The organism is Sphingomonas echinoides ATCC 14820 (assembly GCF_000241465.1).
Lineage (GTDB): Bacteria > Pseudomonadota > Alphaproteobacteria > Sphingomonadales > Sphingomonadaceae > Sphingomonas > Sphingomonas echinoides.
This window is the reverse complement of record NZ_JH584235.1, coordinates 2,236,559-2,291,024: the sequence shown is the minus strand read 5'-3', so window position 1 is coordinate 2,291,024 and position 54,466 is coordinate 2,236,559. Positions and strand designations below refer to the sequence as shown.

The 54,466-nt window shown below is 62.7% G+C and carries 59 protein-coding genes and 2 pseudogenes (1 of these 61 only partly in view); 15 read left to right on the top strand and 46 right to left on the bottom strand.

Translation table 11 applies throughout. The annotated features are described in order from the left end of the window. Positions 1-360: Fic family protein (locus tag ON00_RS10755; RefSeq protein WP_010405716.1), on the top strand; the 360-nt coding region annotated here is incomplete at its 5' end. A gap of 15 nt (positions 361-375) precedes the next feature. Here ON00_RS10755 and ON00_RS10750 read toward each other — a convergent pair. Together ON00_RS10750 and ON00_RS10745 are read right to left on the bottom strand one after the other, a co-directional pair. After that, positions 376-939: an RES family NAD+ phosphorylase gene (locus ON00_RS10750; protein WP_231565015.1), complete on the bottom strand. Its 564-nt coding sequence runs from the start codon at positions 937-939 to the stop codon at positions 376-378. A 29-nt stretch (positions 940-968) separates the two neighbouring features. Continuing rightward, entirely contained in the window at positions 969-1,550 is a 582-nt protein-coding gene (locus ON00_RS10745; protein ID WP_231565016.1) for a hypothetical protein, read from the bottom strand. A 300-nt stretch (positions 1,551-1,850) separates the two neighbouring features. On the opposite strand from ON00_RS10745, the gene ON00_RS10740 reads away from it, so the two are divergent. Next, the gene (locus tag ON00_RS10740) at positions 1,851-2,063 is read left to right on the top strand and encodes a hypothetical protein (protein WP_010405712.1); all 213 of its coding nucleotides are present in this window, start codon (positions 1,851-1,853) and stop codon (positions 2,061-2,063) included. 9 nt (positions 2,064-2,072) lie between these two features. Here ON00_RS10740 and ON00_RS10735 read toward each other — a convergent pair. From ON00_RS10735 to ON00_RS10640, 20 genes and pseudogenes are all read right to left on the bottom strand, one after another. Then, positions 2,073-4,886 (bottom strand): annotated as a pseudogene (locus ON00_RS10735) (conjugal transfer protein TraG N-terminal domain-containing protein). 18 nt (positions 4,887-4,904) lie between these two features. After that, on the bottom strand, positions 4,905-6,305 hold the full coding sequence (locus tag ON00_RS10730) for a conjugal transfer protein TraH (RefSeq protein ID WP_010405711.1): 1,401 nt from the start codon (positions 6,303-6,305) through the stop codon (positions 4,905-4,907). Positions 6,306-6,370: 65 nt separating this feature from the next. Further along, complete coding sequence (locus ON00_RS10725; protein WP_010405710.1) at positions 6,371-7,174, bottom strand: conjugal transfer protein TraF; 804 nt, start codon at positions 7,172-7,174, stop codon at positions 6,371-6,373. Positions 7,175-7,399: 225 nt separating this feature from the next. Then, complete coding sequence (locus ON00_RS10720; RefSeq protein ID WP_033964353.1) at positions 7,400-7,789, bottom strand: hypothetical protein; 390 nt, start codon at positions 7,787-7,789, stop codon at positions 7,400-7,402. Then, entirely contained in the window at positions 7,770-9,605 is a 1,836-nt protein-coding gene (locus tag ON00_RS10715; RefSeq protein WP_010405706.1) for a conjugal transfer protein TraN, read from the bottom strand. Before ON00_RS10715 ends, ON00_RS10720 begins: the two co-directional genes overlap by 20 nt. Beyond that, positions 9,602-10,345: a type-F conjugative transfer system pilin assembly protein TrbC gene (gene trbC / locus ON00_RS10710; RefSeq protein WP_010405704.1), complete on the bottom strand. Its 744-nt coding sequence runs from the start codon at positions 10,343-10,345 to the stop codon at positions 9,602-9,604. Before trbC ends, ON00_RS10715 begins: the two co-directional genes overlap by 4 nt. A gap of 11 nt (positions 10,346-10,356) precedes the next feature. Further along, complete coding sequence (traU, locus tag ON00_RS10705) at positions 10,357-11,379, bottom strand: conjugal transfer pilus assembly protein TraU (protein ID WP_010405703.1); 1,023 nt, start codon at positions 11,377-11,379, stop codon at positions 10,357-10,359. Beyond that, on the bottom strand, positions 11,376-11,645 hold the full coding sequence (locus ON00_RS10700; RefSeq protein ID WP_010405700.1) for a hypothetical protein: 270 nt from the start codon (positions 11,643-11,645) through the stop codon (positions 11,376-11,378). Before ON00_RS10700 ends, traU begins: the two co-directional genes overlap by 4 nt. Beyond that, the gene (gene traW / locus ON00_RS10695) at positions 11,645-12,301 is read right to left on the bottom strand and encodes a type-F conjugative transfer system protein TraW (RefSeq protein WP_010405697.1); all 657 of its coding nucleotides are present in this window, start codon (positions 12,299-12,301) and stop codon (positions 11,645-11,647) included. The genes ON00_RS10700 and traW overlap by 1 nt, the downstream gene beginning before the upstream one ends. Next, on the bottom strand, positions 12,298-12,834 hold the full coding sequence (locus ON00_RS10690; protein ID WP_010405695.1) for a S26 family signal peptidase: 537 nt from the start codon (positions 12,832-12,834) through the stop codon (positions 12,298-12,300). The genes traW and ON00_RS10690 overlap by 4 nt, the downstream gene beginning before the upstream one ends. Further along, on the bottom strand, positions 12,815-13,501 hold the full coding sequence (locus ON00_RS10685) for a type-F conjugative transfer system protein TrbI (protein WP_010405693.1): 687 nt from the start codon (positions 13,499-13,501) through the stop codon (positions 12,815-12,817). Before ON00_RS10685 ends, ON00_RS10690 begins: the two co-directional genes overlap by 20 nt. After that, a complete protein-coding gene (locus ON00_RS10680; protein ID WP_010405691.1) occupies positions 13,494-13,859 on the bottom strand; it encodes a hypothetical protein in 366 nt (121 codons plus the stop codon). Before ON00_RS10680 ends, ON00_RS10685 begins: the two co-directional genes overlap by 8 nt. Before the next feature lie 4 nt (positions 13,860-13,863). Next, positions 13,864-16,455, bottom strand: coding sequence for a type IV secretion system protein TraC (gene traC / locus ON00_RS10675; RefSeq protein WP_010405690.1), 2,592 nt, complete (start codon positions 16,453-16,455; stop codon positions 13,864-13,866). 1 nt (position 16,456) lies between these two features. Further along, the gene (gene traV, locus ON00_RS10670; protein WP_010405688.1) at positions 16,457-17,473 is read right to left on the bottom strand and encodes a type IV conjugative transfer system lipoprotein TraV; all 1,017 of its coding nucleotides are present in this window, start codon (positions 17,471-17,473) and stop codon (positions 16,457-16,459) included. Then, positions 17,470-18,354, bottom strand: coding sequence for a DsbC family protein (locus ON00_RS10665; protein ID WP_010405687.1), 885 nt, complete (start codon positions 18,352-18,354; stop codon positions 17,470-17,472). The genes traV and ON00_RS10665 overlap by 4 nt, the downstream gene beginning before the upstream one ends. Further along, positions 18,341-19,669 carry a TraB/VirB10 family protein gene (locus tag ON00_RS10660; protein WP_010405685.1) on the bottom strand — a complete coding sequence of 443 codons (1,329 nt, stop codon included), beginning with the start codon at positions 19,667-19,669 and terminating at the stop codon, positions 18,341-18,343. Before ON00_RS10660 ends, ON00_RS10665 begins: the two co-directional genes overlap by 14 nt. Before the next feature lies 1 nt (position 19,670). Next, a complete protein-coding gene (locus ON00_RS10655) occupies positions 19,671-20,474 on the bottom strand; it encodes a type-F conjugative transfer system secretin TraK (RefSeq protein ID WP_010405683.1) in 804 nt (267 codons plus the stop codon). After that, a complete protein-coding gene (locus tag ON00_RS10650) occupies positions 20,474-21,040 on the bottom strand; it encodes a type IV conjugative transfer system protein TraE (protein WP_029622679.1) in 567 nt (188 codons plus the stop codon). Before ON00_RS10650 ends, ON00_RS10655 begins: the two co-directional genes overlap by 1 nt. Position 21,041: 1 nt before the next feature. After that, the gene (traL, locus tag ON00_RS10645) at positions 21,042-21,332 is read right to left on the bottom strand and encodes a type IV conjugative transfer system protein TraL (RefSeq protein WP_010405680.1); all 291 of its coding nucleotides are present in this window, start codon (positions 21,330-21,332) and stop codon (positions 21,042-21,044) included. Between the two features lie 58 nt (positions 21,333-21,390). After that, on the bottom strand, positions 21,391-21,711 hold the full coding sequence (locus ON00_RS10640) for a TrbC/VirB2 family protein (RefSeq protein WP_010405679.1): 321 nt from the start codon (positions 21,709-21,711) through the stop codon (positions 21,391-21,393). Positions 21,712-22,067: 356 nt separating this feature from the next. On the opposite strand from ON00_RS10640, the gene ON00_RS10635 reads away from it, so the two are divergent. Then, complete coding sequence (locus ON00_RS10635; protein WP_010405677.1) at positions 22,068-22,541, top strand: hypothetical protein; 474 nt, start codon at positions 22,068-22,070, stop codon at positions 22,539-22,541. Between the two features lie 104 nt (positions 22,542-22,645). Further along, entirely contained in the window at positions 22,646-23,176 is a 531-nt protein-coding gene (locus tag ON00_RS10630; RefSeq protein ID WP_010405676.1) for a helix-turn-helix domain-containing protein, read from the top strand. Positions 23,177-23,188: 12 nt separating this feature from the next. Here ON00_RS10630 and ON00_RS20575 read toward each other — a convergent pair whose 3' ends face one another. Continuing rightward, on the bottom strand, positions 23,189-24,136 hold the full coding sequence (locus tag ON00_RS20575) for a lytic transglycosylase domain-containing protein (protein ID WP_137902815.1): 948 nt from the start codon (positions 24,134-24,136) through the stop codon (positions 23,189-23,191). 153 nt (positions 24,137-24,289) lie between these two features. Here ON00_RS20575 and ON00_RS10620 point away from each other — a divergent pair, with 153 nt between their 5' ends. Further along, a complete protein-coding gene (locus ON00_RS10620; RefSeq protein WP_029622678.1) occupies positions 24,290-25,585 on the top strand; it encodes a hypothetical protein in 1,296 nt (431 codons plus the stop codon). A 20-nt stretch (positions 25,586-25,605) separates the two neighbouring features. Here the strand turns inward: ON00_RS10620 and ON00_RS10615 are convergent, their stop codons facing one another. From ON00_RS10615 to ON00_RS21405, 23 genes and pseudogenes are all read right to left on the bottom strand, one after another. Next, entirely contained in the window at positions 25,606-25,875 is a 270-nt protein-coding gene (locus tag ON00_RS10615; RefSeq protein WP_010405673.1) for a hypothetical protein, read from the bottom strand. A gap of 118 nt (positions 25,876-25,993) precedes the next feature. Beyond that, positions 25,994-26,398 (bottom strand): SGNH/GDSL hydrolase family protein, encoded by a 405-nt coding sequence (locus tag ON00_RS10610; protein WP_010405672.1) that lies wholly within the window; start codon positions 26,396-26,398, stop codon positions 25,994-25,996. A gap of 47 nt (positions 26,399-26,445) precedes the next feature. Next, entirely contained in the window at positions 26,446-26,724 is a 279-nt protein-coding gene (locus tag ON00_RS10605; RefSeq protein ID WP_010405671.1) for a hypothetical protein, read from the bottom strand. A 373-nt stretch (positions 26,725-27,097) separates the two neighbouring features. Continuing rightward, positions 27,098-27,871: pseudogene (gene fabI, locus ON00_RS10600) on the bottom strand (enoyl-ACP reductase FabI). Then, complete coding sequence (locus ON00_RS10595) at positions 27,868-29,064, bottom strand: acetate/propionate family kinase (RefSeq protein WP_010405667.1); 1,197 nt, start codon at positions 29,062-29,064, stop codon at positions 27,868-27,870. Before ON00_RS10595 ends, fabI begins: the two are co-directional and overlap by 4 nt. Continuing rightward, the gene (locus ON00_RS10590; RefSeq protein ID WP_405053021.1) at positions 29,061-30,467 is read right to left on the bottom strand and encodes a bifunctional enoyl-CoA hydratase/phosphate acetyltransferase; all 1,407 of its coding nucleotides are present in this window, start codon (positions 30,465-30,467) and stop codon (positions 29,061-29,063) included. Before ON00_RS10590 ends, ON00_RS10595 begins: the two co-directional genes overlap by 4 nt. 18 nt (positions 30,468-30,485) lie before the next feature. After that, positions 30,486-32,246 (bottom strand): PHA/PHB synthase family protein, encoded by a 1,761-nt coding sequence (locus tag ON00_RS10585; RefSeq protein WP_010405662.1) that lies wholly within the window; start codon positions 32,244-32,246, stop codon positions 30,486-30,488. Between the two features lie 158 nt (positions 32,247-32,404). Next, positions 32,405-34,786 carry a phosphoketolase family protein gene (locus tag ON00_RS10580; RefSeq protein WP_010405660.1) on the bottom strand — a complete coding sequence of 794 codons (2,382 nt, stop codon included), beginning with the start codon at positions 34,784-34,786 and terminating at the stop codon, positions 32,405-32,407. A gap of 214 nt (positions 34,787-35,000) precedes the next feature. Next, positions 35,001-35,867, bottom strand: a complete 867-nt coding sequence (locus ON00_RS10575; protein ID WP_010405659.1) for a F0F1 ATP synthase subunit gamma — start codon at positions 35,865-35,867, stop codon at positions 35,001-35,003. Beyond that, positions 35,864-37,384: a F0F1 ATP synthase subunit alpha gene (locus ON00_RS10570; RefSeq protein WP_010405658.1), complete on the bottom strand. Its 1,521-nt coding sequence runs from the start codon at positions 37,382-37,384 to the stop codon at positions 35,864-35,866. The genes ON00_RS10575 and ON00_RS10570 overlap by 4 nt, the downstream gene beginning before the upstream one ends. Continuing rightward, entirely contained in the window at positions 37,365-38,117 is a 753-nt protein-coding gene (locus tag ON00_RS10565) for a F0F1 ATP synthase subunit B family protein (RefSeq protein ID WP_010405657.1), read from the bottom strand. Before ON00_RS10565 ends, ON00_RS10570 begins: the two co-directional genes overlap by 20 nt. A gap of 1 nt (position 38,118) precedes the next feature. Beyond that, positions 38,119-38,361 carry a F0F1 ATP synthase subunit C gene (locus ON00_RS10560; protein ID WP_010405656.1) on the bottom strand — a complete coding sequence of 81 codons (243 nt, stop codon included), beginning with the start codon at positions 38,359-38,361 and terminating at the stop codon, positions 38,119-38,121. Further along, on the bottom strand, positions 38,358-39,062 hold the full coding sequence (locus ON00_RS10555) for a F0F1 ATP synthase subunit A (RefSeq protein ID WP_010405655.1): 705 nt from the start codon (positions 39,060-39,062) through the stop codon (positions 38,358-38,360). The genes ON00_RS10560 and ON00_RS10555 overlap by 4 nt, the downstream gene beginning before the upstream one ends. Continuing rightward, positions 39,059-39,325 (bottom strand): N-ATPase subunit AtpR, encoded by a 267-nt coding sequence (locus ON00_RS10550; protein ID WP_010405654.1) that lies wholly within the window; start codon positions 39,323-39,325, stop codon positions 39,059-39,061. The genes ON00_RS10555 and ON00_RS10550 overlap by 4 nt, the downstream gene beginning before the upstream one ends. Continuing rightward, entirely contained in the window at positions 39,322-39,603 is a 282-nt protein-coding gene (locus tag ON00_RS10545; RefSeq protein ID WP_010405653.1) for an AtpZ/AtpI family protein, read from the bottom strand. The genes ON00_RS10550 and ON00_RS10545 overlap by 4 nt, the downstream gene beginning before the upstream one ends. Beyond that, positions 39,600-40,010, bottom strand: a complete 411-nt coding sequence (locus ON00_RS10540; protein ID WP_010405651.1) for a F0F1 ATP synthase subunit epsilon — start codon at positions 40,008-40,010, stop codon at positions 39,600-39,602. The genes ON00_RS10545 and ON00_RS10540 overlap by 4 nt, the downstream gene beginning before the upstream one ends. Then, on the bottom strand, positions 40,007-41,425 hold the full coding sequence (gene atpD / locus ON00_RS10535; RefSeq protein WP_010405650.1) for a F0F1 ATP synthase subunit beta: 1,419 nt from the start codon (positions 41,423-41,425) through the stop codon (positions 40,007-40,009). The genes ON00_RS10540 and atpD overlap by 4 nt, the downstream gene beginning before the upstream one ends. 171 nt (positions 41,426-41,596) lie before the next feature. Further along, complete coding sequence (locus ON00_RS10530) at positions 41,597-42,850, bottom strand: ATP-grasp domain-containing protein (protein ID WP_231564832.1); 1,254 nt, start codon at positions 42,848-42,850, stop codon at positions 41,597-41,599. 197 nt (positions 42,851-43,047) lie between these two features. After that, entirely contained in the window at positions 43,048-43,815 is a 768-nt protein-coding gene (gene ppk2, locus ON00_RS10525) for a polyphosphate kinase 2 (RefSeq protein ID WP_010405648.1), read from the bottom strand. Between the two features lie 79 nt (positions 43,816-43,894). Then, positions 43,895-46,303 (bottom strand): heavy metal translocating P-type ATPase, encoded by a 2,409-nt coding sequence (locus ON00_RS10520; RefSeq protein ID WP_010405647.1) that lies wholly within the window; start codon positions 46,301-46,303, stop codon positions 43,895-43,897. Positions 46,304-46,405: 102 nt separating this feature from the next. Next, positions 46,406-47,155 (bottom strand): Bax inhibitor-1/YccA family protein, encoded by a 750-nt coding sequence (locus tag ON00_RS10515; RefSeq protein WP_010405646.1) that lies wholly within the window; start codon positions 47,153-47,155, stop codon positions 46,406-46,408. A gap of 162 nt (positions 47,156-47,317) precedes the next feature. Next, the gene (locus ON00_RS10510; protein ID WP_010405645.1) at positions 47,318-47,992 is read right to left on the bottom strand and encodes a methyltransferase family protein; all 675 of its coding nucleotides are present in this window, start codon (positions 47,990-47,992) and stop codon (positions 47,318-47,320) included. Then, complete coding sequence (locus ON00_RS21405) at positions 47,989-48,333, bottom strand: DUF2933 domain-containing protein (RefSeq protein ID WP_245535562.1); 345 nt, start codon at positions 48,331-48,333, stop codon at positions 47,989-47,991. Before ON00_RS21405 ends, ON00_RS10510 begins: the two co-directional genes overlap by 4 nt. 850 nt (positions 48,334-49,183) lie before the next feature. Between ON00_RS21405 and ON00_RS10495 the strand changes: the two genes are divergently transcribed. From ON00_RS10495 to ON00_RS10450, 10 genes are all read left to right on the top strand, one after another. Further along, complete coding sequence (locus ON00_RS10495) at positions 49,184-49,543, top strand: hypothetical protein (protein ID WP_010405642.1); 360 nt, start codon at positions 49,184-49,186, stop codon at positions 49,541-49,543. Positions 49,544-49,682: 139 nt separating this feature from the next. Continuing rightward, positions 49,683-50,045 (top strand): hypothetical protein, encoded by a 363-nt coding sequence (locus ON00_RS10490; protein ID WP_010405641.1) that lies wholly within the window; start codon positions 49,683-49,685, stop codon positions 50,043-50,045. Between the two features lie 174 nt (positions 50,046-50,219). Continuing rightward, positions 50,220-50,699, top strand: a complete 480-nt coding sequence (locus tag ON00_RS20200) for a MerR family transcriptional regulator (RefSeq protein WP_010405640.1) — start codon at positions 50,220-50,222, stop codon at positions 50,697-50,699. Between the two features lie 2 nt (positions 50,700-50,701). Continuing rightward, the gene (locus ON00_RS10480; protein ID WP_010405639.1) at positions 50,702-50,917 is read left to right on the top strand and encodes a hypothetical protein; all 216 of its coding nucleotides are present in this window, start codon (positions 50,702-50,704) and stop codon (positions 50,915-50,917) included. 86 nt (positions 50,918-51,003) lie between these two features. After that, positions 51,004-51,342: a hypothetical protein gene (locus ON00_RS10475; protein ID WP_010405638.1), complete on the top strand. Its 339-nt coding sequence runs from the start codon at positions 51,004-51,006 to the stop codon at positions 51,340-51,342. A 102-nt stretch (positions 51,343-51,444) separates the two neighbouring features. Beyond that, entirely contained in the window at positions 51,445-51,909 is a 465-nt protein-coding gene (locus ON00_RS10470) for a heavy metal-responsive transcriptional regulator (RefSeq protein ID WP_010405637.1), read from the top strand. Positions 51,910-51,989: 80 nt separating this feature from the next. Continuing rightward, on the top strand, positions 51,990-52,367 hold the full coding sequence (locus ON00_RS10465; protein ID WP_137902814.1) for a hypothetical protein: 378 nt from the start codon (positions 51,990-51,992) through the stop codon (positions 52,365-52,367). Continuing rightward, complete coding sequence (locus ON00_RS10460) at positions 52,364-52,735, top strand: DUF1622 domain-containing protein (RefSeq protein ID WP_033963148.1); 372 nt, start codon at positions 52,364-52,366, stop codon at positions 52,733-52,735. Before ON00_RS10465 ends, ON00_RS10460 begins: the two co-directional genes overlap by 4 nt. A 141-nt stretch (positions 52,736-52,876) precedes the next feature. Then, positions 52,877-53,257 carry a hypothetical protein gene (locus ON00_RS10455; RefSeq protein ID WP_010405632.1) on the top strand — a complete coding sequence of 127 codons (381 nt, stop codon included), beginning with the start codon at positions 52,877-52,879 and terminating at the stop codon, positions 53,255-53,257. A gap of 12 nt (positions 53,258-53,269) precedes the next feature. After that, positions 53,270-54,466, top strand: partial view of an FAD-binding oxidoreductase gene (locus tag ON00_RS10450; protein ID WP_010405631.1) — the 5' portion only. The gene runs 783 nt beyond the window's last position; only the first 1,197 of its 1,980 coding nucleotides appear in the window; it begins with the start codon at positions 53,270-53,272; the stop codon falls past the right edge of the window.

The window sequence follows — 54,466 nt, the reverse complement described above, 5'->3', positions numbered from 1 at the left end:
TTCATGCTCTCCGAAGTTCGTCGCGAACTGGTTCCCGCAAGGTCTGCTAAGCCTTTTGTGCAGCTCCTGACCTTGACGCACCTTTTCTGCTGGTTCGGCAAAATCCATCCGTTTCTCGATGGAAACGGTCATATCCAGCGCGCCCTGTTCGCCGCCGCGGCTACCGAACTGGCAATCCCACTTGCCGCCCGTTTCGCCATCCACCCGCGCCCGTTTGATCGCCTGCTTGCCTGGCCGCTGGAGATGTTCACGCGGGCCGTTCCCGACCAGCGCGAGCATTACCTCGCGATGGTGGCCGAATATCTCAGTTCGTGGTTGGCTGGTCCCTTCGATCTGCCCGCGAGCGGCATAGCGCCGTAAGCGGCCGGGCCTGGTTCAAAGCTCGATCAGCGTATAGCCACGATCGGCGAGCAATTTCTGGGTCCAGTCCTTGCCGATGGGCACGCCCTCGGCACCCAACGAGATCGCCGCATCAGCCCGATCGAAAAGTGCGATGCAGAGCTCATCGCTATCGAACCGCGATCGGTACTGAATGCCGTCCAGGCTCGTGCTCTTATAAATCTCTGCGGAAATCTGCTGTGGGACCACATAGGCACCCGGATTGTCGACCGGATCGAAGTCGGCAGAGACACCGGCGGCGGTGGTCTTAAACCAGCCAAGGCCCGGTCCATGGACCTTGGCTAGACGGATTGGCCGCATAATTGTGAAGTTAGCGGCGCGTCTCCTGGCCACCTGATCCCAAAGGACGTCTCTATCCCCCGGTGTTCGCAGCAGTGTTTCCGCAAATGGCCCTACGAGCGTCTTTCCCAGATAGAGAACCCCGAACTTGCCTTCGGGATCATCCCACCGCCAGGTCGCGTCCTTGCGTCCATACCATCTGGCAGCCACCGTCGCGCCGTGAACCCGATGTAGCACTTTTCCCGTAGCGATCGTCGCCACGGGTATCCCCCCTTTCGCTGCCATATGCGTCAGTCTTCGAGCGTATGGGCGAATCGCACGACGCGTTCGACCTCTGCGTCGCTGCCCTTGAGGAGCGTGATGGGACTCAATCCATCAAGACCTTCATCGCCACCAACGAGGAACTGCAGAATGGCCCAGCCGGTCGTGTGCGGAGCGGCACTGAGAACCTTCGAGATTCCTGGGATGATCGCGTTGCCGTCGAACTGGAACACCGGGAACAGCTTGGTCCCATTGTCCTCGACCATAAGCAGTCGGCGATCCTTCACCGCTTTATAGACGGCCTGAATCGTCTTGTGTCCAAGCAGTGCGCGCACCTTCTCCGCAGTCAGCGCCCCGCCCGCGGCGTCGATCATCCGTCGCTTGAAAGCGATGGCGTTCGTGATCCTCTCTGCGGCCTCCGGATTGTCCGTTTCGACCGCCGGAATGCCAAGAGCCAGATGAAAGACCAAGCTGGGCACGTCGATGCTGCTGATAGCGGCCGCCTTTGCCGCCGCCGGCATCATTTTGATGATGCGATCGGTGCTTGCCACTATGCGGTCGTGAAGGACACGGTCCGCATCAACGAATCCCATATTTGCCGGACGAACCATTCGATCATTCCTGTTGAGTCAGTTCCATATAGGCTGAAATCGACACAATTTCAACCGAGCGCTTCGTAAGCTGGTCTCGGCGGCGCGGATCGCCGCTTGAAAAGCACTGGCCGCATCTCTTCGAGGCATTCTCGAGCTGCAAGGAGGGAAGGCAAAAATGCCCAGCCCGAGGGGCTTCATTCGAGCATTCGTAGGGACATAAGCACGATCTGTCGCGCTTCGATAAACCCGATAGCTGGCAAGAGGCCATTGCGAACAAACTTCGAACACTGTACAAAATCGGTGTCCGGAGCTTTCGACATGTACGACCTGAGAACCTACCTCGCAACGAAGGACCTCCCTGGCGGTCCGGTCTACATCGAAGAGCAGTTCACAGCAGAATATCAGCTGATGAACCCTCAGATCACTGATTCAAGCGACGATAGACCGCTCACACCCGGCAGAGCAATCGGAGGCCTCATCTCGCTGGTGTTGCTTGTGGGAACTGGCGTCTATCTGTTCGTGGCCTGGTGATTTGCACATTCATTTCCTAAGATCAGGATCGGTGAAAAATCCGCGATTTTGATCGCGGTTTACTTCCGATTGCAAATCAACGGTTGCGCCAGCTCGATTGGATCGGGCGGCCTCTGCAGCAGCTCTGTCGTCGCTCAGCCTGGCCCGACCCTCGTCGATGATTCTTGCGGCGGCATTTGGATCGCCGCCCCGGCTGCCGCTGCCAAGCCGATCAACCCCGTGCGGGCGATAAGACGCTCGGACATCGCCAGGCCCCCCTACATCCGTGCGGCGCACATCGACCAAATTTGGCTCGGAGATGCTGCCCTGGATTTCATTCCAAAGCGCGTCGCGTTTTTCCTGAGACCATTGCTGGATCATCTGCGACCTGACAGCACGTTGCTGGTCGGTCAGGTTCGTCGCCCATAGTTCTGGCGCGTCCAGGTTCGGGTGCAGCAGCTGTTGCTGCCGGTACCACTGCGCGAGGTCCTGGCTCAGATTTTCGCTGAGTTGCATCCCGTGCGTTTCGGCGAAGCTGGCGTCGCGCGAAAGCGACTCGGACAGCTCCTCCATCTTGCGTGCCGCTTCCGTGTAGGAGCGCGCCCGTGCAAGGGCATCTTCAGTGCTTTGCGAGGAGGAAGACGTTGCGGAAGACCGGCTGAACACACCAGACCGTTCGTAAGTGCCGTCGGAGGTGGATGCTCCGATGCCGCTCGAGTGTTCATCGCGCACGCCGCTCGACGAGGAGCTAGAAGAGTCAGTAGATTTGCTCGAATCCGTCCCGTACCGCAGGTTATCCGTTTGAGTTCCGGTCTTGTTGACACTGACAGTGCCGCTGACGTTTGGCAGCAGGCTGCCCAATCGGCCCTTCCCGCCAGTAGCTCCCCGCCCAGCCCCACCAAGCGCCCCTCCAAGCGAACCGGCGACTTGATCTGTCGTCCCAGCTTGCCGATCGTGACCTTCGGAGATCCGCTGGCTCTGGCCGGTCGATGAGCGCTCTTCCAGGCCCTGTGAGCTTGAGCCGGTCGTCCGATCAAACTTCTCGACGTTGGTATTTGCGGAACTACCGGCACCAGATTCGAAGCCCGAAGAGCGTTCCGTCGAGGTTCCAAAGGCGCTGCGGTTGGTATGCGTGCTGGTCAGGATCTCTTGGGCGGCATTTTCGAACGCCTGCGCCTGACGATGCGCGTCGCTCGCCATCTCCCGCCACTCCGCCACCGTTCCGGAGTTCATCGTTGGCGTGAACCCTAGCCGCGAGATTGCGCCGCTGGTGTCGAACACCTCCTGACCATTGCCGAAGCCAGACACGACCGCGCCGTTATCCTGCCGCCAGCCGACGCTGGTCGCGCCGCCCATGTAGCTCGGTGCCGTCGTCCACTAATCGCTCTGGCGCATGTTCGACGTGGAATTTGCCCAACTCACATTCCCGTAGGAATAATTGCCTGTCGTCTGCTCGAGTGCGGCCGCCTCCGCCGCATTCTGCGCGGGCGCGAGCATCGACGTCGCCTGCCCCGCAATCGACATGGCTCCACGCGCCAGGCCGGCAGCGAGGAACGGGATGCTCATCAGCATGAAGCCGGCGATCGTCGCCGTCTCACCATTCACTGCACCTATGCCGGCATAGGTGCCAAGCGTCACGCCGCCACTGGCAACACCGGCCGCAGCCGCCTCCGCCCTCGTCATGCAGATCATATGGAGAATGACGTACAGCGGTCCCCATGCGGCGAGGTAGAAGAACCCCATCGCGTAACCCTTCAACGTCGTCAGCCCCGTTTGGGGCATGAGGAACAACGGGAAGATCACCGGGAACATCGCGAAGAAGACAACCGTGAGGACGATATTCAAAATCGGCACCCAGGCCATCGCCTGCTGAGCGATCGAATTGTAGGTGTTGCGCGCCTGTATGTCCGCGCGCGTCTGCGCGAAGGTATCGATCGTCGCCGCGCCGGACCCGCCCGCCATGCTGTTTCGTGCTTGCATGAATGCGTTGATGGCCGTGTTCTGTCGCATCGAGTCAGAATAGTTGCTGCCCGATCCAGTGAAGGCAGCGTTCGCGATCGGCAGATCGTGTTTGAGCTTGTCGGCCGCGAGCGTGTTGCTCAGCTTCGGATAGAGTTCCTTGCCCCAAAGCGGCGTGTTTGCCTCTATCATCGGCGCCCATTGGGCGTTGAGCATATCGTAGGCCTGCCGGCAGGTGACGATCGCGCTGTTCACCGTGCCGTCGCCCTGGCGCTCTAACCACTCCTGCGATCGAGCTTCCGATCCTGGCCCGATGTCCGTCCAGAGGTCCTTCGACTGCGCAAGGACCGTGAGTGATTTGCGGTAAAGCATCACATCGCCAAACAGGCATTTCTTGAAGTGCTCTTCCAGGTTCGTCGAAAACTCAGCGTCGCGGATGACGAAGTTGCGGGTCGCATCGTACAGACGCGCGCCGTAGACCATGCCATTGCTCGAGTAATTGAGTTCGCCCGGCATAACGAAGACAGTCTCGGCGGTACGTGTCAGCCAATCGCCAATCTGAGTCGTGAAACTCGCAAGCACCCCAAGCCCGAGCGGTACGTTCGCAACCGTTGCCGGTGCCAGCGACGGATTGATCCGATCGGTCACCTTCACATCGATCGTCGGTACCATCAGGCAAAGATAAATCAGTGTCGATTGCAGGAACCAGTTCAGCCAGACTCGAAAGTTGAGCGTGAACGCGACGACGAGCAACGAGTAGATCAGGCCCATCACCATCACGACGCGGAGCAAGGATCGATATCCCCCACCCCCGGACCAGGCAGCGACGGCGTTGAAGGTGTTGACGAGATACTCGCCACCCCCAACCGTGAAGACCTCCACCATCCCCGCAGCTCCCCTGCCCTAGTTCAGCCCTTGTGCATTGAGCCCGCGCGAGAAATTGAGCGCGGACGACATCCCCGGCGTCATCGAGTTCTGGAGGGTGGACTCGAGCATGATGCTGCGGTCGATAATCTGCATGGTGACCTGCAGCTTGTTCGAGAGCTTTACATCTCGCTGGGCAAACTTCTGGCGCGTCGCAGAGATCTGCTGCTTCCACTGATTGGCGGTCACCTGGTCAAACGTCTGATAATGCGTCTGAGCCTGCTCGACGCGATCAAGCATGTTGTCGAGCATAGCAGCCAACAGATCGACGGCCACGATCTCCGACAGCGTTTCGATCTCGCCATCGGTCAGCGCGTAGTGTGCGTAGGCCTGAACGGCGAGGATCTTGTAGATCGGGACGGTCGCAATGTTCAGAAGCTGCTTCTCGGCCGCATCAAGCGCGGTATCCGTGCGGATCTTGCTGCTCATGGATTTGATCATGCCGGCAATCCGCGGCCGGAGCGCGGACGACGCCGGAACGGTCAGGGTCTGCTCGCCGACATCGTAGCAGTCGGTATCATTGCATTTGAGCATCTTGACCGCCGGCGCGTCGGCCGTGCCGTCGAGCAGCGCCGTGACAACGGCCTCCTCCGCCGGACCGAACATCACGACCTTGCCGCCCACCGACGGATCCGTGGAAGGCTGGGTCACGACAGTGCCGACCAGCGTCATGATGTATTCGGAAAAGGATTGGTCGAAGGCGCCGAACTTGGCCGATTTCTTCAACGCCTCCCACGTGTAGTTATGGGGTTCACCGACAAGCTGATCCTTCATGTTGGCGTCGGTGTTGCCAGCAATCGTAGCATCCCGCTTGTTGCCGTTGTTGCAGCCTTGGCGGGACGCGGCCCAATCCGAGAAAACGCCCTGGCTGTTGCCGACCGCTTCGCAGATCGTCGAACGGGTGGAGTCCATTTGCGGCCAGATTCCGCCGACCAGCGCTTGCGCGGTTTCGCAGCTCGAGATGTTCATCTGGTTGAGGAGCTGTGCCTTCTGGCTGAACTCATCCATCACCTTCCCGATTTCCGGCGACACGGAATCGATGGCGAGCTTGAAGGCGAAACCGAGCGCATTGTTCGCCGTCGCCTTCAACATGGCGACGATCTCGGAGGCGTTGATGAAGGAAAAGCTGCCGCTGAAGAGGTCAATACCGCCGCAGCCGGCGCGTGCGCTCGGCAGCTGCAGATTGAACGGCGAAACGCTCTTCTGGGGGAAGCGGGTCCAGACATTTCCGAGCGAATAATAGCCTGCCGACTGGCCCTGGAAGGCCGTTGGCCCAGTCACATTCGCGGCACCGCCAGCGTCGTTGAAGAAGCCGTTCATCTCCGAGGCGACGTCGGCCCGGGCCACACCGATCAAGGCGAAATGGGACGCAGCAACCATCGCCAGACACGCCGCTATCTTCCTGTGGAGAGGGGACCGCCGCCCAAGCTCTGGTGTCTGTTCCATCAATAATCGCTCCCCACCTTCGTGTTAGTCAGCATAAAGATGCGGTCCATGATCTCGTCGGCACTGAGCACGCCGTAGCCGACCGGAATCGTCCGCTTCGTCTGCGTGTCAAACAGGACAAGCGCTGGCGTCTCATTGCCGGGCACGCCCATGCGGGCTCGTTGGCCAGAATCGACCACATAGTTGGGAAATTCCCGGTTCGGGCCGCCGTCCATCGAGACGGCCATCACCGTCATCCTGTGGCTGTCGGTGACCGAGCGGAGGATCGGCGCAAACACCTCGCAGGCGCCGCAGCTCTGCGCGTAGAAATAGAACAAGCCATATCGCTGCCCAAGGTTAGTCAAGACCTCATCCCGGTCCGCCTTGCGGTTGTCGAGCCAGAGGCGCTTGCCGACCGTCGAGACAGGTCGTTGAAGCGTGTAGTCGAGATCGGGGTTCTGCCAGAGCGCCCGCTGCCAGGTATCGGAGAAGGTGGACGCGCGATCGAGCTGCTCACGTTGAAAGCGAACATAGGCAATGACGTTGGCCTCGCTCGGCTCGAGGATCGCACGCGCCTTCAATTCGTCGAGCTGCCTGCCGATCGCCGCGATCCGATCGGCCGCGCTCACCTGCGGCTCGGCCGCGGCGCTGAGCGGGGTCTCGGTCGGCTTCGGCTTCGCGCAATAGAACCACTGGCCGAGCCGACGCTCTCCACAATAGAAATCATCGGGCATGTCCTGCTCAATCGCATCGCGAGCGGCGGTAGTTTCTTGGGCTCGGAGCGGAACCGCCGTGCCGACCGGCGGCAGGCCCAGCAGGAGCATCGAAAGCCTAGCGAATCTTGGCATCGCTGGACGTCCTTTCGTTGGATACAGCGGATTGCGTGGAAGGATGCTGTGGGTGCGCAGCTTGGCCGTCCCAGAGCGCAAGGTGGATGCAGCAATCGACATCACTGGGGACGGCAGCGGCTCCACAGCCGCGTGATGTGGCCGGCTTCGCGGGCGGCAAAGCTGACAGAAGTGCGATCAGCGCCGGCAGCTGAACGAACGTCAAAACCATGATCCGATTCCCTTTTTGCGAGCCTCTGCACGATCCACATTGGCGAAGCGCCTTTCAGCAGCATCCGCCTGGTCGACCATCCCGATCACTCCATTGAGCAACACACCGGCGGCGCGGCGGCCTTTCTCCGTCGGCATCAACCGCTCTCCGACCACCGCCAGCCATCCGCTATCGATCATGTTCGAAAGTGCCCGATCGATGTCTTCGACCGCGATCTTGCAGTCGATCCAGCCGGCTAGGAACTCCGACAAGAAGTCAGCGCGCGCGGGCGTCTTGGCGCGATCGGTGCCAACGAAAATCGCCAGCTCGAAGATTGACATGTCCCACTCGTGCCGGGCGCCTGACGCGGCCGGCCGACGGTCATTTGCCGTGAAGATCATAATAGTCCTGAATCTTGTCCTGAATTTCGGACATGGTCTGGACCTCATCGGGCAGCTTCGCTGCATCCATGAAGTCGGAATAAACATCGGTGAAATCCATTACCGACAGGTCGAGCCTCGCGAACTCGTCGACGGTGAAGCCCTGACACTGCTCCTTTTTCGCGCTACCCCAAGGCTTGCCGAGCTGTGGGCGGCCCTGCTCTTGCAGGACGCGCGAAAGCTTGCTCTCGAAACAGCAATAGGCGGTTCGCTTGGTCGAACAGATCCCGAGGAAGCTCGACGAGCAATAGCTGCCGAGATTATGGCAAAGGCCCATCCGATCTTTGATGTCGAGCTTCATCTCGTCCTGGCTACATGCGAACAGGACAAGGAACGGCGTGGCGAAAGCGGCGATCGCGGCCGGCCCGCCGGCGAGCGCGGCTGCACCAGCACCGAGCGGCACGAGACCGGACACCTTTCCCGCGCAACAATTGATTAAGCCGAATACGGGTTTGTGGCAGGTCTCGCGTGTGCCGGTGAAAACCTTGAAATCGGCTTCGTTGAACTCCTTGCCGGCTTGATCGAGTGCATGAAGGCCGACGAGCGCGTCCCTGAACTCGGTCGACGCCTCGCGGACGATCGGCTCGCAATCGCCGTTGATGCAGTAGACGTCGTCCCCGCATATATACTGCTTGTCGCCCCCGACCGTGCTCGATGGGGTCGGGCAGCGATACACTTTCTCCGCGACCTTGCAGGCCCCACTCTGCGGATCATCAAGGCAATCTTCACGAAGGAACGTGCAGGACCGATTGCTCTCCAGATCGCCGCAATCGTTGCCCGCCGACATGACATTGCAAGTGAAGTTGCGCTTCCACGCCCAGCACGATTGCGTGACAGGTACGCCGTCGATCATCCGGGTCTCCGGGCCTTCGGTGCAGACTTCCCCGGCGGCATCGGCCGTGCACATCGTATCGCCGGCCATGGCTCCGCAACCATCGACCCTTTTGGTGGTCACCTGGGTTTCGGTCGTCTTGGCGTGCCAGCCTTGGCCCGTGATCGGGCTTGGAAGAAGGGAGAGATCGGTCAGGTTCTCAGAGCAGACATACTCGGTGGCGTTATAATCGTCGCAGAATTTGTTCGTCGAAACGCCGTAAATCCTGTGAGCCTGACAAGCCTGCATCACGATGCCCGTCGGCCGGCAGACACCAGAAGCCAGGTGCGGCGCCATCGCATCATATCGCGCAAAGGGGGTGCCGTACGCTCCATTAGGCACGACAAAGAACTTGTACGCGTCGACTGTCGTGGTCTCGGGCACCATCGTGATCGAGCACGATCGGGACTCCTGCTCGATCTTAGTTCCTTGGTTGCATGTGGCCTCGTAGTATCCGCTCGTTCCTGAGCCCGGCGGAAGCGGCGTGCAGCTTCCGCTGGTGCTGCTATACGCCTCGCCTGCGAGATAGGCCGACGGGTCGCTTTCGACGGTCGTTGCGCGGTTCGTCGTCGCCAGGATCTCGGCGTTGCTGAATGTCGCGCGGGTGTGATCGGCGTCCGTTGTGACCCGGTAGCTTTGGTCTGATGACTTCAGCGCCTGGGCGTCTGCGACGAGCTTGTCAGGGTCGTCATAATAGGTCGTCTGTGGCTGGCTGGTGCCTGTGTAGCCAGGAACGGCCGCAGCCTGCGCGTCGCTCGAAGGAACCAGCGAGGAGTCGTTCCTCTTCTCCTGGGCCATCGCCCTGCCCTCAGCACGGGCTTGGTCGACCGTCATCTCCTGCGCGGCGACGGGCTCAGTCGTGAGCAGCAGCGCGCACAATCCTCCCAAGAGGCGCCGCGCGATCATTGCCGATCGCGCTTCATGTTCGAGAGCGCCACCGCGGCCACACGCGCGCCGGGGCCACTTCCCTCGGCGAAGGTCGAAAGAGCATATTCAACCGTCACGTTGCCGATCATGCGGTCATAAGGCGGCACCTTGGTCTGACAGGAGAAGCCGGCGCATAGGTCGAAGTCGGACGAGACCGTGATGTAGGTTGGGACGGCTTGAACATCGAACGCGCGGAAGAGTCGGGGATCGATGCCAATACTGGCGAACTGCCCCTTGTCGACAACCTTGCCGAGCCGCGTCACGAACTCCTTCGCCGAATTGTTCGGAAAGCCCCTGAACACGACCACGCCGCCTGCGCTTGAGGTGTCGCGCACGAGCTGTTTCAGCGTCGCGTCGGGCATCGACAGGCTTGCGAAGACGATGAACTGTGGCGCTTCCCCACCCTTTGCGCTCGCATTCTGGGACGCGCCCTTCACGATCTCGTCGAAATCGACCGGTCCTGCCGGACCCTTTGGAAGATCGATCGTCGCAACCTTGCGCATATTTTCGGTGCCGCCCTCGCGAACCTGAGCGGCTTCTTCCCGGAACTGGTCGCCCCTGTCCTTGACCTGGTCGACGAAGGCTTGCGCTTCTGCGGCGAGATCGGTCGAACGCTTCTTGATCGCCTGGACGTCCACGCCGTCGACGGTCTGCGCGAGCAGCGCCGACACGCCAGCGGCACCAAGGACTGCGAGGATGCCGATGGTGAGATAGCGCATCGTCAGACCCCCTAGAGCACGCAGCAATTGCGCTTGCGCCAGACGAGGTAGCCCATGTCCTCGCCGCCGGCGGGATAGGCACGTCCAGCGTCGGGCGGCATGGTGGAAGCACCGATAGCGGAGCAGGCGAAGCGCCCGCTCACGGTCGGGATCGGGTTGACCATCTGGAAGCGATATTGCTGCTTGCGCATGATCGGCATCAGATACTTCTTGCAGAGCCCGGCCGATCCCATCGTCCCCCAGGCAAGCGCCTCACGGTGCATCTTGAAAGCGAACCGCGAGAGCGCGAGCCGCGAGGACTGGACGTGCCCGATCGAGGACGGGATGTTCCCGTTGAGCGGATACATCGAGCCCTGACAGCCGGCGCACCAGAACAGCGGATCGAGTGGCAGATGGACGGTGCCGGCGATGCAATCGCCGGCGCAGGCAGCCTGCGCGATGGGATTGGCGAAGACGATCGCCTCGGGATTGATGAGCGCTGCCAGCGAGTCATCCTGCCAGAGCGGGTCGACTTCGGTCATGTAGGCGATATCGAACGACGCCTGCTCGAAACAGGCGAAGTCGGTCAGGATCTCCATCCAGTAGAGAAGCGGATAGACATACCAGTGGACGTGCCATTTTGCCGTACTTTGAGAGCGGCCGCCGACCATGGACGGCCCGGTCAGATAGCCCTGACCGATATCGAATCCGGGCGCGATCCGGATGCCGCCAAGGTTGGGGAAACACCACGGCTTCATCGTCACATCCGCGAGGCGCGCCGGCTCCCAGAACCCGACCGATATGCCGATGCGAGGGAGCGGGTCGGCGCAGGCGCAGATCGGCGACGCGGGATTGCTGGGATCGGGACGGCTGCTCGGCCAAATCCTCAAGGCGCCGACGGACAGCGGGAAGAGGCAGGACCAGCAGACATCGGTGATCGGATTGACGAACTTGCCACTGCAGGTCGGCCCGGCCGCGGTTGCCGGGGGCGCCAGAGCGATCATCGCAAGCAAGAACGCGAAGAGGCCGAACAGGCGGCGAGGCAGCCCGGTCATTCGCCGCCTCCCACGCTTTCAAGGAAAGCTCGGTCGGCGCGCTGCTTTCGGAGCAGGTAAAGACAGGTGTGTGCGGCGGTCGCGAACAGGATCAGGGCGGCGCCGATTGGCGCCACGCGGCCAATCGCGTGGCGGAGCGGCGAGAAGAGACCAACGACGAGCGCGCTAGTGAGGCATAGCGCCTGCCAGGTGAACCGCATGCGACGAAGCACCGGGGTCTCCGGTGCAGCCATCGGCGTTCGAAGAAGATCGAGCCAAAGCGGCATCAGCCGGCCCTCCCCTTCTTTAGCACCTGCTCGGACACTCGCATCACGCGACCGTTCTGCTGCACGACCGCGGGCGTGTGTTCGATGCCGAAACGTGAGGTGAGCTTGCCCTCCTGGTCGAAGTAGAAGCGGCGTTTCCGGTTCGTCATCTCCTCGATTGGCGAGCCGCTGACGAAAATGATCTTGGCATTGAGATCGGTGTACCGGCTCGTGGCCCAGGCGATCTGATTTGCATCGTCGCCATCGACGAACACGAGCGCCTGTTTGATCGCGACGAAGTCGAGCGGATTGATGCGCTGTCCGGCGCGGCCGATGAGGTTGCCCTTCTGGTCACGAATATCGTGCTCGAGCTGGACAGTCGGGTCATAGGTCCAGTCTCTGGTCTCGGTCGCAGGTGAAAGACCCGCAACGGGAGTGGGTCGCCGAACCTTCGCTTCGACGCGCTTGGCGAACATCTCGTTGGTGCGCGCGAGTTCGCCGGTCGCCTCAGCGCGTTTCAACCGCGCTTCGATCGTCGAAAGCAGATCCGGCTCGATGACCGGGAAGGCCTGGCCAGTCTGCCCATAGTCACGCGCCTCGATGCGCGCAGGGCTCATGGCAAAGGCGGCTATACCGAGGAGCACGGCCGCTCCACCAACGCCGAGCAGCCGCTTCACAGCACGGGCTCCCCGACACCGACAATCTGGCGGCCGCAGACGAAACCGATTTCGGCGTAACGGCTGTCGAACCCATCGCGGTGGGGAGACCCGGCATAATAGCAACCCGAGGGGATCGCGCCCTCCGCGCCCGGCGTCAGTGGCTCGCCAAAGCGCGTGAGCGGTTTCATCTGCCCGATGGGCTTGCCGTTGATCGTCACGACCATTCCGCGGTGCGCGACCACATCGCCCGGCATGCCATAGACGATCTTGCCGAACATCTGAGGTTTCGTCCCAAAATGGCGGCGCAGAAGCGCGCTCTGCGGCGGATCGAAGAACACGTAGTCGCCGCGCGCCGGCGGTTGGTGCCGGCGGATGAGGAAAGCCCAATTGGGGAGGGAATCGCTCGCGTTGATGAGGAAGACGTGGCCGTCGCGCCATGAGCTCATCGCACTAACTAGCCCCGTTCCGACGAGCGCAACGACCAGCATCGCCCACAGGCGCTTGCGCGGCCGCCAGCGTGGGGCGGAGAGCTCACTGACCGCCGTTGCCATCGGGGCCTCCAAAGGTTGAGACCGACGGTCCGGACACCTGCCCAGGCGCCGGCTGCGGCAACGGTTGCGCGAACGAACCGCTGGCGGACGGATCCTGCGGAGAGATCGCCTGCGCACCAGCCATAGGGTCGATCTGTCCCGACGGTGCCAAGGGCGGTTGCCGCGCGGCGATGAGAGCAGCCTGAGCGGCCGACAGCTCCTGCATGCGCTGCAGCTGCTCGACGGAAACGCGTTTCGGCTCCGGAACCCCGGACGCGAACACCGCCTTCTTCAGGCTCTCCGTGATGTCCGGCACATTCTTGGTGAGGACCGCCTCGCCGACCAGCACGACTTGCCCGCCCTCGCTCCGGCGTTGCAGCTCCTTGTCGAGCGAAGACATGAAAGCCCTCATCTCGGCCTGGACCCGATCGGGCGGTGAGCCCGAAAATCGCTGGGCCTCGACATAATCGCCCACCAGCGCCGACAGCCTGGCCGAGACGATGTGATCCTGCTTCGGCGCCGTGAGAGCGCGCGTGACCCACATCCCCCAGATCAACAGCGCCAACATGACCAGGCCGATGATGATCTGCTGTCGCGTGAAGCCTCCAAAGCCAACCCGGCGCTTTGGAAGCGCGGCTTGGGACGCGGGAGGTGCGGGCGGGAGGTCGAGTTCGGGTTGATCAGCCATGATCGCGGGTCCCTTCCTGCGTGCGGTCGGGCAGGATGCGATCCCGGCGGAAGGTGATGATGGCCGCCGAGAGGATCATGTGCGCGATCGCGAAAATGTTGAGAAATGCGCCGGTCCGGGCCTGATCGGCGGCGACATAGCGCGTGGTGAAATTGTTGAGCTGGTGGATGAAGCCGTCGAAGGAGAAGCCCCCGATCGCGAGGAAGAACAGGAAGAACAGCCCCCAGGTGATCAGCAACGTGCTACCTAAGAATCCAAACCCATGGAGCGTGAAGTAGAGGACGGACCGCCACTCGGCCGCCGTCAACCTGCCCTTGCGCGTAATGGAGGTCGTCACATCGTCAGCGTCCGTCGCCATGATCCTACTCCGCGGCGATCGCGATCTCGTCCGCCTCGACGAGATTGCTCACCCATTTTTCGGGATTGTCGGGAAAGGCGATCCGCTCGATCGCTTCGTCCATGCTCATGCCCTCTGCGATCAGCGCGTCGATCGCAGCGAATGTCCTCGGGCTCGAGGAGAAGAGCGTGGCCGAATAGGGATCGAGCACGAGGCGGCCGACAGCGAGCGTATCGGGCCCTTTGATCATGATGTCCGAATATTCGAAGCCATTGCGCTTCAGCGACCGCAGCAAGGCGTCGGTGTAATCGTCCATCTCGAAGCGATCGTGCTTCTTGAAATCCGCGATCGTCTCCGGCTTTTGCTGGAGGATGACGAACCAGTCCGAGTTCTCGAGCGCGGCGATCGAGCCGGCCGACTTGTAGTAATCATTGAGTGACTGGGTCGCGGTGACCAGCGACGCGCCGTATTTCCGGCAAGTGCGAGCATAGGTCTCGATGAAGTCGGCCATCGCGCCGCCACGGAGCATCTGCCACGCCTCGTCGAGCAGAAGCGCCTTGGGGATCGAGCGATCAAGTTTGCGCATCATCTGCTGCGACATGAACATGATCGCGGTCAGCACGACGCTGCGCAGTTCCTCGCGCGCCGACAGGTCAGACAGTTCGAAGACGGTGAGCTGCGCTTGCAGCTCGAACGAGACTTCACCCTGAAAAAAGCGCCCGTACGTGCCTCCCGACGAGAAGGGCCGCATCGCGATCCCGAGATTGGATGCCAGCACGTTGCCGGTCGCCTCCAGGGCTGCGATCACCAGATCGATCGAGCCCTTGCTGCCATGCTCCTCCCAGACTTGGTTGACCGCACCGTCGATCAGGCCTCGCTCGGTGTCATCGAGCACGTTGATGTGGCGCGACATCTGATTGATGATCGCTTTGAGCATCGCCATGCAGTCGAGGAGATAGTCTTCGTCCTCAGCAGCCTGAGCCTGGTCGATCATCGAGAAGGGATTGAGGCAGAAGCCCGAGCTCATTGTGAATTCGACGAAGGCGCCGCCCTGCAGCTTTGCCGAGTGCTCGAACGAGCGGCCGTCGTCGATCACGACCACCTTCGCACCGGCGCCGCAGAGCGAGCCGCACAGCTCCTGGAGCGCGACCGACTTGCCTGAACCCGACTTGCCGAAGACCGCGACATTGTGGTTGCCGGCGGCATTCTCGAACGGGCTCCAGAAGAAGGGCTGGCCACGCCGGCCGATCAACAGCAAATGGGGTATCTGGCCGCCCAGATATTCGCCCTGAATCGGTGCCAGATTGGCCGCCGTCGTGGTGAGCAGCGTTCGCATCCGCTTCATGCGCTCGAGGTCCTTCGACAGGCCGTTGGCCATCGTCATCGGCATCGCGCAGAGCAGCCCCATGACCTGCAGGTAGCGGTCGTCGAGCAGGTCCCAGCCTGCAGCCCGATATACCGACTTGAGCACGCGCTCGTTGCTGTCACCCCTGCCCTTGGGCGAAAAGGCGGTGACGCTAAAAAATACCCGGACGAGCTTGCGACCCTGCCGGATCTCCTCGTTGACGTAGCGCCACTCCTGAGATTGGTCGCGCAACTGTGGCAGGAATCTCGACGACTTTGAATCGGCGAGGCTCGTCGTCCGCATGAACTTGTAGCTCGCCTTGTTGGTCGAGGCCTGGGCGTCGGGGAAATCGATGCAAAGGTTCGTCGCGACCGGACACGGCATGCGGAGCTTGTCGGTGAACATGTCACCGATCAGACGCGCCACGTCCCACGGCGCCCAGCGCGTCGGCAGATTGCGGACAGAAAACGACCGGACATCGAACACGTCGGGATAGATTTCGCCGATCTCCGGCGCGCCCTTGACCGTCTTTCCGGTCGGCCGGAAGCGCTCGGTCCGTAGCAACATCCGGTCCGGCTCGACCTGCAACTCGATGTCGCGGCGGATCGCCTGGTCCGCGATCGGATCGAGCGGATTGTAGCTGACGGCGTCATCGCCGGCGGCGGTGGTCGGCGACGTGATGTCGTCGATCCATCCGATCAGTGCCACCGGGTCCATCGTGCGCGCCGCGACGTTGATCGACGCAAGCGAAGAGATGATCCCTTCCATCACCGAGACGATCTGCTCGACAGACACGCTCGACGATTCTGGGGTCGAGTAAGAAATTGCGACACGGTGGTTGCGGAGGCAGAATGGCGCGTCGGCCGATAACGAGTCCCAGACACCGTCCGTCAGAAAATCGACGCGGTGCTTGGCCATCCGTTCGTAGACGCCGCGGGCCGAATAGCGCGGCAGATACCATTTCGAGAGCCGCTCGCCGATGCGCGGTGACATCCACTGGTGGAACTGCAAACATCCCGGTGCTGGAATGCCCTCGGATAGGAACTGTGCCAGGATTTCGCCGGTGCGCTCGTCGGCTCCAACCAGTGGCGCCGCCTCGATCACAAATCCGCGCGACGCGCTGTTGTAGAAGATACCCGTCTTCGGATCGTAGCTGCGATAGGGCAGCCAATGCGCGAGCATCGGGACCGCGAGATCCGGCTGCTGCGCGTCGGGACGCTTGCTGTCACCGAACACGCCGGCGAGGAGATCGTCGAAAAAGCGCCGCGCCATCTCAATTCTCCTGCGGCACGGACGCGGGGAATCCTGCGGCTCGGACGACTGGCTTGGCGTCTGGCTTGGCTGCCGGCAGCGTTCCTGCGCCGACCGCGCTTCGTGCCCCGTCTTGAGCCTCGGTTGCCTGCGCTTGATATTGTGGACTCGCTTTCACCCGCGCGATCGCTTCGGCACCGATGGTCGTTTTGGGCGCCATCGCCACACCGGACGGAGTGGCAATTGTCGTTTTCGACAAGGCTGGCGCTGCGCCTGGGTTACCCGTTGGGCCAGCGGCCTCCCGCGCTGGTGTGGGTGCCTTCGCCGGCTGCAACCGGCCCCTTCCCGCGGTCGGTACGGGGCCCGGGGCGTTGCGGCCCGCCTTGGGGGCTAGACGAGCCGCAACGTCGGACTTGATCGCTGCGACCGGATCGGCACTGCGCGCCCGCGCGGCGGCCACCGCCGCAGGATCAGGAAGGTCTGGATCGATCGCCGCGACATCGACGATCGCAGGGTCGGCGCGATCGACGGCGTCTGCGAGCGATTCCGGCATCGCGCTCATCGAGGACGCATTGCGATCAGGAATAAGCGTTGCAGATGCCAGCGACTGTTGCTGCCATTCACCGCTCTGCACGACCGCGTGGACCGCGCTCGTCTCGTGCAAGCGCCCGCGTTCATCGATATAGGGCTGGAAGACAATCCGAAGCACCCGCTCCTGGGTACGCCGAGCATCGCGGGGCACGACGGGCACGATCTTCCGGGTCGCAGCCGTCCGCGACGCCCGCGCCTTCGGGCGGGTTTCCATATAAGGTCCGGCGGGCGTTGCGTCCCCGCCTGCACTCTCACCTGCGATCATCGCCAGCGCGCGGTCGTCGATCGATGAAGAGGGCGCGCAGATGCCATCGGGCGCAGCGCAAGAGAAGCTGCCCCGCACATTGCTGCCGAACGTCGCGCAGCCACTGAGCAGAGCCAGCGCTGCCAGAGCGGCCGATCCGAGTAGGAGCGGTGATCGGTGGGATCGACCCAGCCGCCGGCTCACGACTTCGCTCCCCTGAGCCAGGCCTCGAGGAACTCCTTCGGCCGATAGCCTTCGAGGATTGCACCGTCGCTGCGGACGATGATAGGCGTTGCGTTCAGGCCGTGCTTCTGGGCAAACTTCTCATTGGCATCGAGGCCCTTGGTGTCGCAGGCCGCGGGCGCTTTGAACGGCTCTCCCGCGTAAGCGGCATAAAGCGCCTGTTCCTGGTTCTTGGAGCAGTAGACGCGATCGGCAATGTCTCGGCTGCCGAGGACCGAGATCGGTCGCTCCACGACCTTCACGTCCATACCGCGCAAGACGTTGGTGAGCGCGCGGCAATAGCCGCAGCGGAAATCCGTGAAGATGGTGACGCTTTGTTTGGCCGTCTTATTACCCCAGACGATCGCGCCCTCGTTCGGCAAGCCGGTCAGGTTAAGCATGGCAGGGCGCGTGGGGACCGTAGTCCGCCCGGCACTGGCTGAAGCGCTCGTAACTTCCCCCCCGCCCTCCTCGCCGCCGGCAGCTGCCGCGGCATTTGCTTTCGCAGCCCCGCCGACCAACATGTCGGGGTTGATCTCGAGTAGCCGGGCCGCCGTCAGATCCTGGCGCGTCTCCATGTCGTAGACGCGGCCGATGATAAGATAACGAGCACCGTGATTGACGTAGAAGAGGTTCGCGCCCGCGGTGACCTCGCAGAGCCCTTCGATTTTCTCGCAATTGACCTTGGAGACTTCCGTCTTCGGCAGACGCGCCTTCAGGAGACCCGTAACCTTTGCTTCGTCTGGACCCGCCACATCGGCGGCCAGTGCGATGCTAGCCACGCCGATCGCGCCGATCGCCGCCAGGACGGGAGCCCGCCGTGTGAAAAGGCGCAGCTTACGCAGTCGATCAATTGCGGACATACACACCCTCCAGGAAGACGATTTCGACATCGATGCCGGTCGGCATCTCGATCACAGGCTGATATTGCTCGGCGCGCTCGATCAGATATTTCGAGACGTCCTTGCCGGACTCCGCGGCACCGCCGCCGAGCGCGCGCAGGCCGACGCTGCCGAAATTGGGCGTGCGGTTGATGCTGCCCTCGCCATCGCGGGCGATGGTCGCCAAGGGCTGGTTGAAGGCGGTGTTGAGCGCGTTGCCGCCGCCACTGACCAGACCGGCCAGGAAGGCCTGCATCGCGAGAGATCCTTCGCGGCTGACGACGCGGCCGCGGACTCCGGTCTTGCCGCCGAAGGCAATGAAACCTTTGACCTCAGACACCGCGTAGCGACCGCCAGGTTGCGGGCAGGTCATCTTCTGAAGCTTTACGTAGACCTTCTCACTCGACAGATCGCCGCGCGCCGCGCCGTTGATGAGGCAGCCTTCGATCTTGGTCGTGAGCAGCTTGCCATTCTGGTAGACCGAGCGCGCAGGCCCTGTGACGCGGAGAACTACGGGCAACGGATCAGTCTGGCTGTTGACCCCGGCGCTCGCGTCGACGCCGACGATGACCTTGGCGCTCGCGAAGCTGTTCGGCGGCAGATAGTTGATACTATCGCTGTAAGTCGTGGTTCCCTTCGCGACGCGCGTGGCCGTGCCGGTGTCGGCCGTCTGAAAGCTGACCATCTTGACCTCAGCGCCGCTGCCGATGGGCATCGGCCGTCCGGCGGGGCTGGCATCGGGGCGTTGGTAATTCTGGACGCCGTTCGGACCATACATCCCAGAGGGCCCGGGTGCCGGCGGGAGAGCCGTAGTCTTGGAGGCGACCTGCCGCCTCAGTTGGTCATTCTCCGCCTGGTAAGCTGAAAGCACCCGCGCGCCATCGGCGCGCATCGCCTGATTCTCGCCTTTCAGCTGTTCGAGTTGCTGGGCGAGCTGGTCGACCCGTTGCTGCTGCCCGTTGACCGATTTCAGCTGGTTTTCGACCGACTGCATCTGATTTTCCGAGAGCGCCATCCACTCCTGCTGGTTGAGGTTCTTGTTGACCATGTCTTTGGTCGAGACTTCGACCTTGGCGGGATCGCTATCGGTGGAAGCAGATTTTCCGCCGTCGTCGCCGAAGATCCAAAACGAGGAGGCGATGAGCCCGGCGCCAGCGACGCCCGCAAGCAACAGCCGCTGCTTTTTGCGGACGCTCTCGTTCGCGGTCAGATCGCTAGAGACCGGAGAGACGCCCTCCTCCTCTGGTCCTCCATCGAGAGGCGCGCGCTTGCGCCGGAAGATATCGGCCAAAGCCATGTCACTGCCTCCCGTTTTGCGAGACGAGGTAGGCCGTCGTGACCTTCCCTGGATCGAGCTTCGGCTCTGCGATCGACACTGCCAGCGCGCTCGATGGCGCGACCGTCGCTTCGGTCAGCGTCACCGGCGCCGGGCCCTTGTTCTCGATGCGAAGCACGCGGCCGGTGAGATCGGTGCCGCGATATTCGGCGATCATCTGGACTTTAAGCGTGCCGACATAGACCGGCCGAAGCGCCCGTTGGCGCATCTCATAGCCATCGACGACGCTGTTCGAGTACATGGCCTGAACGAGCTCGACGGCCGTTTCCTGCGGATTTGCCGCTGCTAACTGCGGTGTCGCATCGCCCGCCTTGTCCTTCGCGATGGTCGGGTTCGAGATGAATACCTGGACCGCCTGTTCGCCCGCGATGCGGCAGACGAACTTGTAGACATAACCCCGCTTGCTGGTCGCGAAAAAGGAAAGGGCCTGACGGCCGAACCCTTCCGGCACCGACAGATAGATGTCGCCGCGGACCGGCTCGTTCACGACCGAAAAGTCGTCGGCGGGATTGCCCGTCGAGATTTTCGAGACCGAGGCGAATTCATCCTCGACGAGGCTGATCCTGGTGAGGTCTTTTGCCGAGGCGGCGCAGTCGACCTGGCTGCCGTCGGACGCCATTACCGTTTGGTCTGCCCATGCCGGCCCCGCGATGAGGAAGAATGATAACGCGACCAGTGACGCGCCAATGATACGGCTCAGATAGCAGTAATAGCGGGAGAGGAAGACGGCACCGGTCGCGGCGCTGCCAATGGCGTAGACCGACATCACTGATCCTTTTCCTTGCCGGTCGTCACCATTCCAAAGCCGACAAGCTTCAGGGACAGTCCGGAATATTGCCAATCGAAGCGGAAGGTCCGGCGCTCGCTCGAAACGACCTTGTTCCCGACGATCGTGTGCAGATCCCCAGTGACCGTGGACCACAGGTTCTTCGGATCGATTTCCATCGTCTGGATCGTGAAGAACTGCGCGATCGAGGAGCCGCGCTGCTCGTTGACGATCTTCATGAGGTCGCCGCGGATCTTCCCCTGCGCGCTCGGCGCCGTGATCTCGAGGACCGACTTCATCCAATATTCAAGGTTGGCAGGGCTTCGGTCCAGGGTCAGCACCGCTGTGTCGCGGGTTATCAGTTCGAGATACTCGCGAGAGACCCCTGAGCTGCTGACGGCCAAGGGCCGCGCCAGGACAGGCTGCAGCACGATCTCGCGGTCGCGGGTCGCGGTGACCAGCAACAGGATCCCGGCGAGGACTCCCAGGACCACCGACACAATCACGAGGAGATTGCGCTGCCGCAGGACCCGTTGGCTTTGAGCGTGAGTGTGGGAGATCTCCATCTTACCCGGCCATCAATCGGAGATAGGAGGGTGGTGTGGCCCTCATGCCGGTGAAGCCGGCAGGAAGATGCCAATAGGCCAGATGGAGGAGCCAAGACGTCGCCCGCCCTGCCTTAGCCTTCTTCAGTCCCCACCAACCCGCACCCGAAAGAACGACGCCAATGAGAATGTGCTGAGACAGGATTCCCCAGACGAACGGAATAACCATCGCCAGGAATTCATCTAGCGTCCACAGCCCGATTAGCTCAGGGTCGTCTAGATGAGACGGTATGACGTACTTGTCCGCGGCCATTGCACCACCCTCTCCAAAAGCCGGCCGGATCTGCTATTCCGACCGACTGTCGGACCCTTCAGATCGTTGCCGTGACGGTGGAGGTGACGATCGGAATGCCGGTACCCGCGCCGACGCCGACGCCGACCGGGATGGCGATCTGGCCCATCGAGAAACGCCCCGAAGCGAGCGCTACGATGCCGCCGGCGAGCGAGAGGACGGTGATGATCTTGCCGCCCGAGCCCTCGAGGAAGTCGGTGAACTTCGTCAGGGCGGTGTCGAACGTCGTATCGGCGCCGGCGAATGCCGGACCGGCGAACAGGAACAGAGCGAGCGCGAGTGCGATGAGGGCGAAGACCGCCAGCTCCGCACGACCGCTGTACTTGAGGACAGACTGCATGAGAGTTTCCCTTCAATTCGAACGCGACGGAACCGCGCCCGATTGAAAGGTGAGGCCAATCAAATCCGGGCGGCAACGATGCCCTCGGACCGAGGCGGGGATTCCGGGAGGAATGATGGTTGAGCCTGCGACTCCGAGACGCGCCGACCCCGCAACGGGACGGCGCGTCCCAGATCCCGGGACGTCCTGTCCAGCTTTCCAGGAAGCCATGTCCCGATGCAGGGACGGCCGAACGGACGATCATTTGGTGTCCACTTCACCGAGTCGCTGTTTGGACTCGATGCTGCGCGCGTTTCTGCGTATCATTCACGGTGGGGGCGCTGGACGGGTTCGCGTTAGCGCGGGGATCGAACGTCATGGGTGAGAACATGAGTGCGGACAACCGCAACTACGTTCTGGATATTTCCATCGATCTCTTCCGTTTGACGACTGAGAGCCTGCGCCTTCATTCGAACGAGACACGCCAGTACCAGACGCTGGCGAACCTCGTGAACTGTCGCGCTGAAACGAAAAATTGCGGGGAGGAACACAGGCCCGACACGCTGCGAAAGCACTTTCATGCCATACCGACCGATGGGGATATTCACATCAGCCTCGACATCCTGAAGACCAGCGCCGAGAGTCTGGATCAAACGCGCGAGCATCTCTGCCGGAAGCTCGGATCAGACATGACGGTCGGCGACGCATTGTCAGTCTTGCTCTTCGACTATGTCGCCGAGAGAAAGGCCGCTGAAGTGCTCGATCGCATGGGTCTTGGCGAATTCAACCAGAATGGAGACGATAAGCATTCCGGCCAATCCCGAGAAGGAAATGTTTTACCTTTCAAATAGTTAATTTATAGAAACCACAATTTCTCACGTCCACCACGCCTTGCTAATGCTGGGGTGCTATGATTTGCTCACTTGATCCCAAGCACTTGGATCGGGGGGGCAGTGTGAAGTCGTCACTTGCCACGGACGCGGTTTCCGACAGTTCTGATCGTCTCGAGGATAAGGAGCCGCGCGACTATGTCATGATGATCCGGAAGGCGATGGCTGAGCGAGGCCTGCATATCCGTGAGCTCTCGTTAAGGGCGGGCATCAGCAAAAGCAGGCTTGGATTGCTGTTGCATAGCGATCCCAGAAAGCGGCCGAACATTTCCCTGGTGGAATTTCAAAAGATCCTTGCGGCGATGGGCATCAGTATCATCCAAGCGATTATCAGCGTCGAATCGCAAATCGATCCAGATATGCTCTACGACGAACGCTTTACGACGCTCCTCCTGATGCTGTCTGAACTCTTCAGTGGCTTGCCTTCCAGGCTTATCCAGGCTCTTGACGAGATCGAGGGCATCGATGGCACCGAAATCCGACGCGAATGGGCGACTCCCCTCAAGGAGGCCGTGGTCGAAAAGCTGGTAAAGGAAGTCACGAGGATTCTGGCCCGCAGGGCGGAGCTGACCGAGACCAGCCGTATCGGACTATAGCGCGCATGGTCTTCAAAAGGTCGAAACTCTGACGGCACGACCAACTGCGGGCATCGGGCGCCTGGATTGTTGCGAGGCGTCCATCCCAAGATTTGCCGCTTCTGGAACGCCGGCCAAACGGCGCCAGTTCAGCAGCACGCTTTCGACATAGGCTTGGGTCTCGGCGATGCGCGGCACGAAGCCGTTGCGCACGCGCCCGGGACCAGCATTGTAGGCGGCCAACGCCAAGTGCACCTGACCGAAGCGGTCGAGTTGCTGCTTCAGATATTTGGCTCCGCCGCGCAGATTCTGCTCGAGATCGTAGCGATCGACACCCAGGCCCTGCGCCGTATCCGGCATCAGCTGCGTCAATCCAAATGCGTTCTTCGAGGAGTAGATGGATGCTTGGTAGCCGCTTTCCCTAATAATCATCGCGTCGAACAGGCCCGTCGGAATCCCATACTCGCATGCGATACTGCTCATCAGCGCATAGTAGCCGAACCGCCGGTTTTCGGCCGCGGTGCTCAGGAAGCCAGCCGGGCGATACGCGCTCACACCACATCCTGGTGCGTATTGCGTCGCAGCGGCAGCAAAGGCCATTCCGCTCCGCATCCACGGAGGAATTGGAATTGCTGGCGGTGCTGGTGCGGCCGTCTGCAGCGATGCAACTCCGACCCGGGCGACGCCCACATGCGCAAAGGGGTCAATTTCGGTATCAGCGGGCACCGCTGACAGGCCAGCGGACGCAAAGCTGTTCCTCATCTCGAATTCGACCCATCCGCGGCTCAGATCATGGACCCTAAAGGGAGCATTGGACTCCGAAATGCCTGTTGACCTCGCCCCGCCGCCTTTCTCTTCACTCGCGAGCGCCTGCTGGCCTTCTGCGACCTCTGTCGGTGGCGGCCGGCCGGCCGACATCACGATGAGCTGCGCCGTTCTTGTCGGCTTCACCGGCTCTGCGGAAGCATAAGAGGCAACCATGCTACCGACCCAAAGCACCACGCATCTCAGTAGAAGTGATCGCATCTCAACCTCCAAAACCGCGATTTTGAAAAGTTGAGATCCGGCGAATGGGGTTGTCAATGCATCCCGGCTCGGCAAGCATCACCGAAACCCGTACCGACAGGCGCGTCCATGTGGTTGATCGATCGCCATAGCGACGGGCTTAGCAAGGCCCGTATCCCCCTCCCCGGCCCGCTTCGGAAAGCGCTAGTCCGGTGGTATGCCGGCGAGGGCTCCCGGCCTGACGAAGAGGCCGGCATCATGCTTGTCCAGCAGGCGCGCATCGGCGAGAAATGGCTCGCATGCGACTGCCTTGGCAGCGATCGCGAGCCCCCGATGCTCACGCCTGCATTCCTTTCAGAGGCCGAAACCTACTATCTGCGCCGGCTTACCGGCTCGAAGCGCGCCGAACACCTTCCAACCTGCCCCTTCTTTCGTGACCAGGCGACCAACCGCATCAGCGAAGTCCGCAATCCCGAAACACCGGTCGACCCGCCCGTCGGCTACTTCGAGGTCCTGCGGCCCGCTCCCGAGAAGCTTGCTCAACGGCCGGACGAGGAGAGCAGTGACGATCGTACCCGGAACGCCTCCATGCCCAGGTTGGCGCGCCTGCTCTGGCGCCTTTTGAACGTCTCCGGCCTCAACTTCTCCGCCCCGATCTCAGAGGAGTCGACGGAACGCTCGATCACGCATGAATTCGAAGCACTGACCGCGGCGGCGGGAAAGGTCGAGATCGCGCCAGGCATCGAACTCGGCCGGGCACTGTGGACACACGCCAAGGCTCTTCACAGCAAGCGCGCATACGCTGGCATCCGCGAGCTCGCCCGAACATGGCCTCGCGGGCATGCACCCCAAGGCTTTCTGACGGTCTTCGCAAAAGGGTTTCGGGGATCGACCATCTTTCCAGCTGGGTCGGATCCGATTTCCGTTGCAAACCGAATTCAGTCACCGTCGGTACGTGGCAATCACATCAAGGGCCCTTTTCTCATCATCGTGGTGATCGGCGAATATCCCGAGGCCCATGGCTATGCGCCTTTGAGAGCCTATGCTCAGCCCGTTTTCTCCGGCAACCGCTTCATCCCCGTCGATTCAGAATTTGAGCGAAGCATGTTGCGGGCGCTTCTTGGTGCGCGCTACGCCTTGGACCGTGAAGGCATCGACATTGCGATCGAGAAGCCGGTATTCGACAGACTAACACCGCTCGGCTCTTGCCGGCCTGATTTCATGCTTGAGGCGCGCTCGCGACGCACAGGCGAAATCCGGACGCTCATCGTTGAGGCGATGGGATTTTCCAACGAGGAATATCTGGCCTCCAAGGCCGCCACCCACCCGAGAATGGCGCAGATCGCCCCCGTCGTCTGTATCACGCCGGAGGATCTGGAAGCCGGACACGTCGGAAGTATTCTGGCCTACGCGCTGTTAGGTTGAAGCGAGGACGGCCGCGGCCTTCAGTTCCAAGTCAGCGTCGCGGCGAATGATCCGACGATGAGCAGCGTCACGGGCGTCGATAACAAGTAGCTCTTCTGCCAACGCCACCAGGTTCTTGGCAGAAAGCGCAGCACATCGCCGGTCGACTTCAGCCCGAGCCAGGCCCGCTCGCGATACAGATCATAGATTGACGTTGCGACAGACAGCATCACGGCCAGGCCGCAACACACACCTGCCGCCGCGTAAAGCGCGAGCCAGTTGGCGATCTCTGCTTGAGACAGAGTTGTCATAAGCAAAACTCCAATCTCCACACGCGTAATGCCTCGACGTTCTCATTCGAGGATCGATTCCGCCGAAGGCGATCGTCGAGACGGCAACATCTCGGCTAGCCTGACCGATGTAACAACCTCATTTTAGCAACGCGCTGGCCACGTCACCATAGCGAAGGGGGTGAACCCGATCTCGCGTTGGGAAGCGACCCAGATCCAACGTCTCGTCGCCGAATATGAGTGCTACCGAAGTCACCGCATAAGCCGTAGGCCGAGAATATGGCAGCAGCCAAATCACGCGCCTTGTGCTGATGCGTCGCCTGATCTCGGCGAGACCGCGCTGCAATGTCCGTCTTGGTGGGTCGTTGGAGCCAATTGCCATGATGGTCATACCATAGTTCTTTGCAGGTTTACGCCATGCCAGAATCTGCTCGGCGGAGGCGCGCTCGACTGCCATGACATCGCAGTGCAAGGCACGACGCGCATTGATCGCTTGCGCCATACCCACACCGATGCTGTCGCCGAGAATGAGGCACTCGAACATTTCTCTATGCCCCAGGGCCAGGCGCCGCGCCGCTCCTATGGGTTCGCTCAAAAGTTGGCACATTTACCCCGACAAAGTGATTCGAGCTGCGCCTCGAGATCAGCCAATTCTGTCTCGGCAATGATATAAAAGTCTTCCTCCGCCGCGAAGAATCGATGGAGATGGTCTTCCTCTCGCGAAGCCATCAGGGCGGGCCTCTCACCGAGTTGTTCGGGCCATCGACTGACGACGAACTCCACGAGAGCGGCGTGCGCCGCCGCATGGTTGTCGTGGATCGTAATGAACTCCGCGCCTTGGTGTATAATCACCAGAACGGTCGCCTCCACAGTCTCGCTCCCTAGCAACCAAAGCCGATCGGCAAAAAGAGGTCTACCGCAATTCCCTGAGGCCTCGCACGGTACGGCGCCTGTCTGATGCTGTGGATCCCGCGCGGTAGATCAGCGTCTCGACAACGGCGACGGCTATCGCAGCGTGCGCGACCGCTCCTCAGGAGCGCCAGCAACGGATCCAAATCCTCCATGTAGCCTCCAGCACATAATTTCTAATACGCAGCCCGAGGAACGATCCCTCATGGAACTGCGGAAACGTTTACTTCGAACGGAACCAATTTCGACGGCCGCGATAGCACCAGTTTCGCCGGCTGACCGGCCGGCTGCACATCGATAGTCCGCCAAATGCCCGCCCCACTGTCGATGACCGTCATGCCAGCAAGTGCTGACCACCATCGACCGGGATGATGGTGCCGGTGATGCGATGTGCGGCGTCGCTGACCAGAAACGCCGCCAGCGCGCCAACGTCTGCGATATCGACGCGGTGGCGGGCCGGTGCGCTGGCGGCGGCGCGTTCGAGCAGTTCGTCGAACCTTTCCAGGCCACTTGCCGCGCGCGTGGCGATCGGCCCCGGCGAGATCGCATGCGCCCGGATGCCCTTGGGTCCGAGTTCTGCCGCCACATAGCGCGTCACGCTTTCCAGGGCAGCCTTCACAGGCCCCATCAGGTTGTAATTCTCCACGACCAGTTCCGAGCCGTAGAAGGTGACACAAAGCAGACAGCCGCCATCGGTCATCAGCGGTTCGGAAATCCGTGCCATGCGCAGGAAGCTGTGGCACGACACGTCCATCGCGGTCGCAAAGCCCTCGGCCGAACTGTCGACGACGCGGCCATGAAGATCCTCGCGCGGCGCATAGGCGATCGAGTGCAGCAGGAAGTCGAGCCCGCCCAATGCGATCTGACCTGTTCGAACAGCGCTTCCAGCTCACCCGGAACCCGCACGTCGCATGGTGCCATCCACTCGATGCCGAGCTGTTCGGCGACGGGGGGCGACATGGCTTTTCGCCTTCTCGTTGAGATACGTTGCGGCCAGCCGCGCGCCGCAATGTGCAAAAGCCTCCGCGCACCCGGCCGCAATACTGCTTTCGTTGGCGATCCCGACAATCAGCCCGCGCTTGCCCGAAAGGTCGACGAGCGGCTTCATAGCTGAGCCCCTGCACCAGGTTCGAGAAGCGCGACGACGTGATCGGCGATCACGCGTTCCTCATCGGTTGGGATGACGCGTACGATCACCTTGCTGTCCGGCGCGCTGATGACAGGCGCGTTCGTCGCATTGGCGTCGGGATCAAGCATCACCCCAGCCCAGGCCAGGCGCTCGCAAATCGCAGCCCGGATCATCGAATCATTCTCGCCAATGCCGGCGGTAAAGACGAGGCCGTCGAGACCGCCGAGCGCGGGAATGAGAGCGGCAGCCTGACGGCCGGCTTGCTGGACGAAGAGGGCTACCGCCTCCTTCGCTTCCGGCGCGTCGCTTGCATGCAACGTACGCATATCGCCTGAAATCCCGGACACACCGAGCAGGCCCGATTGCTCGTAGAGCAACGTCTCCACCGCCTGTGCGGCCATACCGACCTGAGTCTGAAGATGAAGCACCACGCCAGGGTCGATCGCCCCCGAGCGCGTGCCCATCATCAATCCGTCAAGCGCCGTGAAGCCCATTGTCGTATCGACGCTCGCGCCGGCACGCATTGCGCACATGCTCGCACCGTTGCCTAGGTGCGCCGCGATGACGCGGCCTGCGGCCAGAGCAGGGTCGATCTCGCGGAGGCGGCCCGCGATGTATTCGTAGGACAGACCGTGGAAGCCATACCGGCGCACGCCCTGGCAGTGAAAGGCGCGCGGAATCGGCAGGCGCGTCGCCAATGGCGGCATGCCATGGTGGAAAGCGGTATCGAAGCAGGCGATCTGCGGGAGCAAAGGCGCCAGCACGCGCAAGGCCTGGACTGCGGCGAGGTTATGCGGCTGATGGAGCGGCGCCAGTGGGATGAGGGCTTCCAACGCATCCAGCAAAGTATCATCGATGATCTGCGGCCCGGCGAAGCAGACGCCGCCATGGACGATACGATGGCCGATCGCGGTGACCTTGCGGTCTCCCAATTGGGTTACCGCCCAGGCAAAGAGGTCCTCAAGCAGATTCTCGTGGGAGAGTGCGTCCCCGCCCGGCCACGTCTTTTCCACGATGGTCTCGCCACCCGAGTCGCGCGCGAGGAGCCGGGGGCTAGTGCCGATACCCTCGATCTTGCCGCCCGCATCGAAGTCGAGCTGTCCACCCGACAAGCGATAGAGCGCGAACTTGATGCTCGACGAGCCGGCATTGAGACTGACGATCGCCTTCATGAACGCTTCGCGATCGGGCCGGGCGTGGCCTTGGGAGTGGCTCGCGCCAGCAACACCGCGATTGCGCAGGACGCTACGCTGGTGCGGAGCGAATCCGCCCGGCTGGTAAGAATGATGGGTACCCGCGCGCCCAGCACCACGCCGGCCGCGTCCGCGCCGCCGAGAAAGGTCAGCTGCTTGGCGAGCATATTGCCGGCTTCCAGATTGGGAACGACGAGGACTTCGGCGCGCCCTGCAACGGGGGAGACGATGCCCTTGTCCTTTGCCGCCTTCTCGCTGATGGCGTTGTCGAAGGCGAGCGGGCCGTCAAGGACGCCGCCGATGATCTGCCCGCGATCGGCCATCTTACACAAGGCGGCCGCATCGAGCGTCGAGCGGATCGCCGGATTGACCGTCTCCACGGCAGACAAAATCGCAACCTTCGGACAGGCGATGCCGATGACATGCGCGAGGTCGATCGCATTGCGGATGATATCGGCCTTGTCTTCCAGGCTCGGCTCGATGTTGATCGCCGCGTCGGTGATGATGAGCGGCGCCGGATGCCCGGGCACGTCCAGCAGATAGGCATGGCTGATGCGGCGCTCGGTTCGCAGGCCCGTCGCAGCCGGAACGACAGCACCCATGAGTTCGTCGGTGTGCAGCGATCCCTTCATCAGCAGCAGCGCTTCGCCCGAGCGGACCAGTTCGACCGCGCGCGTCGCGGCGGCATGGCTGTGGGGCACATCGATCAGGCGGAAGGCACCGATATCCTTGCCGGCGTCCATGGCAGCCGCATGGATGCGGGCCTCGGGGCCGATCAGGATCGGCACGATCAGGCCGGCTTCGGTCGCGGCTGCCGCAGCCAGGATCGCGGCGGCGGTGCAGGGATGTGCGATCGCCGTGGGAACGGGCTCGCCGCTTCTCGTCATCTCGATCAGCCGGCGGAAGCCGTCATGATCCGAGAGCTGGATATCGGGCAGCGCCATGCGCGGGCGCCTTACCTTCTCGGTTGGCGCTTTGACCTCGGCCTCGCCGCTGATCACCTCCTCGCCGGCCTGGTTGATGCAGCAACAGTCGAAGACGACGATATGATGCTCGGCGCGCTTCTCGCGTACCGTGACCGACGCGATAATCGTGTCCCCCAGCCCTACGGGTCGCTTGAACCGAAGGCTTTGGCTCAGATAGATCGCGCCCGGCCCCGGGAGCTGCGTGCCGAGCACGGCGGAGATCAGACCACCACCCCATAGGCCGTGCGCGATCACCCGCCCGAACATGTCACCGGCGGCATATTCGGCATCAAGATGAGCCGGGTTGACGTCGCCCGAGACCAGGGCAAACAGCTGAATGTCCTGTTCGCCCAGAGTGCGCGTCACGCTCGCGGTCTCGCCCACGACGATTTCGTCGAAGGTCCGATTCTCGATCATCTCGAGGCTGCTCACCGCTCAGCGCTCCAGCACATACTGGCCGGGTGCGTCGCAGAGCGGCGTCAGGCTCTTTTCAGCATTGCCCATCGGCGGCGGCGCCTGCGGACGGCCCGAATGGTCGCCGAGCCAAGCCGCCCATTCGGGCCACCACGATCCCTCGTGCGCCTCGGCCTGGTCCAGCCAATCATCCGGATCGAGCGCGGGGCCGTCAAGGACGCGGGTCGCGACATGATAGCTGCGGTGGCGATGCCCGGGCTCGGAAACGATGCCGGCATTGTGCCCGCCGCTGGCCAGGACGAAGCGAATCTCGGCGCTGCTCAGCCAGTGCAGCTTGTGGACCGACCGCCAGGGTGCGACATGATCGCGATCTGTCCCCACTACAAAGATTTGCTGACGCAGCGACGAAAGCGTGATCGTGCGGCCCTCGACCTTGAACCGGCCTTCGGCAAGATCGTCGTCGAGAAAGAGCGTGCGCAGATATTCGCTGTGCATGGCGTAGGGCATGCGCGTTCCGTCCGCATTCCATGCCATCAGGTCGGTCATGGGTTCGCGCTCGCCCATCAGATAGGTGCCGAGGATCTGCGACCAGATCAGGTCGTTGGATCGCAAAATCTGGAAGGCGCCGCCCATCTGTTGGCTGTCAAGATAGCCACGGCTCCACATCATGTTGTCGAGCAGATTGAGCTGTGCCTCGTCGATGAACAGGCCGAGTTCGCCCGGCTCGCTGAACTCGGTCTGTGCGGCGAACAGGCTGAGCGACGCCAAGCGTTCATCTCCGTCGCGGGCCATGGCCGATGCGGTGATCGCCAGCAGCGTCCCGCCGAGACAATAGCCGACACCGTGGACCTTGGCCGAGCCCGTGATCGCCGTGACAACGTCGAGCGCCGCCATCGGTCCGAGGCGTCGATAGGCGTCGATGTCGAGATCACGATCGGCGCTCACGGGATTATGCCAGGACAGGACGAACACGGTATAGCCCTCGGCCACCAGCCAGCGGATCAGGGAGTTTTCCGGCGAGAGGTCGAAGATGTAATATTTCATGATCCAGGCGGGAACGATGAGGATCGGCTCGGGGCGGACGATCCCGGTCGTCGGCGCATATTGGATGAGCTCCACCAGCGCATTGCGGAACACCACCTTGCCGGGCGTGACCGCGACCGTCTCCCCGGCGCGGAACGCCTCCGTCCCTAAGGGCGGCTCGCCTCGGGCGCGCCGCTCCGCATCCTCCATCCAATGCTTCGCACCCTCGACCAGGCACTCACCACCGGTCTCGATGATCTTGCGCTGGAGCACGGGATTGGTCGCGAAGAAGTTGGTTGGCGCGATGACGTCGAGCATCTGCCGTGCCGCGAACGCCACCATCTCTTCATGATGCCTGGACACGCCGCTGATGCCGGTGGTCGCCGCATGCCACCATTGCTGCGTGAGAAGGAAGGATTGCGAGATCAGGTCGAAAGGGAACTGCCGCCAGGCCGGACCGATAAAGCGCCGGTCCTGCGGTAGCGGCTCGATCGCCGGCGCGGCATCGACCTGCCCCACGCGTCGCACGGCATAATCGGTAATCCGCTGGACCTTTCGCCCTGCCTTGCCGGCAAGCTGCAGCCGCTTGCCCGGCGATATGGTGAGATGAGCACACCAGTCCAGCCCCGCCTGCATCATTGTCACCGGCGACAGGCCAGAGGTCATCTGCGCGATTGCCGCGGCCGAGGCATGGTCGAGCGTCTGGGCGATGCCGTCGAGCGGGTCGCACTTGGCACAGTCTGCGGACGTATCGATCATGGAGCGTTTCTCCGGGGGACGTCGCGGCATGCCCGGCATGGCTCGAAACAACATTACGTAATGTCCCCATATGCTTGTCCGTTAACGAGCGCACGCGCAGAATGCCTGCCATGTCTCCCGGGGCGCGGCTCTCCCAAACCGCCCGTCTCGGTGACCCATCAGGCTCCGGAGGGCCACCGCCAGTCGCGAACGGCAGGCATATCGATCCCGTGTGCCGCAATGTACCGCTTGTGCTCGACCAGCTGATCATCGATCGTCTGCTTGGCGTAGGCGGCCGCGCTATCGGGCAGCTCCACATGGTCGATAACCTTCCCCATGAGATGGAAGCGGTCGAGATGGTTGCGGACCACCATGTCGAAAGGCGTCGTCGTCGAGCCCTCCTCTTCGAACCCGTGGACGTGGATATTCTGGTGGTTGGTGCGCTTGTAGGTGAGCCGATGAATTAGTGCCGGATAACCATGATAGGCGAAGATTACCGGCTTATCCGTCGTGAAGAGCGCGTCGAACGCGCTGTCGCTGAGCCCATGAGGGTGCTGGCTGTTGGGCTGCAACGTCATCAGATCGACGACGTTGACGACGCGGACCTTAAGGTCGGGGAGTTGCATGCGCAACAGGCCGACCGCGGCCAGTGTCTCCAGCGTAGGAACGTCGCCAGCACACGCCATGACGACATCCGGCTCTCCGCTGCGATCGTTGCTGGCCCAATCCCAGATACCGATGCCGCGCGTGCAGTGCTTGATCGCCGCACTCATGTCGAGCCACTGGGGCGAAGGTTGCTTGCCGGCGACGATGACATTGATTCGGTCCCAGCTGCGCAGGCAATGGTCGGTGACAAAAAGCAGGGTATTGGCGTCGGGCGGGAAATAGACCCGCACGATGTCAGCCTTCTTGTTGACGACATGATCGACAAATCCGGGATCCTGATGGCTGAAGCCATTATGATCCTGGCGCCAGACGTGAGAGGTCAGCAGATAATTGAGCGAAGCGATCGGGCGACGCCAAGGCACCTCCTTTGCCGTCTTCAGCCATTTGGCGTGCTGGTTGACCATCGAATCGACGATGTGGATGAACGCCTCGTAGCAGGAAAACAGGCCGTGGCGGCCCGTCAGCAGATAGCCTTCCAGCCATCCCTGGCAGCAATGTTCGCTCAGCACCTCCATGACGCGTCCGCTGGGATCGAGATGGACATCGTCCGCAATCGTCTCCGCATCCCAACTCCGGTCGGTGGCTTCGAAGATCGTCTGCAACCGGTTGGATGCTGTCTCGTCCGGGCCGAAAACGCGGAAGTTGCGGGCTTGGGCGTTCTCCCGCATCACGTCGCGCAGGAACGTGCCCATCACCTGGGTCGCCTCGCCGTCGGTCTGGCCGGGATGAACGACCGGGACCGCGTAGGACGCGAAGTCGGGTAACCGCAGAGGGCGCATTAGAGCCCCGCCATTGGCATGCGGATTGGCACTCATCCGCCGGTCGCCGCGCGGAGCCAGAGACGCGATTTCGGGCCGAAGCCGCCCGCCATCGTCGAACAGTTCTTCCGGATGGTAGCTGCGCATCCATTCCTCGAGCAGCCCAAGATGCTCGGGCTTGTCCATCGTGAACGGAACCTGGTGCGCGCGCCAGAAGCCTTCACTCTTCTGCCCGTCGACGATCTTGGGCCCGGTCCAACCCTTCATGCTGCGCAGGACGATCATCGGCCAGAGCGGACGCGTCGTGACCCCACCTTCGCGCGTGGCCTTCTGGATCGCGTGTATCCGATCGACCGCATCGTCTAGCGCGGCCGCCATCGCCTGGTGCATCGCGTCCGGCTCCTCGCCGTCGACCAAGATCGGCAGGTAGCCATAACCGCGAAACAGCGCGTCGAGCTCGGTGTGCGAAATGCGCGCAAGGACAGTCGGACTTGCGATCTTGTAACCGTTGAGATGCAGGATTGGCAGAACGGCCCCGTCGGTCGCGGGATTAAGGAACTTGTTGCTGTGCCACGAGGTCGCCAGCGGTCCGGTCTCCGCTTCGCCGTCGCCGACGACGCAAGCAACGATCAGATCGGGATTGTCGAAGGCGGCGCCAAACGCATGCAGAAGCGAATAACCCAGTTCACCACCTTCATGGATTGAACCGGGCGTATCGGGTGACGCATGACTGGGAATGCCGCCAGGGAAGGAGAATTGCCGGAAAAGCTGGCGCAGGCCATCTTCGTCGGGACCGATGGCAGGATAGACCTCGCTATAGGTGCCCTCGAGCCATGTGTTGGCGACGACACCTGGTGCGCCATGACCAGGCCCGGCGATGAAGAGCGCATTGAGGCCGCGCGCCTTGATGACACGATTGAGGTGCACATAGAGGAAGTTAAGCCCGGGGGTCGTACCCCAGTGTCCAAGCAGCCGCGGCTTGACGTGATCCATCTTGAGCGGTTCGCGGAGCAGCGGATTATCGAGAAGATAAATCTGCCCAACCGAGAGGTAATTGGCGGCGCGCCACCAGGCGTGGATCAGGCCGATCTCATCGCTGGAGAGTGGCTGGCCATTTGCCTCGGGCTGCGGGTCCATGGTCATTCTTCCTGAAACTGAAAAGGCATGGGTTCCCGGCCGCCTAGCCGGAGCTGGTGTAATGCCGGAACGCTGATGCGCCACCGCGCAGCGCTCGAACTGCTTGCGCACCCATGAATGGCGCAGACCGCTCGCAACATGCGTATTGATACGGATGGCAGTGCCGCACACTTATGCCAGGCAATCACGTCGCTTCCGGCATCAGCTCAGCCCCCTACTCCGATACCGTCCTGGTTCGGCAGCGTGCGCGTGCCCCGGCCGCCAGCTCAACCACCTCGGCGGTGATTTCCTCCTGACGCGTCAGCCGTTCCTCGCGTTCAAGCGCCTGGAGTCTGGCGTCGATATTGGTTTTCGCGGCCGCCATCGTCGCCATGCGAGCCTCGTTTTCAGCGGCGAAGGCCTCGGTGGCCGCTTCGCACAACTGGGCGAAGACATATTCCTGGGCCAAGCGCTCGACGAGTTCGCCTGCCGTCAGATTGATCAGGGGTATCGACCCAACTGGCTCCGGCGGAAACATATCTGGATCGAGCGGCAAAAGACTGCGGCGGACGACCGACGCACCATGCCCTGCCGTCCAGACCGGATAGATCATTGCGACCGGGACCGCGCCGGCCATGGCCACATAGTCGTAGAGGGCGCCAAGCAGCTCGGTTGCCATATCGGCAAGCGCAGCGGCGCGACTAGGAAGGCTGGTGGCCCAGGCAACGGGCAGTGTCCGCTCGGCAGCAAGCGCGGCGGCACGATCGCCGACGAGGAAGATGTGCGCCACTCGGGAATCGCTCGCAGCGGCGTTCAAGACCTGCTCTGGAAAGGCGCCCGCGAACCCCTGCTCTGCGCCGAAGACGATAAGACCTGTCTTGCCCTTTGCGCTGTTCAGCGGCGGTGCCGCAGATCCTGTCTGTAGCTGCCGCGCCCTCCCAATCGCATGGCCCGCCGTCGCGGCATAGGCGCGGATCGCGGGCAACAACGCGCGGCCCTGCTGGGCACGGGCGCCGGCGATGCCGCGCATCGCATTGACCACCGCACCGAGTTGCCGCACCGTGGCGATCCGTCGCCCGACAGTGGCCAGACGATCGCTCATGTCGCGGCGCCAGCGCTGGAACTGGCGATCATCCGCTTTACGGCCGCCAACAATGCGGCCCGCAACGTCGCATCCATTGTCCCCTTTTCCTCGACCTGCCCTATGAGCTCGGCGGCATTGGCATCGAGCCATGACGGCAGCGTCGCGCGGATCGCAGCGATGTCGGGGATCGCCAGGGCATCCAGGAGGCCCTCCGTGAGCGCGATTGCCAGCGCCACCTGATCCACGACCCGCAGAGGCTGGAAGCGCGGCTGGGAGAGCAATGCGCGCAGCCGCCTCCCACGCTCGATCTGGGCCTTCACGCGCGGCTCTGGCTGCTCGCCGAAGCGGGTGAACATCTCGAGTTCGAGGAACTGGGCATAGTCGAGCCGCATCGTGCCGCTCGTGTCCCGCAGCGCCCGGGCCTGCGTCTTGCCGCCTACGCGACTGACGCTGGTGCCGACATCGACCGCGGGTTTGTGGCCTTCGGCGAACATCCGGGTGTCGAGCACGATCTGCCCGTCAGTGATCGAGATCAGGTTGGTCGGGATATAGGCGCTGACATTGCCGGCATCGGTCTCCGCGATCGGCAGCGCCGTGAGCGAACCGCCGCCCTTTTCGGGCGACATGCGGGCGGCGCGCTCCAGCAACCGCGAATGGAGGTAGAAAACGTCGCCCGGATAGGCCTCGCGTCCCGGCGGCTGGCCGGTCAGCAGCGCGATCTCGCGGTGCGTGGCGGCATGCCTGGTGAGGTCGTCGAGCACGACGAGCGCATGGCCGCCCTGATCGCGGAAATATTCCGCCATGGTGAACGCGGCAAACGGCGCGATCCATTGCAACCCCGGTGCGGAAGCCGGGCTCGCGACCACGAAGATACAGCGTTCCGGCGCGCCATGGCGGCGCACCTGATCGATCACGCGCGCGACACTGGAGGATTTCTGACCGATCGCGACATAGATGCATATCATGTCGCTCGACCGCTGGTTGATGATCGCATCGACGGCGAGCGCGGTCTTGCCGGTCGCGCGGTCGCCCAGGATCAGCTCGCGCTGGCCGCGGCCGAGCGCGAACATCGCGTCGATGACCAAAATCCCGGTCTGCACCGGCTGAACGACGAGGTCGCGCTCGATAATCGACGGCGCGGGACGCTCCACCGGCTCGAACCGCTCGGCGACGATCGCCGGCCCGCCGTCGAGTGGCCGGCCGAGTGGATCGACGATACGGCCGAGCAGTCCCCGCCCCACTTGCGTGCGCACCACTGCGCCGGTGCCCGAGACGATGTCCCCCGCCTCGATGCTGTCAGCATCCTCGAGCATCACGCAGCCGATGCGATCGCGGTCGAGCGTTTGTACGAAGCCCGCCTGACCTCCGGCAAACTGCAGCAATTCGTCGAGCCGGGCCTCCGCCAAACCCGAGACCAGCGCTACGCCATCGCCGATGGATTCGACGCGGCCGATCTGGCGGACCTGTGCGCCGATTTCCGCCGCGGCCACGCGCGTCGCGGCCCGGGCAAGCCATTCATCCGCGGAGCCCGGCATGATCGTCCTCCTTGAGTGCCGCCAGCTGCGTGTCGAGATCGGCTCGCCAGCTGTTGCGGACGAGCATGTGCGGTCCATGGAGCTCGAACCCGGCAATCAGCGCGGGATCGACGGTGAAAGTCGGTGCTGCAAGCCCCGGCAGCGCCTCTGCGAGCTTTTGCACGCACCGCGCCTGGGCCTCCCCATCGAGCGCGGCCGGCGTCACGATGGCGAGAGGAGCGTCACCGGCCAGGGCCCGGCGTTCCTCGATCGGCAGGCGTTCGATCCGTTCGAGCAGGGCAGCGAACATCATATCGGTGGTGGCCCCGGCCGGTAGCCGGTGCAGCAACGCAGACGCCATCTGTCCCGCGAGCACCGCCGCTTTTTCCTCTAGCTGTGTCGCCATGCCCTTTTGCGCATCCTCGACAGAAGCAAGCGCCTGCTTCGCTTTTGCATCGGTCTCGGTCGTGGCCGCATCAAGGAGGCGGCTGCGTTCGGCCTCTATGCTGGCCAGCAAAGCTGACCGGCGTGCCTCTCCATCGGCGGCGAAGGCGTCGGTCTGCGCCTTGAGATCCGCTTCCAGCTTGAGCGCAGCTGCCTTCGCAGACTCCGCATCGGCGAGCAGCTGGTCCATAGCCGTCTGGCGCGCGGTGATAGCCCCCATCACCGGACGAAACAGGAAGCGTGCGAGCAGCCAGACGAGGATGACGACGTTGATCGCCTGCAGCGCCAGCGTCCACCAGTCGATACGCATGTCAGGCGAAGGGATTGGCGAAGAGCAGCAGCAGCGCGATCACGAGACAATAGATCGCCATCGTCTCGATCATGGCCAGGCCCACGAACAGGGTGCGCGAGACGGTGTTCGCCGCCTCAGGCTGGCGAGCGATCGCGTCCATCGCTGCGGCGACCGCCTTGCCTTGGGCGAGTGCTGGCGCGATCGCGCCGATGGCGATGGCGAACGCCGCGCCGAGGATGCTGACGATGTGGATCCAGTTCATGAAGAGACCTCGTGGTTCGGCGCTTTCGGGGATGGGTTCGCTTCGCTGATGGCGCTGCCGATAAAGACCATTGCGAGCGCGCCGAAGATGTAGGCCTGGACGGCTCCGGTCAGCATCTCGAGCGCCATCAGCGGGATCGGTACGAGCAACCCGGCAAGGCTCAGCACGACGCCGATCATGAACACGCCGCTCATGACATTGCCGAACAGGCGCACCATCAGGGAGAAGCTGCGGGTAAACAATTCAACGAGATTGAGCGGAGCGAGCAGGATCGACGGCTGTGCAAAGCTGCGCAGATAACCGCGCGCGCCAAGCGCCCGGACACCGAACCAGAGCGTCGCGCCGAACACGATCAAGGCCAGCGCCGCGTCAGTTTCGAGGGCCGCCGTAGGCGGTTCGACGCCCGGCAAAAGCGATGACCAGTTTGCGACGAGCAGGAAGATGAAGAGCGTCCCGATCAAAGGCAGATAGGGCCGGGGCTCCGCGTCCATCGTCTCGCGAATCTGGCGCGCGATCACATCGACCACCAGTTCCAGCGCCGCCTGGGTCCTGGTGGGACGAAGGCCGAGCCGCCGGGTCAGAAACCAACAGCCGATCGTCAGCACCGCCATGATGCCCCAGGTCGTGACAACCGGCTGGCTGATCGGAACCGGCCCGATCGTGAAGAGGATATGGCTTTCGAGCGGAGAAGCGATCTTCACGACACCGCTCCCAGTCGGTGCAGCACGACCTGTCGCGCCGCCATGAACCCAGCCGCGGCCGCGAGTAGGCCCCCCCAGCCCTGCCTTGCGGCAACGAGCAGCACGCCGAGCGTCAGGAGCATCCGGCCGAGCCGCAGGCCGAGCGACAGCATAATCGATCCGCCATGGACGAGCAGGTCAGCGTCCTTCGCGATAGCGAGGTAATGTGCTGTTCCGGCAGCGGCGCCGAGCAGCAGAAACAGGAGGACGGCCCAGGGCGTCATTGCCGCCCGATCCACTTCCAGGCCGACCAGCAGCCGAGGCTCACGCCAAGGATCAGCAGCGGCGCGGTCCAGAAGATGCCGCTGGACAGCCGATGGTCGAGCCAGCGGCCGATCGCGAGCGCGATCAGCGCCGGCACGACGATCTGCCAGCCAAGAACACCGATCTGGCCGAAATTGCGCGCAAAGGAGGGCAATCCCCGCGCCCTGCGTCGGCGTTCGGCGCGCTGTTTGACCGCGTCCACGAGCCGTTCCTGCTCGGGTGGCAGAGCCTCGGTCATAGACCGATCTCCGCCGGCCCGCCTTGCAGAGCCTCGACCATGCGCCGGATCGCGCGCATGCGCAGCCGCGTCGCGGAGGTGCGACCGCTGCGTTCGGCATCACCGCGCTCGCGGTAACGGCTAAGCACTACCGTCTCGAGTTCGTCGAGATCGTCGCCGACATGCGCCTCGCGCGTCGCGATCGCGACCTCCTTGCCGCCACTCACCGTCAGAATGCCGTTGCGTACCGCGCAGTAGCCGGCGCGCCCGTCCATGTCGCGCCAGGAGACGACCGAGATGTCGAGCGCGGTCAGGAAATCGGCGTGGCCGTTCAGGATGCCAAAGCTGCCCGTCGCATCCTCGGCGCGGATCGCGGCGACCTCCCGGTCGACCATGATCGCGGTGGGATCAGTGATGCGCAGCCTCATGGCTTGGGCCCCACCTTGCCGCGCGCCTCTTCCAGGTCTCCGACCATATAGAAGGCACTTTCGGGCCAGTCGTCGGCCTCGCCGCCGAGGATGGCGCGCACGCCATCAAGTGTGGCGTGGAGTGGCACCGATCGTCCGGGCTGGCCTGTAAAAGCCTGCGTTACGACAAAAGGCTGCGTCAGGAAGCGCTGGAGTCGGCGGGCACGGCCAACGATCAGCCGATCCTCCTGTCCCAGTTCCTCCATGCCGAGCAGCGCGATGATGTCCTGCAGCTCGCGATAATGAGCGATCGTCTCGCGGACCTTTTGGGCCAGCGCATAATGGTCCTCGCCCACGACCAGCGGATCGAGCAGGATCGAGGTGGAGGCAAGCGGATCGATCGCCGGGTACATGCCCTCCGCGGCCATCGTGCGTGACAGGAGCACATTGCTGTCGAGATGCGCCGAGATCGCCGTCACGGCAGGATCGGTGAAATCATCAGCGGGCACATAGACCGCTTCGATCGCGGTCACCGATGCGCCCGCGACCGAGGCGATCCGCTCCTGGAGCGCCGCGACTTCGCTCGCGAGCGTCGGCTGATAGCCGACCCGCGACGGCATCCGCCCCAAGAGCCCCGAAACTTCGCTGCCCGCCTGGACGAAGCGGAAGACATTATCCATCAGCAGCAGCACATTGCGTTTCTGCTCGTCGCGAAAATATTCGGCGATGGTAAGCGCGGTCAGGCCGACCCGCCAGCGCGCGCCCGGCGGCTCGTTCATCTGTCCGAAGACCAGCACGGTCTTCGCGATCACGCCGGAAGTGCGCATGTCGGTGAGCAGTTCATGCCCTTCGCGCGAGCGTTCGCCGATACCAGCAAACACCGACACGCCCTCGTAGCGTGCGACCATCGCGTTGATCAGTTCCATCACCAGCACGGTTTTGCCGACCCCGGCGCCGCCGAACATCGCCGCCTTGCCGCCTTGCGCGAGGGGCGCAAGCAGATCGATCACCTTGATCCCGGTCTCGAACATCGTCGTCGCTGTGCTCTGGGCATCGAGTGGCGGCGGTTGGCGATGGATTGGGCGAAGCGGAACGTCCACTGGAAGTGCCGCCCCGCCGTCGCCAATGACGCCGGTGGCATCGAGCAGGCGGCCCAGAACCGCATCGCCGACCGGTACCATGATCGCTGCACCCGTGGCCTCGACATGGACGCCGCGCGCGAGTCCGCTGGTGGTCTGGAGTGCGACCGCTCGGACGGTGCGCGCATCGACATGGCTCTGCACCTCGGCGATGTGCATTCCCGTTGGGGTTGCGATGCACAGCGCATCGTTGACTGGCGGGAGCGAGCCGGCGGCAAATTCCACGTCGAGCACGGGACCGCGGATCGCGCAGACGCGTCCGCTCGCCTTATCGATGTCGGTTGCCGCGGTGCTCATCTCAAGTTTCTCATAACGGGAGCTAAAGCGAGATCGGGCGCCATCGATATGCGGGACAATACGGATGCTCGTCTCTGCGCCGCGGCTTCGCCGGATCGCTAATGCAATCCGGTCTGGCGAAGTCTGATGCGTCCCGAATTCCAGGACGCCAATTTCGCTGTTCTGTCCGGCTCACGCTTCCCCGGTGGTGCACCTGCCGCAGTCCTGCGGCGCATCGTCGGCGGCCATCAGCAGAACAGGCGCGAAACCGCCACCGGCGGTGCGCATATTGGTGGTTTGGCCCTGATATAGTCGCGCAGCGGCAACAAGTGGCTCCCCATCATAGGTGTAGAGACGGACGTCGATCTTGCGCTTGACCATCTCTCCATCCAGCCGGATGGTCCGCTCGCTTGGCCGCACATAGGCTTGGGCGACATAGTCGCTCTCCAGGATCTCGGCCCACACCGATTTCGTCAGCTTGTCGCCACGATAGGCCGCTTTGCTCCCATACCCTCCGGCCGGCTTGAAGAAGAATTGCCTGCGGCCCGCCCAAAGCCGCTCGGCGGAAGCCTTGTCGACCCGTTCGGTTGCCGGAATCCCGGCAACAAGCGTGTCGACAATTGCCGGGTCGAAACCCCATTCCCGCAGCTGCGCGGTGTCGGACAGCAGGGTGAGATTGCGCTTGTCGGCGAATTTCGCGTGGACATGGGGATTGGGCGTTACGACCACCGAGCCATCGAGATATGCCGCTCGCAATGCCGAGTGCTCGGGTCGATCGAGCGAGAAATCGACGAGCCGGTTGTAGATGAGATCCACATTCCGGTCCCCATAGCGAAGAGTGCCGGACGCATAGGCGAATTCAGAAGGATCGGCGATGCAGACGCTATGGCCGGCCCGCTCCAGCAAATGGCGGGTCAGCAGAAACTCGGGAAACAGATATTGCGATACGGGATCGTCATCGACAATGGCGATAGAGACCGGTTCGCCGCTGCCGCGTTGATAGCGCCATTCCTTCGAGAACATGCCCGCGACCACGGTCTCGAAGGGATCTGCGCGAAGAAAATCTGTCGGCTCGGAAGGACAGCAGACTCGTTGCGCCCGCGCGAGCACGGCATTCAACATTGCTCCTCCTGCATTGGTATTTATTTCGATCAGGGCCGGGCCGCGCTCGCTCAGATGGAAGTCATAGCCCATGAAGACGCCGTGCGGACCAAAGTCCTGTCGGGCACTTACTGGCGCCCAGGCCATGGTGGCTGCTAGATAATCCGGGTGGCGGGCGACCGTCTCGATCGCGGCGATGATGCGCTGCATCCCGGCGAGTTGGGACGCATTGATGAACACCGCGACGTCCGAGAATAGATGTGGACGCGTTTCCAGATATGACGCTCCCATTGCCAGATCGCCCGTCTCCCGGACGAGGGCGTCGCTCAGGGCGGCGCGATCCAAGGTGACGCAAACGCATTCCGGACGTCCGTTCTGGAGGTCTGAGACTCGGGCTTCCTCTAGGCTCGGCACGCTATCGAGCTTCCCTGGAATAGAAACTGGACCCAGAACATAGCCTGATCCTTCTTTGGCTCATGCAAATTTCATTTCACGTGAGCGGCAACGACTTCGCCCTCCGCGCGATGACCTAAGAGGCTCGCTCACGGCGCGATCAGGCCCTGTTCCCGGGCGGCATCGTCATAAAGGAAGGCGGTATTGGGATCAGGATGACCATAGCGATCAGAATCCGTTTCTCCCAGCCGGGTCAGCATATCCCTGATCAGCGCGAGACGGGCCTGGTCCTTGTCGTCCCCTCGCACCACCGTCCAGGGTGCTGCGATGCTGTGCGTGCGGGCGAGCATTGCATCGCGCGCCTTGCTATAGGCCTTCCAGCGCTTGTTCGCCTGATCATCGATCGGGCTGATCTTCCACTGTTTGAGCGGATCCTCGCGTCGGGCGGTCAGGCGTTTCTTCTGTTCCGCCCTCGAGATATCGAGATAATATTTTACCAGCGTGACCCCGCAATGTTCGAGCAACTGCTCGAACATCGGGACGGTCGTCAGAAACTCCTCATATTCCTTGTCGGTGCAAAAGCCCATCACGCGCTCCACCCCGGCGCGATTGTACCAGCTACGATTGAACAGGACGATCTCGCCGGCAGCCGGCAGATGAGGGACCCAGCGCTGGAAATACCACGACCGGCGATCGTGATCCGATGGGGGCCCGAGTGCCACCACCCGGGTTTCGCGCGGGCTCAAGTGCTCGACGACACGCTTTATCGTGCCGTCTTTGCCGGCCGCGTCGCGCCCTTCAACGATGACCAGCACCTTGCGGCCATCCTCGATAATTCCCCGCTGCAGGGCGGTGAGCCCGATCTGGAGCGCGCGCAGCTGCTCGGCGTAACGGGGCTCGTTCTTCGCCTTCACCACCGGTTCTTTCTCCTGTCGGCAATCATACACACCACGGTAGCGGGCCGCGAGGGGCCGGGGCCGCACTCGTGGGCCGGTCTCAAACAGCGGCACCAACGGCATTGTGCTCCACCGCTGATGCCCGACTCATGCCGCCCCGACTGATACCCGCCAGCCGGGTGCGCTTCAGCAGCAGCGCGTTGACCGCGACGAGTGCGGAGCTGCCCGACATAGCCAGCGCAGCGACCTCGGGGCTCAGCAGCACCGGATAGAGCACACCTGCCGCGAGTGGAAAGGCGATCACATTGTAGCCGACCGCCCACCACAGATTTTGGTGCATCTTGCGAAGCGTGGCGCGTGAGAGCGCTATGGCACCGACAATATCATAAGGATCGCTCTTCATCAGGACGACATCGGCGCTTTCCATCGCGACGTCAGTGCCCGCCCCGATCGCAAACCCTACGTCGGCCTGGGTAAGCGCGGGGGCATCGTTGACTCCGTCACCGACCATGCCGACACGCTGGCCCTGGGCCTGCAGCTCCTTGACCTTCTCCGCCTTTTGACCGGGAAGCACGTCGGCAAGGACGATGTCGATGCCAAGCTCATCGGCGATTCGCTTGGCCGTGCCGGCGTTGTCGCCGGTAATCATCGCGACCTTGACGCCGCGCTCCCGAAGCGCCGCGACGGTCGCCTTCGCGGTTGGCCGCGCCGCATCCGCTATGGCGATCAACCCGAGAATCTCGCCGCCGCGCGCAACATGGACGACGGTGCGCCCAGCCCCTTTCAGGCGTTCGCCAGGTTCCTCGAGGGCACCCAGCGCGACTTTTCCTTCATCCATGAGGCGCCGGTTGCCAAGCAGCACGGTTGCGCCCTCGACTTGGGCGCTGGCGCCCTTCCCCTCGATATTGGCAAAGTCGCGCGTCTCAGGAAGGGTGATACCGGATGCACCTTCGAGGACCGCGATCGCAAGCGGGTGGTCGGAGTTGCGCTCGATCGCGCCGGCGATGCGAAGCACCTCGTCCCGGGTTATGCCTTCCGCTGTGACAACCTCGACAACGTTGGGCCGGCCCATGGTGAGCGTGCCCGTTTTGTCGAACACGATGACGTCAAGCTTGGTCGCATCCTCGAGCGCGCTGGCATTCTTGAACAGGATGCCGTTCATCGCGCCAAGGCCGGTGCCGACCATTATCGCCATCGGCGTGGCAAGGCCAAGGGCGTCCGGGCAGGCGATCACGAAGACCGTGATCGTCATGGTCAGCGCAAACAGCAGTGTCCCACCCAGCATCCAGTACCAGATGGCGAACGTCGCGAGACCGATCAGAATTGCCGCGAGCACCAGCCACTGCGATGCCCGGTCGGCGAGCAGTTGTGCCGGCGCCTTCGAGTTCTGCGCTTCCTGGACGAGCTTGACGATCTGGGCGAGCGCGGTGTCGGCGCCCACCTTGGTCGCACGGTAGCGGAAGCTGCCGCTGCGGTTGATCGTCGCGCCGATCACTGTGTCGCCGGGCGCCTTCGACACCGGCATCGATTCGCCCGTGAGCATCGACTCGTCGACCTCGGATTTGCCTTCGAGGATTTCGCCGTCGACAGGAATCTTGTTGCCCGGCCGGATCAGCACGACATCGCCGGCCAGTACCTCCGCGGTCGGCACTTCGACGTCCTTTCCGTCCCGCTCCACGGTCGCCATAGGCGGCGCCAGATCCATGAGCGCGCGGATTGCCTGGGACGCGCCGGCGCGGGCGCGCATCTCCAGCCAATGGCCGAGCAGGATGAAGATGAGCAGGACCGCGGAAGCCTCGTAAAATTGCTGGCCCTTGAACAGGAATGTCGACGCCACGCTGAACAGATAACCGGTACCGACGCTCAACAGGACGAGCACCGCCATGTTGAGCACACCGTTTCGAAGCGCGCGGATCGCGGCGACCACGAAGGGCCAGACCGGATAGAGGATCGCGGCGCTGGCAAGCAGGAACAGGGTCAGGTCGAGACTGAGTCCGAACATCGGTTTCAGCAGGGGATGGTCCAGGCCCATTGGCGACAGCGCGAAGATCGGCAGGCCAAAAACGAGGCTGACGATAAACCTGTTGCGCATGTCGCGCGCCATCGTCGCCATGTCCTTGCCGTCGCCATGGCCCATCTCGTGCGCCATGGCGTCGTGTTCGGCCGTCACGGGCTTGCGATCGGGAGCAACCGATTTGGCGGCGACTCCATCGGAACGATGATCGGCAGGGTGCGTCGCGGCGGGCAAGACAGAGGACAGGGTTGTGCTTCCGATCACGCACACATGCCGCGGGACGAGCCGGCCGCCGCAATGGAAGCCGCAATCCGCGATCTTCTCCTCTATCGCGGCTTCGCTGGTGCGCGCTTCATCAAAGCTGACGGTGACGCTGTCGGAGGCGGCGTTCGCGGAGACCCGCGTCACGCCGGGAACCCGCAGCAACTGCTTTTCGACCCCGAGATGGTCGAGTGTTCCGAATGATCCACGCAGATCGAAGGTCGACGTCTTCAAGGCAGGTCTCCGAAATCGAGGCAAGGCGCTGCCGACGGGTCGGCAGCCATAGATGCGCCCGCCGCGAAGGCCTGCGCGTGTGGGCCAGTCATCACGGCTGACCTATTGCCGCCGATCACCCATGAAGCGCAGCAGGAACAGGAACAGGTTGAGGAAGTCGAGATAGAGCGTCAGCGCTCCCATCACGACCGCCTTGCCGCGAAACTCGGTACCGGCCACATCGAAGTAGACGCTCTTGATCTTTTGCGTGTCAAACGCAGTCAGGCCCGCAAACAGAAGCACGCCGATCGCGCTGACGATGAGATCCAAAGTGGACGACCGCAGGAACATGTTGACAATCATGGCGATGAGCAGGCCGACGACGCCCATGATCAGGAAGGTCCCGAACGCCGACAGGTTCCTCTTGGTAGTGTACCCCCACAGGCTCAGGCCTCCGAAGGCTGCGGCCGTAACGAAGAATGTGCGTGCGACACTCACGCCGGTATAGGCGAGAAGGATGGTCGACAGCGACACGCCCATCAGGATCGCATACGTCCAGAACAATGCCTTGACGGTGGGTTCGGACAGCCGGTTGATACCGACGCTTAGCGTGAAGACGAGGGCGAGCGGTGCGAAGACCGCTATCCATCCGAGCAGTGTCGGAGTGCCGCTCGCGGCGAAAAACACGGCGCGTACCCCGGCGCTGTTCGCAACCAACATCGCGACGATCCCGGTCAACAACAGACCGCTGGCCATGTAGTTGTAGACTGCGAGCATATATGTTCGCAGTCCCGCATCGAAGGCGACCGCGGGGATTACCGGATTCCTGCCAGCAGTAAGCGGCGATGTGGTCGGTTTCAGCGGATCTGCCATAGCCAGTGCTCCTTCTCGGTGTGGCGGTTTCAAGGTTCAGTCACTTCGGCGAGGCGACCGGCACCGTACATGCAGCCGCGCCAGTCTGTGCGCCGCGTCCCGATGCCGGGCGGACGGCTGAGCGGTTCCCTCGGGATTTGCGCCGGTCGGCTGGCAGGGAATTCATCGCTGACCCGCTCCTGCGTCACGCTTTGCCCCGAACAGGCGCGCGAGGTGGGGCACGAACGGTGGAACGGTCTTTGTGTAGCGACGATAGGCATCGCCAAATTCGGCCAGCGCCTCACGCTCCTCGGTCCGCGCCAACCGCAAATACATGACGACGAGCACCGGGAACATCGCGAGCGTCAGGATCGTCGGCCATTGCAGCAGGAACCCGAATATCACCAGCACGAACCCGACATATTGCGGGTGCCGCACATAGGAATAGATGCCCTGGGTCGCGAGCTCGTGGACCTTTTGCGCGTCGTACAGCGCCTTCCAACCTGTCGAGATCAGAATGAACCCGCCGCCGATCAGGAAAAAGCTCATGATATGGAATGGCCCGGCATGCGGATTAGCCCGCCAGCCGAAAAGCATCTCAAGCAGATGCCCGGCATCATGTGAGAACCAGTCGATATTGGGATAATGGCTCTGCAGCCACCCGGACAGGACATAGAGGGTCAGTGGGAAGCCGTACATTTCGACGAACAGCGCCACAAGGAACGCGCTGAATGCGCTGAACGATCGCCAGTCCCGAGTGGTTCGCGGCTTGAAGAAACTGTAGGCGAACAGGATGAACACCGCCGCATTGACGACGACGAGATCCCAAAGGCCATAGGCTTGCGCATGGCCCGTCACTGGCCCTGAACCTCATGGGGCGAACGATCGGCCCCCGGCTGCGGTGTTCCATCGTGACTATGCCCATGTCCGTGATGCATGAAGAGGTGCATCAGGGGACACGACAGCAGCAGCAGAAAGGGCAGCGCGCCAAGTACATGCGCGCGATGCTCCGTGAACAGCAGCACGAAACCGAGCGCAAGAAAGCCCATCATCACGATGCCCGCGCGCGACGTCAGGAAATTCTCTTTCCCAGTATGTGCCGGTCGTTGCCGTTCCATGATCACGTTTCCTTGAATATAGAACTCGTTAAAAATTGCTGATTGCTCACTTGCGCTGCGCCGTCCTAGGGACGCTGCCAATGACCGATCCAATTGTGGAATGCGGCGAAGAGACCTCCCACGGCTGCTCCGAAGACGATCGACCAGCACAACCCCGCCCCCAGCGCGACGAACGATCCCGGCGGAGCTGGCGTGAACATCGTCACAAACATGTGTGACCCGATCGGACCGAACAAAGTCGCCGCGAGCCAGCAAAGCACGAAGACAGTGGAAAGAGCGGCAGCGCTGCTCGCGGCACATCGTATCACACTGAGCTTGCTTGCATCGGTCATGACGGCTTCCTTTCCCCCCAAATTTGGGCCGGATCGAAGACAGCCACTATACGTATTCCACCCAAGGCTTGGTCACTCGACGCTGGTCGATGCTGCCGTCAGCGGGAGGGCATCGCCCATGCCGCAGTCCTTGGCGTGACAACCATAAACCGCCGCATCGTACGGGAGAGATGCGCGTGGTCATTGAACCTCGCATCCGCTGCGGCTGCCATAAGGGGCCGCCAAGCGCTCGGAGGCCGCGCATAGCCCTGCAAGGCCAATGAGCCTTGCCGGACATCGTGGCCATTCCGGTCGGTCTGGGATTGTCTCTTGACCTGATTCTTCTTTTCGGGCTGGCGATGTTCGGTCTCTATCTATGGTGCAGGGCCGAGCGGGAATCCGGCTGGGTCCTCCCCTTTTTGTGCGATGTTCCAAGCAAATGAGTAGCGAATAGAGAAGCGTAAGACGCAAAGATGTCTCCCCGGAGCCTTTGATCCGTCCTCGTAACATTACGCATATTGAGTCGGGAGCTGGGTCCATAGTTCTGGTGGCGAAGAAAGGTTCTTCACCGCCAGGTTTCCTCGGCGGGTCTTGTAAACTCAGCCAAGGAGGCTTCCACCATGTTGCTCAAGAAGAAGATCACCATCGCGCTTGCTGGCCTCGCCATGCTCGGCGCCGCGCCCACCTTCGCCCAGGGCATCGGCCACAGCTTTTTCATGCGCGGATCGATCGTCGGCAAAGACTCGACCGGAACGGTCGTCTGCGTCGGCAAGGCCGATGGCGCGACTGTCGGACAGGTCCTCGAGGTCTACCGTGTGCAAAGCACGCCTGGTCCTTCGAAGACCCCCGGCGCGGGCTTCCGTCGCGTGGCCGTCGGGCACGTCAAGATCGATCATATCTTCGATGACCATTTCGCGCATGTGAGCGTCGCCGATGGCACTCCCGCGGTCCACGACATCGTCGAACTCCGCAAGAAATAAGCTGGCAGCGGGGACGGCGATCGCCGTCCCCTACCATCAACGCGACACCTCGCTGCGAAACCAGACCGGCACCAGCGCTCGCAATCAAACGACGAACACCGGACTTGGCGCTCGGGGACATGAATTGAAAGGAATCGAGATGCGTTTCAGGAAATCAATATCGCTGGCCCTCGCTGGTATCGCCCTCGCCGGCGCGGTTCCCGCTCTGGCGACCGGCATCGGCCACACATTCTTCATGCGCGGATCCATTGTCGGCAAAGACACGACCGGAACGATCGTGTGTGTCGGCAAAGCCGATGGCGCGACAGTCGGACAGGTGCTCGACGTCTATCGCATGAAGACGCTGCCCGGCTCCGGCTTCAAAGGAACTGGCCCCGCTTATCGTCGAGACCTCATCGGCCACGTCAGGGTCGACCATATTTTCGATGACCATTTCGCGCATGTGAGCGTCGCCGACGGCACGCCCGCAGTTCACGACATCGTCGAGCTCCGCAAGAAATAAGGGAGTGCCGGGGAGGGGCTTGCCGCTCCCCATGATGCCTGATGGCGACCGCAAGCAACGAAAAATCGCGCGGCGTTTGAGCGGACAGGAGAGCGGCGATGATCGACCGACGTCCAAATATTTCTCTTGACCCTGGACCTAGGTCCAAGCGGCACGGTGCCTCCGAGACTTGCCATGTCACGGCTTAGAATCGGTGAGCTGGCCGAGGCTGCCGGCGTTCGAAAGGATACCATACGCTATTATGAGCGCACCGGCCTGCTCCCCGCTCCGCAACGGACCAGTGCAGGATACCGCGTCTATCATCCTGCAGACGTCGAACGCATCAAGTTCGTTCGCGCTGCACAGGGGCTCGGTTACACCCTCACCGAAACGCAGGCGCTCCTGCTGGTGCGGGCCGGAGACGCCCTCGCCGGGTCGGAGATCCTCGCCGTCACGCGGGTCAAACTGCGCGAAGCACTGGCCAGGGTGGAACAGCTCAAGCTTATCGAAACAGGCCTTGAGCAGCTGGGTGAAGCGCCCTCGCACGAAGCCGAAAGCGACCCTTGCCCGATCCTCTTTCTGGTTCGGGACGGGCGGCTGTCTCAATTGGCCGCAGATCAACCAGAACAAATTTCCGTGGGAGAGGACCACACCACCTGCACCGGGAAGGACTGAACATGAAATACTCTATCTCGCTGGGATTGCTACCACTGGCGCTGCTCGGCGCTTGCGCGACCATTCCGCCGACTAGCGCGCAGATCGCGAGCTGCAAGGCCATGGAAGACAATATGGGTCTCGCGACGCCCCATGATCACAACGAGATGAAGGGACAGGGGCGCAACCCGATGAATCTCTCGCACGATCGCTGCCTGCAGATTCTCAAGCAGCAATGACACCCTGATCCGTCGGTCGAGCACGCTTATCAAGCTCGTCCGACGGGATTTGCGTTCGACCGCTCACTCTCATTCGGAGACACATCATGAAGACTCACCTCACGAATACGTCCGGGAAGATCGTCTCGGGGCTCACAGCCCTTGCGCTTCTCGGAACGCTTGCTGCGTGCGGCAAGAAGACGGACGGCACGCAAAACCAGGCTGCCTCCAATGCCTCTGCAAGCGCGCCCGGCGCGCTTGAAAACGACACCGCCGCCGCCACGGACTCTGTCGGGACCGACAACGCGGCGGCCGATATGGATGAGCGCCACCGTCAGGATATGGACCACAGCGACATGCGCCGGGGTGGGCCGATGATGCCCAATGGCGCCCCGCCTACGAGCACGCCCGACAACAGTCAGTCCGCCCCGATGAAGGACATGTAAGCAAAGCGGGCGGGAACGCCCGGCGCTGCCTGGGCCGAGCAAGATCAAATCGAAGGAATAATGCCGCGACCTTTCGAATGGTCGCGGCAACGGAGACGCGCCATGACATATTTCACGATCGGAAAGCTGTCGCGTGCGCTCGGCATCCGTCCCGATACCATCCGCTATTACGAGCGCAACGGTCTGCTTCCTCCGCCCGCCCGGTCTTCTGCCGGTTACCGCACCTATGGCGACGCCGATCTCGAGCGCGTGCGGTTCATCCGCAAGGGGCAGCTGCTGGGTTTCACGCTTCGCGAAATCGGAAGCCTGCTCGATTTGCGCGCGTCCGACACCGCGACAACTGCCGATGTCCTGGCCATCACCGAGAGCAAGATCAATGAAGCGACCACCCGTATCGATGATCTGACCCGCATCAAGACCGCCCTGTCCGCCCTGTCCGCCCAATGCTCGATCGACATTCCCATCGCGGATTGCCCGATCCTCGCGCATCTCGCGAGCATTCCCAGGGAAGACGCACCAGGGCACGGAAACCCTCCTGCAGCCGGCGCGGTGAAGGCGCCCTCATGAGACCCGTTTTGCAGCGCTTGGGTCCGCCGTTGCTTTGGCCCGGCCGGTCCCCGTCGCTCCGCCGCCGAGCAGGTTTGGCCTTGGCTATCGTCGCTGCAGCTGGCGGCCTGGCCCAGCCTTCTGTTGCGGAGAGCCAGCCCGCCCAGGGTCGTGGCACGAAAACGGATCTTGTCGGTATCTGGTCGTTCGATGCCCGGTCCGGATGCGAGACCGGCACAGCCTGGGAGTTCAGGGCAGACGGCTCTTACAACGAACTCCGTTTGCCCGACCGGACACCGCGCGCCACCGGGAAGTGGTACGAACTCGGTGACACCATCTTCTATTCCCTGGCGCGGCCGGAGACCGCCGCCCCGGGGCCGCCCGAAAAACGCATGGTGATCATCGAACGCGAACCCGATCGCCTCGTCGCATTGGGCGGTCGCAGGGTTCGCCACGTGATGCACCGGTGCCCGCGATGACCGAGAGCCTCATCGTGGAGGGCATCCACTGGATCACGCGGGCAATTGAAGTCACGGGGACGGCGATCATCGTCGTGGGCGCGGGTTCTTCGCTGATCAGATTCCTGCAGCAATCCGTGAAAGGTCCGATCGACCAGCATGTGGTGGGCAGCTTCAGGTCGAGCCTTGGCGAAGCCATTCTTCTCGGACTCGAATTCCTGGTCGCGGCCGACATCATCAACACCATCGCGATCCAGCCCACGCTCAGCAGCCTCGCGGTCCTTGCCGGCATCGTACTGATACGAACCTTCCTGAGTTTCTCGCTCGAGGTCGAGATCAAGGGCCGTTGGCCGTGGCAGAGAGCGACAGGAACCCCACGCGATGATTGAGTGTCGTCGCCGGCTCCTGGCGGCCAGGCGACGACGCCGGGCGAATAGGAAATTACGTATATTGGCCAAAATCCATCTGTGGTCCCTCAGAACCGTGGCCAGCCGGATGATCGGCCAGGTCATTGCAATGGAGTATTGATTATGATCATGACAGGTTCTTTCCGCTTGCGCGCGCTTGCGCTGGCAGGTTCCATCTTGCTGTCGCCCGCCATCGCTTCCGCCCAAGGGCAAGCCGCCGGCCAGACTTCGGCCCAGCCCGCGCCTCCCGCCGACAGGTCGATGCCGGCAGGCGGCATGATGGAGAAGCACGACACGATGCCGGGCATGGCCGGCATGCCGATGCAGCACGACAAGATGCCCGCGGCCATGCCTCCGATGGCGAAGAAGGCCGGATGCTGCGGCATGAAGAAGAAGCCGATGGCCAAGCACAAGGCCGCCCCGCACCGCCATCCGAAACCCGCCGCCGCGAAGCCGGCGCCGATGCCCGCGGACAAGCCGATGCCCATGAAGGATGACATGTAAGGAAGTCCTCAGGTGACGCGCCCTCACAACAACATCACCGGCCTCAAGCTATCGCGGGCTTTGAGGACGAGCGGTATCGCACTCGCGCTGGCGATGATCTCCGGATCACCGCCAGCGTCGGCGCAGATGGCCGAGTCCGAGCACGCGTCGCATCATCCAGCGGGCGGAGCCGCCGCGCCAGCGGCGATGCCAGCGGGCAACGTGATGGGGGCAGCAGCTCCGGCCGCGGCGAAAGCTGCCGATCCCATGGCGGCGATGATGAAAGGGATGATGGCGCCGTCGCCGGGTGCCAAAATGGGCGCGGGACCGGCGGGATGCTGTGGGAACGGCGGCGCCAAACCCTTCTACCCCTCGCTGATGGACTGGCCCGTCCTGACCGATGAGGCACGACGGACGGTACGCGCCGCGGCTCTCGCCCGCCTGGGGTCGGGCGCCGAGGTCCTGACCGCGGAGCAAGCCCGGCTTCACCACGCTCTCATGTCGAACGACACGAAAGGAGCCCAGGATGCGATCAGGGGCGCTCGCGAAGGCCTCGCACTCGCGGACAGCGGAGCAGGCGCGCTCAGGGGCCTCGAAGAGGGCCGCCCTCCCCGGCAGATTGCCCTGAGCTGGTTCAAGACCCAGTCGGGTTTTGCCGAAAGCGACCAGATGGCATACGGAAACGAGCTGGCGGGCCTTTCCTGGTGGCACCTGATCGCGATGGCGCTGCTGGCGGCGGCTCTGGTTGCGGCGCTGCTACTCCGATGGGCGCGGCTGCGCCGCATCGCAAGCTTGATGGAGCGGCTCGCACCAGGCGGGGCTACACCACCGGCCAGGCCGGCCACCTCTCCGGCCCCGGCCGCTATCGTGCCGGCGCCCGCTGCTCCTGCAGGCGCAGCTACGCCCGGAAGCGCCACGCCGGCAGCGCCGCGACTGTGGAAAGGCGTCCTGCGGATCACCGCGATCTTCGACGAGACCCCGAGCGTCAAGACGTTCCGGCTCATGGAACCGAACCGCGGGCCGATGCCGTTCACGTTCCTGCCCGGCCAATATGCCTCGATCACCTCGGAGATCGAAGGCCAGAAGGTCCGCCGATCCTACACGATCTCGTCATCGCCCACACAGCGCGACTATATCGAGCTCACGATCAAGCGCGAACAATATGGGCTGGAATCGCGCCATCTCCATGATCATGCCGCCACGGGCGACCTTCTCGAGATTGCGGCGCCC

Bases quoted from the DNA above. Each gene is read 5' to 3' on its own strand.
- ON00_RS10745 (WP_231565016.1), bottom strand. From the start codon at position 1,550: ATGGTTCGTCCGGCAAATATGGGATTCGTTGATGCGGACCGTGTCCTT.
- ON00_RS10740 (WP_010405712.1), top strand. From the start codon at position 1,851: ATGTACGACCTGAGAACCTACCTCGCAACGAAGGACCTCCCTGGCGGT.
- ON00_RS10730 (WP_010405711.1), bottom strand. From the start codon at position 6,305: ATGGTTGCTGCGTCCCATTTCGCCTTGATCGGTGTGGCCCGGGCCGAC.
- ON00_RS10725 (WP_010405710.1), bottom strand. From the start codon at position 7,174: ATGCTCCTGCTGGGCCTGCCGCCGGTCGGCACGGCGGTTCCGCTCCGA.
- ON00_RS10720 (WP_033964353.1), bottom strand. From the start codon at position 7,789: ATGATCTTCACGGCAAATGACCGTCGGCCGGCCGCGTCAGGCGCCCGG.
- ON00_RS10715 (WP_010405706.1), bottom strand. From the start codon at position 9,605: ATGATCGCGCGGCGCCTCTTGGGAGGATTGTGCGCGCTGCTGCTCACG.
- trbC (WP_010405704.1), bottom strand. From the start codon at position 10,345: ATGCGCTATCTCACCATCGGCATCCTCGCAGTCCTTGGTGCCGCTGGC.
- traU (WP_010405703.1), bottom strand. From the start codon at position 11,379: ATGACCGGGCTGCCTCGCCGCCTGTTCGGCCTCTTCGCGTTCTTGCTT.
- ON00_RS10700 (WP_010405700.1), bottom strand. From the start codon at position 11,645: ATGCCGCTTTGGCTCGATCTTCTTCGAACGCCGATGGCTGCACCGGAG.
- ON00_RS10690 (WP_010405695.1), bottom strand. From the start codon at position 12,834: ATGGCAACGGCGGTCAGTGAGCTCTCCGCCCCACGCTGGCGGCCGCGC.
- ON00_RS10685 (WP_010405693.1), bottom strand. From the start codon at position 13,501: ATGGCTGATCAACCCGAACTCGACCTCCCGCCCGCACCTCCCGCGTCC.
- ON00_RS10680 (WP_010405691.1), bottom strand. From the start codon at position 13,859: ATGGCGACGGACGCTGACGATGTGACGACCTCCATTACGCGCAAGGGC.
- traC (WP_010405690.1), bottom strand. From the start codon at position 16,455: ATGGCGCGGCGCTTTTTCGACGATCTCCTCGCCGGCGTGTTCGGTGAC.
- ON00_RS10665 (WP_010405687.1), bottom strand. From the start codon at position 18,354: ATGTCCGCAATTGATCGACTGCGTAAGCTGCGCCTTTTCACACGGCGG.
- ON00_RS10660 (WP_010405685.1), bottom strand. From the start codon at position 19,669: ATGGCTTTGGCCGATATCTTCCGGCGCAAGCGCGCGCCTCTCGATGGA.
- ON00_RS10655 (WP_010405683.1), bottom strand. From the start codon at position 20,474: ATGTCGGTCTACGCCATTGGCAGCGCCGCGACCGGTGCCGTCTTCCTC.
- ON00_RS10650 (WP_029622679.1), bottom strand. From the start codon at position 21,040: ATGGAGATCTCCCACACTCACGCTCAAAGCCAACGGGTCCTGCGGCAG.
- traL (WP_010405680.1), bottom strand. From the start codon at position 21,332: ATGGCCGCGGACAAGTACGTCATACCGTCTCATCTAGACGACCCTGAG.
- ON00_RS10640 (WP_010405679.1), bottom strand. From the start codon at position 21,711: ATGCAGTCTGTCCTCAAGTACAGCGGTCGTGCGGAGCTGGCGGTCTTC.
- ON00_RS10635 (WP_010405677.1), top strand. From the start codon at position 22,068: ATGGGTGAGAACATGAGTGCGGACAACCGCAACTACGTTCTGGATATT.
- ON00_RS20575 (WP_137902815.1), bottom strand. From the start codon at position 24,136: ATGGTTGCCTCTTATGCTTCCGCAGAGCCGGTGAAGCCGACAAGAACG.
- ON00_RS10620 (WP_029622678.1), top strand. From the start codon at position 24,290: ATGTGGTTGATCGATCGCCATAGCGACGGGCTTAGCAAGGCCCGTATC.
- ON00_RS10615 (WP_010405673.1), bottom strand. From the start codon at position 25,875: ATGACAACTCTGTCTCAAGCAGAGATCGCCAACTGGCTCGCGCTTTAC.
- ON00_RS10610 (WP_010405672.1), bottom strand. From the start codon at position 26,398: ATGTTCGAGTGCCTCATTCTCGGCGACAGCATCGGTGTGGGTATGGCG.
- ON00_RS10595 (WP_010405667.1), bottom strand. From the start codon at position 29,064: ATGAAGGCGATCGTCAGTCTCAATGCCGGCTCGTCGAGCATCAAGTTC.
- ON00_RS10590 (WP_405053021.1), bottom strand. From the start codon at position 30,467: ATGATCGAGAATCGGACCTTCGACGAAATCGTCGTGGGCGAGACCGCG.
- ON00_RS10585 (WP_010405662.1), bottom strand. From the start codon at position 32,246: ATGATCGATACGTCCGCAGACTGTGCCAAGTGCGACCCGCTCGACGGC.
- ON00_RS10580 (WP_010405660.1), bottom strand. From the start codon at position 34,786: ATGGACCCGCAGCCCGAGGCAAATGGCCAGCCACTCTCCAGCGATGAG.
- ON00_RS10575 (WP_010405659.1), bottom strand. From the start codon at position 35,867: ATGAGCGATCGTCTGGCCACTGTCGGGCGACGGATCGCCACGGTGCGG.
- ON00_RS10570 (WP_010405658.1), bottom strand. From the start codon at position 37,384: ATGCCGGGCTCCGCGGATGAATGGCTTGCCCGGGCCGCGACGCGCGTG.
- ON00_RS10565 (WP_010405657.1), bottom strand. From the start codon at position 38,117: ATGCGTATCGACTGGTGGACGCTGGCGCTGCAGGCGATCAACGTCGTC.
- ON00_RS10560 (WP_010405656.1), bottom strand. From the start codon at position 38,361: ATGAACTGGATCCACATCGTCAGCATCCTCGGCGCGGCGTTCGCCATC.
- ON00_RS10550 (WP_010405654.1), bottom strand. From the start codon at position 39,325: ATGACGCCCTGGGCCGTCCTCCTGTTTCTGCTGCTCGGCGCCGCTGCC.
- ON00_RS10545 (WP_010405653.1), bottom strand. From the start codon at position 39,603: ATGACCGAGGCTCTGCCACCCGAGCAGGAACGGCTCGTGGACGCGGTC.
- ON00_RS10540 (WP_010405651.1), bottom strand. From the start codon at position 40,010: ATGAGGCTGCGCATCACTGATCCCACCGCGATCATGGTCGACCGGGAG.
- atpD (WP_010405650.1), bottom strand. From the start codon at position 41,425: ATGAGCACCGCGGCAACCGACATCGATAAGGCGAGCGGACGCGTCTGC.
- ON00_RS10515 (WP_010405646.1), bottom strand. From the start codon at position 47,155: ATGGCAGATCCGCTGAAACCGACCACATCGCCGCTTACTGCTGGCAGG.
- ON00_RS10495 (WP_010405642.1), top strand. From the start codon at position 49,184: ATGTTGCTCAAGAAGAAGATCACCATCGCGCTTGCTGGCCTCGCCATG.
- ON00_RS10490 (WP_010405641.1), top strand. From the start codon at position 49,683: ATGCGTTTCAGGAAATCAATATCGCTGGCCCTCGCTGGTATCGCCCTC.
- ON00_RS20200 (WP_010405640.1), top strand. From the start codon at position 50,220: ATGTCACGGCTTAGAATCGGTGAGCTGGCCGAGGCTGCCGGCGTTCGA.
- ON00_RS10480 (WP_010405639.1), top strand. From the start codon at position 50,702: ATGAAATACTCTATCTCGCTGGGATTGCTACCACTGGCGCTGCTCGGC.
- ON00_RS10475 (WP_010405638.1), top strand. From the start codon at position 51,004: ATGAAGACTCACCTCACGAATACGTCCGGGAAGATCGTCTCGGGGCTC.
- ON00_RS10470 (WP_010405637.1), top strand. From the start codon at position 51,445: ATGACATATTTCACGATCGGAAAGCTGTCGCGTGCGCTCGGCATCCGT.
- ON00_RS10460 (WP_033963148.1), top strand. From the start codon at position 52,364: ATGACCGAGAGCCTCATCGTGGAGGGCATCCACTGGATCACGCGGGCA.
- ON00_RS10455 (WP_010405632.1), top strand. From the start codon at position 52,877: ATGATCATGACAGGTTCTTTCCGCTTGCGCGCGCTTGCGCTGGCAGGT.